The organism is Telmatobacter bradus, from assembly GCF_048629425.1.
In the GTDB taxonomy this organism is placed as follows: domain Bacteria; phylum Acidobacteriota; class Terriglobia; order Terriglobales; family Acidobacteriaceae; genus Telmatobacter; species Telmatobacter bradus.
The window spans coordinates 286,540-344,210 of sequence record NZ_CP184532.1; the positions used below are offsets into that span (position 1 = coordinate 286,540).

Genomic DNA, 57,671 nt, shown 5'->3' on the forward strand with positions numbered 1-57,671 from the left:
GCGCTCGCTCCCTTGGAACGTACGCGCATCGCCGCACAAAAACTTGCGACGATACAGTTCCCCCGTATCACACTTTTCGTTCACTACCCGGTCAATCAGTTGGGCTTGGTTCATCCCAAGGAGCGTAACTACTCCAATCGTTCTCACTTTATACTTTTCATCTCTTAGGATTGCGCCAATTTCATCGGCGATTGCCTCGGCCTCTTGGTGATTGCAATCGTGTTTGTTGCGCTTTCCTCCCTCGATGTAAATATCCACAAGTGGAGGTTCGATTCTTTCCGATCCTTTGGGGATTCGGAGTGGTTGAATCATTCCCTTGCCGTCTGGCCCAGCATAAAAAGTTCGATTGGAATACGCAATGATTGGCGGTACACAACGAAAATGTTCGCGTAACATCACTTGTGTTGAAGCAAATACTCGTGAAGCGAGATCGTAAAGAGACATCTCTGGGGTAAGCGCTTCACGGAATGGTTGATTGCTCAGAAACCGATCACGAAGCTCTTGAATGCGCTGAGCCTCTATAAAAGCGCTATTGGGCGAGATTTGTTTGTCATCCCCAACCACTAAAATTTTCTTGCTTCGCAGAATGGCTGGAAGAGCCCATATGTTTGACTGGCTCGCCTCGTCTACGATGACAAGATCAAACATCCCTATATCCGGTGGCATCGATTCGGATACGCGATTATGGTTCATAATCCAGCATGGCACTGAATTAGCAGCTTCTTTCATCGCTGCCTGCGCATCCCGCAAGTATCTCGTAGCATTCGGGCCAGTGCCCTTTCCCATCTTCCTGATGGCCGTAGAATACTGCTCCAAGGCTGAAAGCGTGCGCGATGTTGCATTCGTCTTAGTGGCCAGCCATGCTGATTTGGCCACCATCTCACGGTAAAAGCGAGCAAGGCCGGTTTCGAGTTCGCGCCTTCGTTCCCCGAGGCTCCGCAATTCGGCTCGGCCTTCTATCCGGTCAAGGTGCTCTTTCATTCGCGCCCAGTTCCAGGCCTCGCGCCAAGTCACGGGGAAAACTGCATCATCTCCCGATGAGGTAATAGGGATTGAGCGAACCCGTTCCGCTAATTTCGGCGCACCGGCTTCTGCAATTCGTTGTGCACCTTCAAGGATGCAACCCATTTCAGAGGCCAAACCAGCTATGCGGCGTAGCTCAGCCAGCAGCTCTGTGTATTGTGAAGCAACCGAGGCATTGGATAACTCTCCATCGCCCAGCGACGATTCCACGAATGAACGCATCGCATCGACTACAGGCCCAGAGCATCCAGCGAGTGTTTCGGTCAGTTGAGCAAGACGAATCGGAGCTTGGGAAAGTTCATCGAGGGTCAGGATTTGGACAATCCTCTGCCGTAATGCCTCGAGTTCGGCACGTGTGCCGCCTGAGAGTTCGCTTGGCTGTTCTGCGAACACATCCAATGCTTGAGTAGACAGTAAAACATCGAAGTGCGTAGCAAGCCTGTGCGCCTTCTGAGCAAGGGTTGCATTAGCTACCACCTGCCGAAGCTCTAGCCTATTTTGATTCAACTGGGGGATTTCAAGTGATTCGGAAAGATGATTCCAACGAATGCAAAATGAGCGGCAATCTTTGTGCAGATTCACGAATTGATAAACAAGCCCCCACTCATCTACGGTCGCGGGTGGCCTCCCATCAATTGTGACATTCTGAATATGATGTCTGGCCTCTGTAGCACCAAAAGGCAGAAAACCGAAGGGCCTTCCTGTAAGCGATGCAGTCCTGATTGCCTCGACTGTTTTGGCAGATGTGATTGCTTCAGAGGGAAGACTCACTGGGTGTTTTAGTGATTCCGCCCAAGCCTCTGCAACCTCGTCAATCGCGCCAAGAAGTTCCATCAGGGCGTTTCGTTCTGCCACAAACGCCGATTGTTGACACTTGGCCCGGAGAGCAAGTGGCCACTCTTCGCCTGCTTCCTCTATGTCCGTCAGAAGCTCAAGAGCACCATCGATTGATTGCAAGAAAGCCCGCGCATTGTCGAGCGTTTTCGGCGTAAACGCCTTGAGCGCGGCGAGTTCCTCGTTATGGAGTTCGTCTTCGATTTTGTTCTTTTCGACAAGCAGGTCGTGGAGTCGTGAAATTTCCGCAACCGAGGGAAAATTCTCCGCCGATGGAACCTTCTTATCAACGTAAACAATACTGGCACCGAGAGTTCGCCTTGCTTGACGAATTCGCCCGGCATCACTGTCATCGAATGGGGGCGCGTTGTCTGGCGTCAACGAAACGGCATCATCAAACCAACCGTGCAATTCGTTGCCGCTCTGCACCAGCTCAGCGAGTTTCTGGGCGCGCATTGGGACGCCATCCACTTCAATCTCTGATAGCTGGTGCAAGGCTATTTCATTGATTCTCCGGTCGATGGATAAAAATTCGGAATGCGCCCGATTAATGGAGCTTTGGCACCGCTCAATTTCCCTCATCGTCAGTTCAGGGTTGAGCTGAGACACGCGGTGCTGAATCGTTTCGATAGAAGCCTGAAACTGCCGTACACCTTCGCGGTCACTTGCAAGAAGCGCAACCGTGAGCGCGCGAACCTCATCGGGAATCTTTTCTTGCAGAACATTCAGTGCGGCATCTCCGCGCGAAGTCACAAGTATCCGCTTTCCTTGCGCGAGATAGTGGCAAATAATGTTCGCAATCGTATGAGTCTTGCCGGTCCCCGGCGGTCCCTGTACGGCCACACCCGCCGCGTGCGTAAGATTCTTGACAATAGTGACTTGCTCTTCGTTGTAGGGAAGAGGAAAAAACAGTTCTTGTGGCTTCTTTGAGCCTCCCGATTCACCTCTGCTTGAAATTCCCCGAAAACTTACAGCTTCAAATATAAGCGGCTCGTCCGAAGGCTCAGAGACAAGCGCCATAGGCCCGTCTGGAATGGGGCATCCAGCGTTGAGGTTCTCTCCCAGTCGCTTCAAGTCCTCGAAAAGGAAGTTGACGGTGCGTGGGCGGCTGAACAAAACCCATGCGTCAGTCACCACCAAGTGCTCACCAGCAACGGGCACGGACTCACCCTTCAAAAGCACTTCCTTATATATGCCTTCGCTATCGAGGTTCGCCGCGATGAGTTTGAGAGCGCCCGAATAACTGCCGGGATCAAAGGGCGTAACAGGCCGGTCCTTGTGCTTCTTCAGGTGCTTGATGACAGCGTCCTCTGCTTCGATTGCGCCTTCAACATGGCAAGCTGTGATTGCGTCGAATTCAACCTGAGTATCCGTTGCACGGGGACGCAACTCAATGGCCATCGACTTATCATCAAGCGATATTTCGATGGCTTGAGTCAGGAGTGGATACTCAAAAGAGAATTTTCCCTTTTCGTGAGCAAGCCTCCAAGTCGAGATTCCTATACCCCAAACAAGTTCTTGCGGCTTATTTGTTTGCTCGGCCTCAATCGAGTGCATCAAAGCAAACAGATCGCCATAGAGTGCAATTGTCTTGCGGCGTTCACGCTCAACATTGGCCCACGATTTCCAAGTCAGCGTGTAGGACTCAAGCGCGCGGCGGGATTTCTCCCACCAGTTTGCGCGGAAACGCTGAATCTCTTCCTGCACATCGGGATCGTCTGTGTCTTTTTCGGCGAAACGCTTTTGAACAGCCTTGTTCAGCTCCCAGTTGAGGACGCGCTCATCCAAGGATGGCAAAGGACCGTCTGGATTCGCGCTTAGGACGATGACCGCTTTGTGATTTTCTGGCGCTGGTGGTGGGGGTTCAGCCGCTAACCTGGGGACACGCATCCAGACGTGATCGGATGCGACCTTTAGGTCGAATTCAACACCTATTAGGCCAGCAACAGCCTTTTGTCTGCGTAAAAATGCTCCCGTACTCCCAAGGACGAATCCTCGCGGGTCAATAACCTTGGCTTGTTCCTTGATGTAGTCGAGAAGACCCACCAAGAGTTCGCGTGGCTCGGACATGCTCGCCTCTTTACAGGGAGTTCCATAGTTTCAAGACACAGAAGTGGCTTTATCCCGTGATTTTCCATGATAAACCGATCTCTGGAATGTGCCCAAGATTTCAAGCGCCTACTACGCTAGGAGAAGCCCCATTTGCTAGCGCCTCATGGGCGACTACAGCAACGCACAAACCCTCCACGTATTTCGGCTATTTGGCGCACAAGAATCCCAGCTCGGGCAGAGGATTGAGCTGTCGTTTGTGAAAGGCACGCAATATTTACCCGGAAGCTATACATAAGTATGCGCTACGACACCGTTGCTGGCCGTTGCCCAGGTGAGGCCCGACACGTTTTCGTCCACCGTTTGGTGATGGTAGAGCGCTTGCCAGTACGCTTTTACTTCTGCGCCCGGTGTTTCTGAAAGATCGGGCGAGCTTCAAGACGGTCCAGAATCTCCATGAACCGAGGACGATTGTGGTAGTTCATGCGTATCTCTGCTACCAGAGCGTTCCACTCCGGGCCGCGGTCGAGAGACTTCAGAATCGGGCGCATCTTCTTCAGGTAGGCAGCCACTGTTTCATAGGCCGAGATGCTTGCCTGCTTCAGATTCGCCTCGACGCCGTCGCGATAAATCTCCAGGGCACGCTCTGGATGCGCTTCCGCAACGGCTGCGGCGACACTGTCGGCATAGCTGCCGAAACCGTATGACGGGCCCGTGCGCTGATTCTTCGCCGCCGCGCGCCACAGGTCGTACCAACGAAGTACCTCATCCGGTCGACGTTCGGCAATCGCCATGTCGATCAGTATGTTGTAGTGTGGGCGCTGGTCTCCGTTACGCAGCAAAGGCAGCAGGTAATCGGGAAATGGCAAAGGCCAGTCCGGGCAAAAAGTAACGCTGTCCGGAGTGCTATTTTGTGTGGCTATCGAGAAAGGAAGCTGGCCGTTTTTGAGAAATTCCAATGCCTTCTGCCTGACCGAAGTGAGACACCCGGCACGCTTGGCGGTGGCAACCAAATCAGAGAATTTTTCGCATCCGGGGCGATCAAAAAACTCCCATGCGGCGTGCGCGGCAGCAACCTTCCACAGCTTCCGCGACCGGGCAAGTTCGGCCATTACCTTCGCTAGCTGAGCGGCAATTCCCGGAGCATCTTTGGCGGTTTTTCGAATTCCTTCTGCCGCCCAGCGCTCGGCTTCATCGTATCTTTTTTGCTCGATCAGCAGCGGAACCAGCCGCCCATAGCTGCCGGTTATACGCGCCTCCCGTTCGCGGACGGCAATTATTTCGCTGTCGCGTTCGGCGCGCGTAAGAGCCTTGACGAGCCAGTCCGCAATCTGTTCGCGCTGATATTTATCGTGGAAGTTGCTCCCGGCGCGCACCTCTGACTGCAAGCGGCCAGCCAGTACGTCAGCAGTCGCCGACCAGTCGGACGGTCTTCTATTACACTCAAATACGGTGTCGAGTAGGTCGCTTTCAATCACGTTGTATTCATCTCTGAGGTCGGCATCAATCGCAAAAAGCAGCTTCTGCGCGGACGAAATTTTCGACTGATTTACCGCCCGAAAGATTGGCGGCAGGCACTCTGCGAAGGCCGTGGCGGTCTCGCCTTCGTCGTTCGATTGCCCGATCTGTTCCATGCCCTGCGCCATGATTTCCCGGCTAAGTTTTACCACGGCGTCTGCCTGTCCGAGGTCGACCATGCGGTCAAGATAGCGCGCCAGACGGCTGAAATCCGGGGTATAGCCTTCGCCTTTCCAGTAATTCTTCCAGCCCGGCTCCGAGGTTGCCCGGCGCAGTTCTTTCCGCGCTTCGTCAATCAGTCGATCCGCATCGCCTTCGCCCAGGGCAATGCGTTCGCGGAACTCTTCGCGCAGTTCCGGGAAGCGCTGCGTCAGTGACCATACCAACTCGGCCAGTTCCTCACGACTCTTCGCGTCGATGAGTTTCCGAATCTTCTCGTCGCTGGCCTTGCTGGTTCGCCGCCGAGGAATATGCGAACTTTCGTTGTCTTCCGATTCGTCATCTTCATCACCGTCATCGAAGTCGCCGGAGGGGGCTTCAGAGAGGCTGTTATTCGTCAGTTCCTCCCACTTGTCATCCGCTGCATCCACGACTGGAACCACAGCGTTTTTTACCAACATGTCGAGATAGGTCGCGAGGACAGCGACGGCATGTTTGCAGCCATTCCAACCGACAGGACAAGTGCAACGGGAGTGAAGGACATCGGCTTCCCACCAGACACCCGTTGTGTAGATCCGCGTGCCGGAGACGGTTGCGATTAACCTGCCGTCCGTAGTGGTTGCGAGATCATGTACACGTCCGCCTCGCTGATATGCCCGCCCGCGCGTCATGGAACGTGACCCAGCCCAGTTTGCCACGTCATCCCAGGTCACAGACTCCCAGTTCGATTTTTGTGCTGCGGACCTTGCAGAAGCTTTCGTCTTTGCCGTGCGCAAGGATTTGGTTGCCATCGATAGTTTCCTGTGTGAATCATAAATAGCGATTGTAGGCAGTCCTGAAGTGTGTGCAGCGCTGCTTATGCAGCGGATGAACGTTGACACGTCATCCCCAGTGGGGTTGCTGTAAGTATACCTGTCGAGCGATTTTGTTAACATGCGCATATTCAATCGGTTAGCGTCTTGTGTTTACAGCCGTAAACGCGGCAATTCGGTCGAATGGTTCCAATACACTCTGCACGTGAACACATTCTCTCGCAAGGGGTTATCGTATTCTGCCCCAATAGCGCCACCACGGAAACGGCGCTACAATGCCTCTACTGAGGTACCTGCCGATGACCTCCGCCAATGGCAAAACGCCCGTCGCCGCTCCGTCTGTGGCTCCTGCTGTGCCGACGAGCGAAAGCAATCGCACCAAGTCTATTGCGACGCGGCTTACCGACACCGAGTATGCCGAGATCGAATCTGCTGCGGCCAGCACCGGGAAGAAGGTAGCCGAGTGGCTGCGCGAGGCAGCGCTCGCCCAGGCACGCGCCACAGGTGAAGAGAAGGCGGCGGACCCCGTTCTGCTGGCGGAAGTGATGGCTTTGCGCAGCCTGATCGCCAACCTATTCGCGGTTGCTTCTAAGGGTCCATTGAGCGACGAAACCTTGCGCAAAATCGCCGCATATGCCGACGCAATCAAGGACCAGAAAGCCGAAGAATTGCTGGCCCGAAAGCGCAGCCAATCGGCACCCGAATCAGGGGAGAAATAGCCGTGAGATTGCAGCGGATTCGCCGTGCATTTCCGTGGCGAACTGCTGCGCTTCTGGCCGTATTCTTCGGGGTGCCTGTGCTGGCGTTCGCAGCATGGTTTGTATGCGAGATCGAGCCGCTTCAAAGTTATTATTTGCTCGACTATTGGCAGTGCAGCAAGGCAGCGGAACAGGCGGGATCGGCCACTGAAATCCGGTGGCTGATGAAGACAGCCCCCGGACGCAGGAGCCTGCCAGCAATCCCTTCCGATGTGACCACCGGAAAGGCTGGAAACCTGTCCCTTCATCTTTCCTCTGCGGCAATCAAAAGCGGCTGGATGGGGATGGAGAAATCCGCCCCCGACTTGGTCTATTCTGGCGAACTGAAAGATGCTCTGGGCTCGAACATTTATCGTGACCGTTCTTACTCGAATTTCATCGCTCTCCCACTGCTCGAAGGCTGCACCTTTGCGCTGACGATTGTGGCATTCATCGTCTTCACAACGAAGGCAGAGTTGTGGCAGGAATGGAAGCATCTTTGGCATGAGGTGATCGCGGCGGATTCATTCCGGGATGACTGGCGGGATGCGTCTCCTATTCGACATGGAATCAGCCGCTCTATCGCGCCTCGGGAATGGTTGGGAAAGGTCCGTTCTAAGCTGGCCGATTGGACAAACAGAAGTGTTGGTAAACCGGCTTTGGAAACGGCTACGATCCCGCCCGCTTTGCAGAGGCAATCACTCTCCAGTCCAGCGAATATTCAGTCTGCTGATTCTCGTACAAAACTATCTTTGAAGCTGCCCTCTCAAGTCGAGCAGAAGAGCCCTGTACAAAGTCAGTCCATCTTTCCCGGAGCACGGAGAGCAAACGGCGTGCATCAAGAGCCGATTGCCTGGGATGAATCGCAGTGGATTGATTGAGCCGACTGCCTGCGCAATGCCCGTGATTCATCCAAGCAAACGAATGCTCACGATGCTTCTTTCGCATGGATGAAAGCAACACGGAAGGACCTCTCATCCATCTGGATTTTCCTTTCTCCAAGCCCATCGCTATAGGGTCGCCATCGTTGATAGCTTCCGCATTAGTTTTGCCCTGTCTGCACCCGACCTTACTTCGACTCAAAGCGAATCATTTGCCCGGCGGCAACAACAACGGCAAGAGGCGTTCATCGGCAGCGATTAGCTACTTGATAAGGAGAGTAATCCAGCTTACTTTGAGTGCTGAATTACGGATTTGATCGCACAGCAATTGCTCTTGTATTTCACCTATTAATCGGGAGATAATTACGCGCATAATCGACGACCATATACTCTAATCACCAATATCCATGCTGATAAAACTCATAATTATCAAAAAATATTTTCGTCTCAATGCGACTATTTGCGCCAATTCTGAGTTACTCTAAACAGCACGGCAGTTGTGCAGTGCTGCGACTCTCACATAGGAGTCTTTGCGATGCTGACGATCTCGAAAGCTCTTTCCGCAAAACAGGCACAAACCTACCACGCGCGCGAGTTCGCCTCCGAGCAGCAGAATTACTGGAGCCAAGATCGACAGGCATACAGCGAATGGTGTGGTGCTCTTGCCGAAGAGTGGAATCTCCACGGTGCTGTTCATGCAGAACACTTCGCAAATCTGAGCGATGGCCAGCATCCTGAGAACGGAGCGCAGCTCGTCAAACATCAGCCCGCGAGGACCTACGAGAACGAATACGGCAAGCAGGTAACGAGCGTCGAGCACCGGGCAGGATGGGATGCTACTTTTTCCGCGCCGAAGTCCGTTTCGCTTACCGCGCTTGTGGGTGGTGATGTTCACGTGCGGGAAGCACATCGCGAAAGCGTGCGCGTCGCGCTTGGAGAATTGGAGCGTTACACACAGGCGCGCATCGGCAATATTCATGCGCCAGAGAATACGGGAAAGTTTCTTGCGGCGACGTTTGAGCACGATACGGCACGGCCTGTCGATGGTTATGCAGCGCCACAGCTTCACACGCACGCAGTGGTCTTCAACATGACAGTGTGCGAGAACGGCCAATCTCATGCTCTGCAAGAACGCAGTTTGTTTCAGTCACAGCACTACGCCACCAGTGTTTATCGCTCTGAGCTTGCCATGAGGTTACAGAAGCTCGGTTATGAGATTGAAATCGGCAAACACGGCCAGCCAGAGATTAAGGGATACACGCAGGAATATCTAGATGCGTCGAGTCCACGGCGGGAGCAGATCAAGGAACACCTGCAGGAGATTGGCCGCGAGGGAGCGGGAGCGGCACAGGTCGCCGCACACCGCACACGCGACAAGAAAGAGATTCAATCGCAAGAAGTGGTCTTGCGGCGGCATCATGAGTTGGCTGTGCAGTTCGGCAATCAGGCCGACCGTGTGGTAGCGCAGGCGCGGGAACACGCTCAGCAGTTCGAGCCAGGGCAAGAAAAGGCAGTGCAGCAATCTGCTACTTATGCGCGGAATCACGTCTTCGAGCATTCAGCAGTTCAGGACGAGCGGACAATCCTGCAATCAATGCTGGACCGTGGCATGGGGCAACTCACATACGACGAAGTGCGCCAGGAGTTTTCGCGACGTGTCACGAGTGGGGAATTTTGCATCATCAGTCATAAAGAAGGGCGCGCAGCTCCGCAATACACAACTGCCGAGATGGTCCGCATGGAAAAGGCGATCATTGCAGGAATGCAGCAAGGTAATCACGGCGATTTTATGCTGGTTTCGCCGCAGGTGCGCATCTGGACAGAGGACCGGCACCCAGAGTTGAATGTTTCACAGCTTCGGGCCGTCGATGAAATCTTTCTTGCACGAGAGAAGATCGTCGGTTTGGAGGGAGTTGCCGGAACAGGCAAGACAACCACGTTATCTGTAATCCGCGAGGGTGCAAAGAGCGCCGGATACCATGTGGAAGGATTCGCGCCAACTTCACGCGCAGCTCAGAAGCTCTCCGAGGCAGGAATCAAGACATCTACGCTCCAACAGCACCTTGCATACGGCACAAGGCCGGACGCTGGTGAAAAGAGATTGTATGTGCTCGAAGAGTCTTCACTCGCTTCCACGCGCCAGATGCACGAATTTATTCAACGTCTCCATGCAAATGACCGTGTGCTGTTAGTTGGCGATACGCGGCAGCATGAGTCTGTCGAAGCAGGACGGCCCTTTGCTCAGCTTCAAGAAGCAGGGATGAAGACAGCAAAGCTCGATGGGATTGTGCGGCAGCGCGATCCAGAGTTGAAATATGTCGTGGAGCAGTTGGCACGCGGCGAGGTCCGACAGGCGGTTGCCAGTCTCGATGACCAGGGACGAGTGCACGAGTACACGGGCCGCGAGGAACGCATCGCGGCAATTGCAAAGGAATACGCACGCTCGCCCCAGAGAACGCTTGTCGTTTCGCCGGACAATCGATCACGGATGGAAATCAATCAGCGGATTCACAGCGAATTGCAGACGCGCGGATTGGTGAACCGAGAGGAACACACCGTTAAAATGCTTGTGCCGCGTCAGGAGATGACCGGCGCGGATCGCACTTGGGCGCGGCAATACCAAGTGGACGACATTCTGCGCTACTCACGCAGTTCTCAAGAAACCGGCATCAAGAAGGGCGAATACACGCGCGTTGTCGGTGTTAATGCTCAAAAGAATCTTGTGACGGTGGTGCGCGCGGACGGAAGTGAGCAAACCTACGATCCGCGCCGACAGATGAGCGTTATCGCCTATCGTGCTCAGGAGAAGGCTTTTTCTGTTGGCGACCGTATTCAGTTCACCTCGCCAGACAATGAGCTGAAGATTGCCAATCGTGAACTTGGAATCGTGGAAGAATTTGGTGCAGATGGAAGGATGCGTCTCAAACTGGACGGCGGGCGTAATGTCGCCATCGATCCAGAGCAGCATCCGCATATTGACCACGGCTATGCCATGACGAGTTATTCCAGTCAAGGGCAAACCGCCGAGCGTGTGCTCGTACACGTCGATACCGAACTCGGCGCGAAGGATCTGCTTAACAACCGCATGGCCTACGTTGCAATTTCGCGCGGGCAGAACGATGCACAGGTTTTCACCAATAACGCCGGTAAGCTCGCTGATGTTCTTGCCCGCGATGTCTCGCATAAGAGCGCGCTTGAGCCACAAATCGGGATTGCTCAACCTGCCCAAGACATCGCGAAGGCTCTGCATTCCGAATTAAGCCTTGGGGCCGAACTAGGGATAAGTTTGTGATTTTCAAATTTCTGCAAGGAGGCGTTTCTATGTCCCCAGAACTTTATGCCAGGAAGCCCGTGCAGAGTGTGCGGAACGCCGCGCTCGGCCTGGAGCGTCACTACTCGGTTTCTGAAATTGCCAAGATGTGGGCGTTAAGCGAAAAAACGGTCCGCCGCATGTTCGAGGATGAAGAGGGCGTGCTGCAATGGGGAAGTCCGGAGACGCGGCGCAAGCGCGGGTACATCACACTGCGCATTCCTGAGAGTGTGTTGCATCGTGTTCACCAAAAACGTGAGTTGCGAGTTGGGTGAAAAAATGGTTATACCTTTTGCAAAGATCGATCTGCCAATCATAACTGATGAAGATTGAACAAATCACAAAGAGGGCAGCGTCTGATCAAGAACAGACGTTGCCAGCAACGATTGCCGATATCCTTTGCACTCAAGTCCGGATCATCTGTCCGAATTTTGTTCACGTACTGAATAGTCGCCTGTGAGTTTACCTTGACACGTAATGCCTCCTCTAAGTGGCCGGCGTCTCTAATCTCGGACGTCAAACTACCATTTGCAGACAGGACACCTAGAGAAATGAGGGCCGAAATGTTATTTCGACCATAGGTCTTCTCCAACTCTTCTCGTGTATTTGGATCTGATACTATCCCGGCGAGAGAGTTGAGTACTGTGTGCGGAGGAGCTTCACCCAAAAAAATGTCCCTGCCGAATCGCCGTCGCGAGAGGTGTGAGGGATGTAGAATCCCGATATTGGTAATACGTGGTTGCAGTCTGAAGATTGCTCCATCTTGGCCAATCAAGCCTACAGCGATGAGCCAGCGCTGCAATCGCCTTTTGTACTCCTCCGCAAGATTATCCGATGCCGAAGGTAAGCGGAGGCACTGTTTTGCGACGCTGAGCATCTCTTGGCCAGTGAAGGAACCTCCATCACCCTTCTCCTTAAGAAGCTCTCGATAGACGATATGTGAAGTGAAAAAGTTGACAATGCGGCGCGATGCCTCTTCCTCACTTTCAGCATCGAGTTTTACAAACTCTGATTTCCTGCTGGTTTCAGCATTTCCAATCATGACCAGATCACGCACAACATTCTCGGTCGTAGCCTTCGACAGTCTGAGCTCAGTAGCCAGTTGTTCATAGGAGGCACCTTCGTTGCGTAGTAAAAAACGAAGCCCAGTTGCGAACGCAGGAAAGGGGGTCTGAGGGACATACGTAATGGGAATGTAGGGAACTCGCTCAGTGAGAAGATAATCTTTGAAAATATCCCAATAGATGCTTAGACGAGTGCCGCTTCGTATGATTAGGCGTTTATCCAATAACTGATTAACGACAGAATCACCATAAGTCTCGACGATTCTGAAGAAGTCAGCGGGAGCCGTCATCGCAATTTCTTTGGCGCAGGAAAATTCATTTGGTGCCATCCGCTCAATATCTTTTTTAAAAAGTTCCTGAATGCTGAGAGAGCGCACTAGAATGTCATTTTGGTCGAGGCCGTCTCGAACAAGATCCATGATGTGGATACACAACTTCTTAAGTAGCCATGGATATCCTTGGCAATGATCTTCAAGAAGTCTTCTCAGTTGCGGAGCGAGTGGTTGCCCCATCTCCTTGGCAAATTTCGTGAGGGCGTGGCTTACCTCACGTGCTGAAAATGGATCTAATTCAATCTCCTTACGTCGATCAGCTAGATTCTGCCAGAGGTAGTATGCTTTATGCTCGGTTGGAATTGTGCCATCAGTCTTCCATGAAAACCCTATGACGATGTTCTCTTGGGCTTCATCCACTGAGTTACACAGTGCTCTGATTTCATCGAAAACCGTTTCTAATTCAGCCTTGTAAAGTAATTCTTCAAATTGATCAAAAATAAGACAAAGAACTTTGCCGTCCCGTTGAAGCTCCTCAAGGGCTGCCTTGACGTTGTGGTCCGCAAAGGGATTCGCAGTGCCGCCAAAACCCAGAGGCGAGGATACTGAAATGAAGCCTTCCTTCTGCGCCGCAGTGATTGCTAAGGCAAGAGCCAACTCACCGAAACGTTTTGAACTCGCTGCGCGAGAATCAACTGCATACACAAAGCATTTCTTTCTGTTGCGGATATTCTGTGCAGAGTTAGCAATCTTTAATACAAATGAGCTTTTTCCCCAACCTGAAGGAGCCTTTATCGCTAAGATTCGAGTCCGAGAAGCTCTCGTGCGGACACTTTCAAAGTAATCGAATACATCGCGTAAGTGCTTTTCCCGACCCACGAAATCAGAAGGCCGGGCGGGACGATAATCAGCCCAATCGTCTGCAACAGGAACTTGGACAACACTTTGGTATTCACTCCTAATCTGTTCGCGATCACTTCGACTAGGGCTTGACTCTTCGATAAGCCAACTCAAGCCGACCAGACTGGTGTCTGTCTCAGTGATCCTAGCTGCAATACCTCTCGTTGTAATTCTGGTGCCCGTGCATGCTTCATAGAGGAGAGCGGACTCCCGTATTCCAGAGTCTGGGTCAAACACCACAACTACCCAGAACTCACCAAATTCGGTCAACAGCAGAAATCGTTCTTCGGAGATACGAAGGTTAGGCGGGATTACCAGTCGTGCAGGATCGATGATGAGACCTGCACCTACCAATCGTTCAAGCAGCGCCTCAGGGTCATATATCTGGAGTCGTCGGCGATCAGACAATGGCTTCTGAGACCACTTATCGCGAAAGCCTTTCGCATCTTTCCCCAGGGCATATGTGGAAATTAGCCATCCTGACGTTAGATCATCGTCAGCCACCACATTGCCAAGTAGTTTGGTAAGCACGTCAGCACTTATTGTTGATCGGAATGCCTTACATTCGACGAATACTCGTTCTCCGGTCGATTTTTCTTGAGCAAGGATGTCGACCTCCATCGCCGTGAGGCGAACCTGTTGAACGACTCGAAAATTCTGACTCTCTAGGAGTCGGGTGGCGAATTTCTCAAGAACCGTTCCCTTTTCTGTCGTAGACGCAGCCTTTGGCAGAGCAACTTCAATGCTTATGTTCAAAGTGAAATCCTCGGAAGTACACATTTTAGCTCTTTGAATGTTCCCCCAAAGGAAATTCCCCATTGGATGCCATCACAATAGAATCCCTTGCGCTGAAATCACATAATGTGAAGTCCGATAATTCCTAATTGAGAGAAGATAGGTCCTCGAAAACAGCTATGCTTCCTGTCGAAATATTTTGTTGTTGAGTCGTTGGTCGTTGAAAATATTCCAGCACAATCGAAGAATCTCAGATTTGGACGCAGACATTAGCCTGCCGTCGGATTGCCTCCCGGCAGCAGTTGCCATGCCGCCTGCACGCTTTTCTCAAGCTGATCCTGGCGAGCGCGGACCCAGGGCGAGTAGTGCTTTTCTGTGACGCGCACGCTGGCGTGGCCGAGCAAGATGGAGACTTGATCGATGGGGACTCCGGCCAGCAGCATTTCAACGGCGAAGGTGTCGCGGAACATGTGGCAGTGGACGCGCTTGGGTGTACCGTCCGGCTTGTGCAGGTTGGCTACGGCAAAGAGACGCCGGTAGGCGCGTTGCCAGTTGGCAACGTAGGTCTTGGGCAGGCCATTGCCAGACCAGAAGAAGTAATTTGGGTTGGGGTTTAGGCCGGGAGGAACCGAGCGCAGCAGTTCGGCCACATGGGGCGGCAAGGGAACAAAAACCGGAGTACCCGTCTTTGCCTGATACAGCATGAGCTTGTTTTCGATCAGTCGCGCTCGTTCGAGCGTGGCGGCGTCACGAATGCGCAGACCGCTCCAGCGCATCAGCTCTGTCAATGCGCGGATGCGGATGCCGCGTTTCTCCGGAGCCCAGGAGCGCTCGGCGTACTCGCCCAGGCGATAGGTGGCGTCGAGGATGCACTTGTACTCCTCTGCCGTGAAGTAGTCCGTCGGAACATGCTTGGCAATGACCCGGCCCATGGTGGCCGTTGGGTTCTCGCGTAGCCAGCCCTGGCGCACGCAGAACCAGAAGAAGCCAATGACACGCTCGAACTTCTTCTTGCGGGCGAGTTCCTTTTCCCGCCAAGTCTGTCGCCATTCGGTCAGATTGCGCGGATTGAATTCGTTCAGGAAGGTCAGGCCAGTCTCGTTGGCAAAGCCGAGCAACTGAACCTCGAAGATGTAGCGCAACTTTTGCAGCGTGGCGGAAGCCAGCCCGCGCGCCTCGGCATCGCCAAGGAAGACCTTGACGGCCTCTTTGACGGTTGGCATCTTGGCGGGCTTGATCTCTTCGCCCTGAATCGCCGTGTGTTCGTATTTGCGGGCGAGGAGTTCCGCCTGCTCCCAGGATTTGGTCTTCGCCGAGACACGGAACCGGCCCTTGCGACCGGGAAGGGTTCCGTCGAGCCACTTGGGGCAACGGCAGCGACGATAGGTGGAATCGTCTTTCTTCGGGCAATCGGGATGGTGACGCGTGTAGACGGTGAGCATGATGCTAGACACTCTAGCACCAAAAATTGGTTGGTACAATTCCGGTACAGTTTGTGGAATTGTCGATTTTTCAACAGTTTAAATTGTTGAATATAAAGTATTTAAGTTGTTGGTGGAGGCGGCGGGAGTCGAACCCGACATCAGTGTTGAAAACACTCAACTTACTGATTCTGGGAATGTCAGCTTTGCAGGAAATGCAATGATTTCCAAATCTGCTGTACAAACGCTGTACAAACTTTTCCTGAAATTCCCAGAACGCCAATCTTCGGACTTCCCCTCTTGGCGAAGGAGGAGGATTCTGAAGCGCTCTTGCAATAGTTATACATCAGCCGATGCGGGCCAAGAGTTGAATTGTGCCGGTATGCCCGCATGGCGGTCACGGAGCGATGAAGGAATCAGGAACAGGAACTTCCTTTCAACCTTGCGGCGGGCCGGAGATCAGGAAGTCTTCCCAACTGATGCTTGCAACGCTGTGGCGTCGGGCAATCTCTTCATCGCCGGGCGCACAGATGACCAGAGGCGTAAACGCCGGATTGCGACGGCAAAACTCAAGCACGCCGCGAAGCGCCAGGACATCAAATCTCCCGGTCTTGACCTCCACGGCCCACTTCCCCCAACTCCCATCCATGACGGCATCGATCTCCAGCGGTTCCTCGCGCCAGTACGTTACCTGCTGGCCCTGGTTGATTGCAAAGGCCAGGCAGGCGTTTTCGACCCAGAAGCCGAAACGCCCCGGCTCACGACCCTGGTCAGGAGCACCATCGGGGTGCATAGCCGACAAGAGAGCGTTGTTGAGCGTTACGAGTTTCGGCGGAGATGCACGGCGTCTGAGAACCTGCGTCGAATACTTCTCCAGCGGCGCAATCAAATATGCGTCTTCGAGCAAGGCTAGATAATGGGCAACTGTTTCGATGGCTCCGCTGTCCTGAAGTTGCTCCTGCAGCTTTTGCAAGGAGACAATTTGCGCGGGCGAGCCGGCGGCAATAGCAAAGACTTGGCGGAGCAGAGCGGGACGCCGCACTGCGCCTTGCGCCAGCACATCGCGACCGATAGCAGGCTCGATAATGGCATCGCGCACATAAGCGCGCCATCGTTCGGGAGACTTTTGAAATTCCACTGCACCAGGGTAGGAGCCAAAGAGAACAAGATTGATGGCGGCTTCATGAGGCGAAAGATGAAAAGCAGTAGCCAGCGAAGCAGCAGGCCAGTGACTCAGCGTCAAACGCTCGAAGCGTCCAGCCAGGCTCTCCCGTGAGGCTTGGGCGACGCGAAGGGCTGAAGACCCGGTAGCTACCACATGAATGGGAAGGTGGCGACGGCGGGCGCGGTCCCAGTGCCCTTTGAGCCGTCCTGCCCAATCGGATAGATGGTGCACCTCGTCCAACAACAGAACCGCCGTCCCCTGCTTCGCGCGCGTTTCAGCCTCGGCCCAGCGGCGCTCCCAAAAGCCGGGCAGAGCGGCATCTGGATCGTCGCCGGCCGCGTAGATGGCTCGGTCGCCGAACTTTGCGGCAATGTCCAAAAGCAGCGTGGTCTTACCCACCTGCCGGGGACCGGTGAGAAGCTGGATGCGGCCGGGCGCGGCTTCACCGAGCCGTTCGAGCAGCACATCACGGCAATGCAAGTAGGCGTTCTGGACTTCATCCATAGTCTAATAATTATTCGACTATGGATGACAGTATGTCAAATCGAGTGCCAAAACACACTGTGTCTTGCAATCAGGATTGAAATTGGCGGGGCCTGCGGTTTGATTCTTGCCGAGCGGGCATTTGGTTCCACTTCGCGTCGTCCATGTCACTGGCCCAAGCTCTTTTCGTAATTCTTCCTTTGTCGGCAGATAGAGCATGCGAGCCTCCAATTCATCACACACCGAGTGATGAATTGGAGGCTCGCGGTCGCTATATAACTGATAGAAAAGCGATAGCAACGCAGGCTCATGATAGAAAAGCCCTGTCCATAGCGCCATCCCTATGGTACGGAAAGGTCATTCAACCGGCTTTGGCCAAACTTGGCAACGCAGGCCTTTCCATGTCTCGCACTTACGCCACAATTTGCCTAGGCAGCGTCTGGGCAATTCCGAGACCTCTTCCATGCCATGAAGTGTCCAGAAATGCAAGTTGTTTACAATACAGTGGTTATAAACCGGAACAACCGGCAAAAACGACTAAATCGGCGGTATTTGCGACAAAATGCGACAAACTTTTCAGCAACGGGCAAGCGGGCTGGCTGTGTGGGACCAGCTCCAATTTCGTCCCCGACTCTTCCGCAAATTTCAGCGCGTCTGAACGCGCTCGGCACGATTCAACGCCGACTTCATCCGGCCACCATGCCTGATGAAGTCTCCGAGAGGCTACTCTCGGAAAGCTGCTCTTGTTGGCCTTCCTGCCAAACCTCCCAGACAGCCGCTTCAATCCGATCTACTTCCTGGTCCGTGATCTCGGCAAATGAGGCTCGTTTGCCTTTGGAGAGTTTGCCCTTGTTTTGCAGTATCAATCTCACAAGCAGCGATGCACGGCGATTCGGCATGTCCACGATGTTCAGAGTCGCGCGCAGCGCGGCGTCGAAGATCGCAAGAAATCCAATCTCGTCCCGCAAATCATGGTGGATGGTCTCCTCGATACACCGATACAAGTATTCCGCCTGTGCCGTCGCGTCAAAATAGCGATAGAGTCGAGCCGTGTCATTCCGCACGGTCATTCCGCGCTCTGGGTCAAGATCGTACTGAATGAACGGCATGATGGAAGCGGAGAAGCCTTCCAGAACCTGATCGTAGGCCAGCCGGTCTCGCAGCATGGCGGCGGAAACGGGAAACAGGATTCCTGTTGGCGTGAATCCGAGCTTTGACAGGATGTGGTGGACAAGGAAGCGGTGAATGCGGCCGTTGCCGTCATCGAATGGATGAATGAAAACGAACCCGAATGCTGCGACGGCCGCGGCGACAACAGGGTCAACGCCTTCGGGAAGTTTCAGCCGGCCAACCATCTCCATCCAAGCGTTCATCAGGCCGGGCGTATCCTCCGGCTTCGGACAGACAAAGTGCACGTCCTCGCTGTAATCCAGTAGCGTCTGGGAGACGAAGTTCTGCGTCTTTCGCCAGTCCTTCTGCGCATAGCGGGGATCGACGATGGCATTTTGCAGTTGAACAAAGGCTTCTTTGCTCGTGGCGTCGAAGCCCGGCGCTTTCATCAGCGCAGCCACGAATCGCTCCGTGCGATCCTTGCTTGGCGCTTCTCCTTCGATGGCAAAGGAGGATTTGGTCTCTTTGGTAAACAGATAATGGACGGCGCGCGCGAGGATGGCCGGATCACAGCTTTTGACGATTGAGTTAGCCTCTTGAGCCAAGCCTTTTTCCACATAGACCGTCAGCATCTCCGTCCGACGCACCAGCGGCGAGTATTTTCCCGAGCCGAGGAGATTGTCGTTGATGCGCTGGCGGCGAACGAGGCGACGCTGCCCGGTGATGTGAATTTCGGGATCGAGAAGATCAACATAGCCGGAGGGGATGACGTCGGGTATGTCGAGCTTCCTCTCCATTAAAAGCTCATACAAGTACCAGGCACGGCGCGTGAAGATCCCGGTAGGCTCGGAGCGAATCCACTCCTCCAGTTGGCGGGCATCGATAGTTTGGAAGATGGCCAGGTACACGTCCAGAGCGACAGGCTCATAGCGCAGGGCAAAACGGAGATCGCCGAACGGAGCCTTGAGTGCATCGTTGCTTGGGGGGGCGTAATTTCTGGGGTATTGCTCCAGAATCCTGCCGTCTGCCGCGACGGTTTTCCTGGCTCCAGCGACAATTTCGGAGCGTGTCGCTGGCAGAGGAACCTGGAGCCGAAGCTCCTCGATTAACCGGCAAAGGCCAACAGTCCGCGGGAAGGACCGTGTGGAATTCTCATCGCCCATGGTAAAACCTCATTATCACGCCAAAGCTAACGACAAACATCATCGAGGCGGATGGGTCGATTAGAACACAAAAATCTTATCGATATGATATTTTCATCATCGATTGTTTGTTTGCGTGTATATTTCTCATCACTTCTGGGCGAATTCGGCCTACATGATTACGAGCATGGACGCGACGGTCTGCGCGTTGCGACATCGAGATCAAAGCTGAATAAGGCGGAATGAGGCGGTGAAATAAGGCGGAATAAGGCGGAATCGGCGCGCTTGGAAGTCAGGCCAAATTGGATAGATTCCTCGGAGATTATATGTGATCTCCGAGGAATCTATCCGACGCCACGCAAACGCCTGAAACCGGCGCAACGAGCCGCGCCCTTGCGATTTTCGAGAATGGAGGGGCTTTCTCAATGTTAGCGGCCAAGAGAAAACGTATTTTTCCGGCCATCTGCCGGCAGGGTCTTGGCGGCTTGGCGTAGTTTGAGCCGGAGGTAGTCGCGGTAGTTTTCCGGAGCGGGATTCTCCTGAAGTTCATCGATGACGGGGCGGAAGTATGCCAGTGATCGGATGGGAGTCAGGCGCGGAGCTTCGTCGGGGCGTAGGAGGCGGCGCAAGGAGCCGAGCAATAGAGCTATTTCGACGGTTTCCAGAGGTATGCCGTCTTGATGAAGGCTCCGCGCCAGCCACTGATCGGAGGCGCTGACGCGTATGGGCGTCTCGGGCATTTCGATGTAGAGAGTAACGACGGAGGCGACGTAAGAGGCTGCGGGATCTGGCTGGTTCATTTCTTCCTCCTGCGGCGGGCCGTTGTCTCCTGCTCGCTTTCGCGGACACGGTAGCTGGAGCCTTCGATGACGGTCACTTCAGCGTGATGCAGCAGGCGATCAAGCAGCGTGGCGATGCAGGCGGCATTGGGGAAGACCTCGTTCCATTCCTTGAAGGCTTTGTTGGTTGTCAGGATCAGCGATTTCTGTTCGTAGCGGCGATTGATGACCTCGTAAAGCAGGTCAGCCGATTTGTCGTCGAAAGAGAGATACCCTACTTCGTCGATGCAGAGAAGCGCTACGTTAGCGTAGGTGCGCAGCTTGCGCAGGCGGCCTTCGGGCGTTTGGCGATGCAGTTCCTCAAGCAGCGCTGAGGCAGTACGGAAGAGCACGGAGTGGCCAGCCAGCACCGCTGCGTGACAGATGTTTTGCGCGATCATGGTCTTGCCCAGGCCGTTGGCTCCGACCACGACGAAATTGCGGGCCTCGGCGAGGAAGTCCAGTGTCAGCGCACGCTCCACGACATCACGCTCGATGCGCGTGGGCCATGTCCAGTCGAAGTCGGCCAGGGGTTTGAACTTGCGGATTTCAGCCGTGCGCAAACGGCGTTCGAGGCTGCGGTGCGCGCGCTCGGCCACTTCGATCTGCGCCAGTTGCTCCAACAGTTGGCGGGGAGACCAGCGTTGCCTGGCTGCGTTTGCCAACACATCATTCAGTTGCGTGGCCACGGTGCGCAGGCCTATTCGCTCCAACTGCTCGCGCAGATTATCGTTCGGGTTCATCGTCGCGTCGGTGGGCAAGCTCATCGTAGGTCTCCAGGTCATGTGGGCGGACTTCAAGGTTCTGCGCCTCGGGATGGCGGCTCAGGTCGAGCGGCAGTGGCGCGGCAAGATTGGACTGGCGCAGCAGGAAGGCAACTGAAGAGGCGCGCGGCGTGCTACGCCGAAGAGCCTCTCTGACTGCGCGGCGCATGGCGTGAGTTCCGTAGCGATCAAGCAGATCGAGCAGTTGCGCGCTCTGTTGCGCAGCCGACTCGCCCTCGGCGAAGGCGCGATCAAGCAGGTCGGCGCTTTCAGGAACAGACAGTTCCAGACGTCCGTTGCGCGTTGACTCCCGCGCTTTGCGCTTGGTCCGCAGCAAGGCCTGTTGATGCGCAGGATCGAGAACCAGTTGCTGACGGTTGTAGCTGCGGCGATGGTGGGCGATCTCCTGTGCGCCGTCGAGGATGCGCACCTCGGTATCGGAGGCCGCCAGAGTCAACGTCCTGCCCACCGTCTCGGGCGGGATCGAGTAGTCGTTGCCATCGAAGCGCACGTAGATGGTCTTAGCCGCGCGCACCATAACTACGCGGTCGGTGTCGAACTCGTGCAGCGGTAACTCGAGCAGGCGCGGCCGCTCTTCAGCGAAAACTTCGGCGACGATGCGATTGCGATTGTCCGGCCAGGGCCGTTGATACGCAACTTCGTCGCGCCACTTCAACGCCTGGCGATTGCACTCCTCCAGAGTGGTGAACGTACGCGCCGCCCAGTACGAATCGCGCACGAACCGAATGGCCCGCTCCACGCGCCCTTTTTGGTTACCCGAGCGCACTTGGCAGGGACGCGGCTCGAAGTGATAATGCCCGGCTAACTCCAGCAGACGAGGATTGAAATGAATCTGGTTGCTGCGCCGCTCCAGCACGGCTGATTTGAGATTGTCGTAAAGAAGGATTCTGGCAGATCCGGAAAATGATCGAAATGCATTCACATGGCCGCGCAGAAAGCTCTCCATCGTCTGATCAAAGAAGAACTCGAGATAGAGCGCTCGCGACCAGGACAAGGTCATCACGAAGCAGCTCAGCGCACGCTTTGCACGGCCCACCATCACCGTGCCAAACGACGCCCAGTCCACTTGCGCTTGCTCACCGGCAAAAACCTGTAGCCGCAAAAAAGCCTCGTGCCGTTGCGGGCGCAGACGCGCCACCACGCGGCGTAGATTTCTGACGCTTCCCCTGTAACCACGATCACAAAGCATCTGCTCCAGGCGCGTGGCGCACAGACCCGGGTGGGCTTCCAACGTCTGGCGGACGAACCCAACATAGGGATCAAGTTTCGACGAACGCAACTGCTCGGTACGGTGGAAACGCTCCACCTCGATGGCCCGCTTCACTGTGTCGGGATGAACGCCGAGCGCTTGGGCGATCGTGCCCACCTTCCAGTGCTCAGCATAAAAGTAGCGGCGGATCTTTACCCGCATTTCCGGATCGATCATTTCTGCTCACCTGCGAGAAGATGTACGCGGAAAAGGATCGACGAAGCTGCCGGCGCGGCCGCAGACCATGCAGCGCATCCAAAATACCCGCCGCTCACGCGGACGAATATGCAACGAAGCAACCACCGGCATCGTGACCGCTTTTCCACCCTCCGATGGTGAACCAGATTCGCCAGATTGGGAACATTGATCCGTCACGCGACGCCGGAAACGGCGGCAACGATAGACGCGCTGCCGGTCGCGATGATCCAACCGCCCTTCGGCGCTCTGCTGATGACGGCGATTGGCAGCCCGACGCTGTTGCAGGCGGGCCTGACGTCGGCACTCCGCGCTGCAGTAACGCTGGCCGCGATCACAGCACGTGCAAATCCAGAAAAGCGACTGACAACATGAATTGCGGCAAAACCTCTGCCGGAGAACTACTTCCGCATGAACCACCATCCGCGCACGTAGACGGACTTTGACAACGGCAGCGGTTCATGCCAAGGTAAAACTAACTCCGAGGTTGCCTTCGTTTTTGGCATGAAGGCAACCTGCAAAGAACCCCGCTGCTCTAACAGCGGGGTTCTTTTTGTCCGCCTTCTCCCGGAAACACCTTACAACTTCCGCTCCGCCCTAACGATGATCGACGGATGATTGCGCCTTCGGCGCGGATGATATCAAGCTACCTTTTACCGGCAGATGGCCGATAAACTACGTTTTCTGATGACCGACAACATTCTCAATACAAAGCTGGCAGTTGAAATGGGTGGCTGCTGGCTATTCATCGATCTGAGCATTGTCTCTGTGATCAAGTATGACTGTATGCCTCAGAGACTCGCGCGCCGCCCGGTGATCAGGTTGATGACCAGGATAACAAGCGCAACCACCAGCAGAAGGTGAATCAGTCCGCCTGCGATATGAAAGCTGAAGCCCAAGAGCCACAAAACGAGGATGATGACAAAGATTGTCCAAAGCATGGTTACTCCTTCTCTTACGGTTTGAAAGCCGGAGAACTGCGATTGATCTCCGGCTTCCAAGTCGTGTCTTGCTGTTGGATCTTAGTTGGAGGCGATGGCTTGTGCTTTGGCGTCCCGAACGGCATCAAGAAATTGATGCGCAGAGGCCGGCGTGGCCACTTCACCGCGTAAAATGCGGCGCGTGGAAATTTCATGTCCGTAAATGGCCTCGGTGGAATCCTCATCGCGGCGAATATCGGCGCCGGTCAAAGTTAGTCCGGCAAAGGCGCCCTTGGCCCGCGAGTAAGTGAGAATCTCGGTATTCAGCTTCCAGTCAGTGTCAGCTGAAGCATGGCGGCCCACCGGACCGGCCGCGGCTGAGGCGTCTCCGCCGATCTGGAATTTGGCGGACATCAACTGCTGCATCCCTTTTTCGCTCTGAATAATCATGACCAGATCAACGCCCTCGACGCCGATCTGCAATCCCCAGCTACCGCCGGTGATAGCAAAGAAAGCCGGCGCGCTCCATCCATTTTCCGTTCGGCAGGTGACAACGCCGCGGCCATTCTCCGCGCCGAAGATGAAGCCGCCCTTGAGCATATGCGGCACAATGGCAATGCACTTGGCGTGTTCCAGGACTTCTTCCGGAATGCCCCGGTCGGGCGCGGCCATAATCTCATGCAGCACTGCGCCGGCGTGATCCAAACGATTAACCGTTGCTTCACGATCTGTTCCTGCCCAGCACATGCCAGTCAAACTGAGCACTGCGACCAACGTCATAAGCTTTTTCATTCCATCCACCTTTTCTACCCATGCGCAGCGTCACTTTCTTTCCGCGCACTGAGGCGCAATAGGTAGTTTCCACAGTAGAAGCGGAAGAGCGGGCCGTCTGAGCTAGAACGCTCATCCGGCACCGGTCTCTCGATCACTCTGGAGATACTCTGGTCGGAGCAATTCATGGCGTCATGGTCTCAATAGCTCAGATCAATGGATTTTGATTCACTAGGCTCAGGTGTGTTGGGGAGAAAGACAATGGCTTCAACAATTGCGAGGAGAAATCATGAATAGGTATATGTTTCTTGCGCTCGCCGCTGCCGCCGCATTCTTCATCACGGCAGGTACGACCCAGGCAAAGGCGCAGGTCAGCTTTAGCGTTGGAATTGGAGTCGAACCAGCTTGTCCCTATGGTTACTACGATTCCACGCCCTATGGATGCGCTCCCTATGGCTACTACGGTCCGGAATGGTTTCACGGTCGCAGGTTCATCGGCGTTGGCCCTTGGTTTCATGGCCCAGCCAACTTCAATGGCCATGTGAATAACAGCTTCGATCCGCGCCATGGCTACAACGGTCGGGCACCGGAGTACGGCGAGCGCGCCCGAGGCCGGGGCAGAGCGCCCAGGCATTTCCAGGGAAATGAGCAACGCGACGGGCGCGGTCACGGAGACGGAGACCGGCACGAGGGTGGGGAACGGCGTTAATCGCCTCACCGAATCCGCAGCGTCGACGATTCAACTGAATTCGAGCCGCATTGCGGCGGCGCGATAAATATTCAGCGGCTTCCCCGCAACTGAGGCATATGCAACTTGTGCAAATGCCTCGTACAAACCAGCAAAAGCGACACCCACGGAGGTGGATTGATGAACAAGGATCGAATGAAGGGCATGATTGACGAAGTGGCCGGAAGCGCCAAGCGCAAGGCGGGCGAGTTGACTGACAATCCAAAACTTCAGGCCGAAGGCATGGCTCAACAAGTGAAGGGCAAGGTCGAAGGCGCCTGGGGCAAGGCGAAAGAGGCGGTTCATGGTGTTATCACGGGCAGCGAAGTACGCCTCGATGCTCACGTGAAACTGGGCTTGAAGGATTCAGCAGCGACTGTTGGCAATAAAGAGTGTTAGTACTGATCCGGTCTAAAACAATAAGATCATGGCTTCCCGCCCATTTTCGCAAAAACACGGAAATGGACTGGGCACGGAGTTCCACTCTATTGGGCCGGATCGATAAATCGCAGAGTTAAAAGCACACACGAGGGAGAATAAACCATGCTCAATTTGAACGTATTGATTTGTTCTAGACGGATTCAGGAATCCCGCCCGATCGACAAAGGATCGTCGTTGGGAACTAAGGCGGTGCTGTTGCTGTTGCTATTAGTCACGCTTGCAGGATGCAATTCGAAACTGAATCAGGCGCTGGATCAGGCCAAGAAGCAGGCGGCTGCAACCGGGCAGGCGCAACAGGTGGTTTCAGTCGACAAGAACGGGACCACGACCACGACAGTCGTGCAGCCGCCGACAGCGGGGCAGAGCAACGAAGTAATTTCGACAACAGCGATGCCTCCCGCGCCAGGAGCGCCCCTTCCTGCGATCTCGGGGCCGGTGGTTTCCGCCGTGCCGCAACCGGTCAGCGTGAATATTCCAGCAGGCACAACTCTGGCGATCCGGATCGATCAACGCATCAGTGTCAAGTCCAGCCGCGCCGGAGATACATTTACCGGAGAGATCGTCGATCCGGTTCTGTCCAATGACAACCATGTGCTGGTGCCCAAGGGCGCATTGGTAGGCGGCGTGGTGGATGTCTCGCATCGCCGTGGACACTTTAAAGGCAGTTCATTATTGGCATTAAGGTTGACCTCGCTGACGATAAACGGGAAGCAATACCCGCTGGAGACGCGCGACTCGGCGCGCAGCAAAAAGGGCAAGGGAAGGCGCTCGACAGCCTTGATAGCCGGAGGTTCTGGACTGGGGATGCTGGTTGGCGGTTTGGCCAGCGGGGGTACAGGAGTGGCGGTGGGCGGCCTGATTGGTGGTGGTGCGGGCACTGCCGCAGCGGGACTCACGGGCAATCGCGACATCGACATACCAGCGGAGTCAATTTTGCATTTCAAATTGGCGGACGACCTGATTGTTCAGCCGGCCTAGTACTATAGTTGCGAATTCATTTCAGGCACAATCATTCGGCACAAGTATATCTGCTTTGTCGCGCCAGTCTCTCCGCGGCTTCAATCATGCGCAGCCCGCGAATCTTCCATACCCCAAAACCCAAGCCAGCGATCAGTAAAACCGCGAAGACGCACATCAGCGGCGTCGACCACTTTTGCAGACCTCCCGACCAGAGGCGGACAATGCCGCGCCCATAAGTCACGCCCAGCCAGGCGACGAAGGAGTAGCGCACGCTGCGTGCTGCGCCGTAGACGGTGAGGAAGCGAGCGCGAGAGACGCCCAGCGCGCCTGAGGCCAGTGCAAACGGCAATAACGGAATCGGCGGCGGAAGAAGAGCAGGAACAAAGACCGCCAGAATCGGATGGCGCGCGACCCATCCGACGATTCGCCCCAGCAGACGAGTTGGCACATAGTGGCGCAGCGCCTCTTCTCCGCCTCTGCGGCCAATCTGCCAGGTTGAATATCCGCCCACAATGCTGCCTGCAATGGCGCCGACGGCCAAAAGCCACGGATCGCTGCCACGCGCGACGAGCCAAAGCAATAGCAGGTCAGTGCTGCCGGGTAAAGATAGTGGGATGACTGAGGAATCGATTACCGCAACGGAGAAGAGCCCAAGAACTCCCAAGTGAATGAGCCAGTTCGGCACCAGCGGCGGCAGCGCGTGTGCCGAGGATAATTGAGCCGATTGCCGAACAAAGACTCTCATACTCAACCTCCCCTGCACTTGCATTTGCTTCTTACGAAGTCGAAATAACTGAATCGGTCAAGAACTTATCCTGCAATCGGGCCACTGAAAGAGATCCAGTAGTATCGCCGCCAGCAGAACATGCAGCGTACCGGATGCAATGCAAACATTGCCAGCAGACCATCAAAGGGGCGCAGCTCCGCCTGCTTGAATTTCACCGAATCGCAGCACGGGCATTTGCTCCGCAACCACAGCGGATGGGGCAGCCAATCCGGCCAGTTACGACTTGAGGCACTCATGAAACCGTTCTTTCAAAACGTATCGACACGTTCACTAAAAGGCTCGTCTCTCCGCTTGACTTCCATTCGTGTCCAGCCAGGAGAGAAGACGTCGGATGCTGCCGGTAGCTAGAGCTATGCAAGAATCGGCCGCTCCGTAATACAAGTTGATCGTGTCTCCGTCGGCTGCGATAGTTTGTCCGCAAGGGAAGACAACATCGCTCACATCGCCATTGCGTTCATATGGAGCCTCTGGACCAAACACCCACGAGTTTCCTCGTTGCAGGCAAACATCCGGCCTTTCCAAATCGAAGAGCGCGAGGCCAAGCCGATAAATGCTTCCCGATGCAGTTTGCCGCACGCCATGATAGATCATCAGCCAGCCCGCGGCGGTTTCGATCGGAGGAGAGCAGAGGCCGATCTTGTTGGCATCCCACCAGCCGCCGCGCCGCGCTTCGAGAATGATCTTGTGGCTTCCCCAATGCCGCAGATCCGGCGAATAGGAGATCCACATATGAGCGCCCAGCGCCGTCATCGGACGATGGATGAGCGCCCAGCGGCCACCAATCCTGCGTGGCAGTAGCGCGGCATCTTTATCCTCTGGAGACATGATCACGCCGAAGCGCTCAAAGGTGTGGAAGTCCTTGGTCAATGCGAGCGAGACTCCTGGGCCACCGCGCGCGAACGATGTATAGGCAACCGCATATTGCTCGAGTTCCGGAACATAGGTGATGCGCGGATCCTCAATGCCCCATATCTCTTCAGGAAACTGTTCCGGATTCGCCATCAAAGTGGGTTTGGGGTCGATGCGCCAATTATCGATGCCATTGGCGGAACGCGCGGCGCACAGATGCGACAATCCGCTTCTGTCTTCCACGCGGCACAAGAGCAGGGTAACTCCATCCGGCAACAGTACCGCGCCCGCATTCATCACACTGTTGATGGGATAGGGCCAGTTTGCATGGCTGAGAAGTGGGTTGCCGAGATGACGTGTAAACAGAGGATGCTCCGCGCAAGCCCCTGGCTTACATTCTTTTTCGACGGCGGCAGCAGTCACCGCGACTATGGAAGGGAGTGGATTCAAAGAGAGATGCTCATTCCATGATGCAGTTCATCAGCGCTTGTAACGTTGGCCGACCGCATTTCCAGCAGCGCCATAAGGAATGAGAGCGTGGACTCAGCGCCCTGGTTCTCGTTTACGCGGTCAGGATGAAGTCCATCCCTGCATCCGCCTGTTACTGCATCATACAGGGGAATCTGAAGATCGTTATTCCCGAGGAACCAGCTGAATGCCTTTTGCGCCTCTTCAAGCCACTGTTTATCTTCGGTCAGACGATATACCTCGAGACAGGCTGAGACGGTCGCGCAAGCCTCGACTGGCTGCTGATCAAAGCGCGCCTTTTCACTTCCCTCAAGATAAAATCCATTGGATCCGATCGGGACAAAGACATTTTTATCGTCGCGATGCTGCTCGGCAACCAGCCACTTCAGGGAATCCATTCCGGCTTCGATCATTCTTTGGTTGCCACTTCTCCACCCGGCCAAAATGAGCGCCTGCGAGAGCCTTGCGTTAGAGTAGGAGAGGCTTTTCTCAAACCACCTCCAAGTCGCAGAATGGCATCTTTCATAGATGTCGATGAGGCGGTTGGCTAGCTCGTTGCGGACTCCCTGAAGGGCTCTATCGCCGGGAAACCAGTCCAGATAAGCCTGTATGCCAAGAATGGAATAGGCCCATGCGCGGGGACTGGTAAACGTGAGCGTGGCGGGAACGGCGGCTTCAAACAGCCTCCCCGCCGCTCCTCTCAATCCCGCATCCTGCGAAGCGCCGAGCACCTTGCCCAGCGACCATATAGCGCGCCCGTGGCTGTCATCGGATCCAACATCTTCAAGCCACCTCCGGTCGTAATTGAGAAAGTTCCTGAATCTTCCTGAGTCAGCATGAAACGCAAGCCAGAGAAAGGAAAGATACCGATGAGAGAGTTTCGGATATGTTCGCCGATCCAGGTACTCAGGATTTTCATCCAGAAGAACAGAGACGATCAGTGCGCGCGCATTGTCGTCGGTTGTATAACCCTCCCGTGTGTTTGGAACTGCAAAGATGGCGTGCTGCAAAATCCCGGTGTCGTCGGTCATGGTTAGCAGATGTTCTTGATTCATCATGGGCAAGGAATCCATCATCTCAATTGCAAGATCGTCATTTTTTGCGGATTTTGGATGCAGTGAGCGCTCGAAGCGAGCCCGCTGGAAGCTCGCCATGTAGGCTCGCGCTGTCTTCGGCCAGGTTGTTTCGCGGGAGTGAAGATAGGCGCGCTTCCTCATCGCATGACGTTTGGCATCGTCCTCAAGCAAATCGAGAACCGCATCGGCGATAGCTTTGGGACTCTGGAATGGAACAATTACGCCACGGCCCTCCGCAAGCAACTCCTTGGCGTGCCAATAGGGAGTGGATATGATCGCCTTTCCGGCTCCAAATGCGATGGCGAGCGTTCCGGAGACGACCTGCGCTTCATACAAATAAGGCGTGACATAAATATCAGCTCCGCCAACATACTCGATAAGTTCTTCCGCGCTTACAAAGCGATTGTTGAGAATCAAGTGATCCGCAACCCCGAGCTTTTCAGCTAGAGCTTGCAATCCCTCACGATAACGCTCGCCCTCATGCCGGCGAAGGTGCGGATGAGTTACGCCGGTGACAATATACACAACGTTTGGCTGCCGTGCGAGAATCGCGGGCAGAGCTTGAATCACGTTTTCAATCCCCTTATTTGGGGAGAGCAACCCAAACGTAAGAAGAACTGACTGGCCTTCCGTGCCGAACTTATCCTTGAAGTAGTTGGGGTCCATGAAGGGAAGGTCGGGAACTCCATGTGGAATTACATCGATCTTTTCTTCAGGAACCGCATAGACTTCGCGCAGCAACTGAGCAGCTAAATCACTCATGACGATCATACGATCGGAAAGCTGGGCGATCTCTTCGAGCACAATCCTCTGATTGAAGTCAGGATCGCGAAGAACCGTATGCAGCGTCGTGACAATCGGTATTTTCAATTTGCGCAGCAACGTGAGTATGTGGCCGCCCGCGTCTCCGCCGTAGATCCCATATTCATGCTGCAGGCAGACAAGATCGTTGCCGTTGAAGTTGAGAAAATCGGCGGCGCGTTCATAGGAAACAATATCTTCCTGAGTAATTTCCAAACGAACCTGCTTGGGATAGTCATAATTCGACTCAGGATCGTTGACGGGGATCGCAAACAGCCGGCCCTCTCCGTATTCGGTCGTGAGCGCAGTGCACAGATCGGTCATAAAGGTTGCAATTCCGCATTCGCGCGGCAGGTAATTTCCAATAAAAGCGATGCGTGTTGGCAAGGGCAGCTTGCACGCCTTCGCAGCGGCGCGCAAGAATGCGTTATGATCGGAATCCTTGCCCGGCTGCTCGATATTCATCAATTCAGGAAGCGGCATAATATCCCTCTTTCACTCTCAAATTCGCCCAAGCAGCAGTAGAATGACTACAATCAAGAGGACAAGTCCAATTCCTCCGCTGGGATAGTATCCCCAATCCCTGCTATGCGGCCACCGCGGCAATACGCCCAATAACGCCAAAATTAGAATTACGATCAAGATGGTTCCGAGCATGTGACTCCTCGCATTTCTTGTTTGAAAAATCGCCGCGGTCCCAATCGAGATCGCGGCGTATTCACGACTTGGTTAGCGCAAGCTTCCCGTCGTCACATTCGCCGGGCTGCCGATAGCATCGCCGGAAACAACCAGTTCCACGCGGCGATTCTCTTGTCTGCCTGCCGCGTTGTCGTTCGAGGCCACGGGCGATGTATTTCCAAAGCCCTTGGCGCTCACGGAGTTTGTGGCCACACCTTCTTCGACGAGATAGCTGCGAACCGCACCTGCGCGATTTTCCGAGAGCGTCTGGTTCATCGCATCGCCGCCAACATTATCCGTGTAGCCGCCGACTTCGATGTTGAGTCCGGGGTAGGCAATCAGAATTCCGGCCACCTTGGCCAACTTCTCCCGCGCGCCCGGCTTTAACGAATACTTACCGGTGTCGAAGAGCACGTCGGACATACTGACGATCAGTCCGCGCGCGCTGTCGCGCGTGGCAAGTATCAGGTTGAGCTGTTCTGAAAGCCGTGCGCGCATTGCGGCTTTGTCGGAAACCGCCTCTTGCTGGCCCTGTTGAGCAATTTGCGCTGCTGTTCGTGCTTGCGCGGCATCTGCTTGGGCTGCCGTGACCGCGGCGGTGGATGCCGCCTGATTGGCCGTCATGTCAGCTTGCGCCTTTGCCGCGTTGGCTTGTGCGTTGGCTGTGTCAGCTTGCGCTTTCTCTTTCAAGCGTGTGGCGTTGTTGGCTTCCGCCTGCGATCTTGCCTGTGCGTCGGCGGAAGCCTGGCGCTCATTTGCAAGACGCTCCTCGTTGATTTTCTTTACCGCTATTTCGCGCGCATCTTCGGCCGACTCCACCGCCGCCCGAGCGGCAGCAATCAGAGGCTTTTTTTCGATATGCCCACTAGTCGCATCCGCATCTGCAATGTTCATCAATTGCACGGCATGTTGATAACTCGTGCTCGCATACCTTTCTGCTCCCTCGGATTGAGCGATGCGCACCGCATTCCGCGCTTCGTAGAATTCGAGCGGAAGGCTTGCATTCAGAACGACCGGGTCGAACTTGTAGCCGGTGGGAAGGTAACCACCGCGCTCCAATAGCTCATACTTCGCGTTCACTGCCTCGGTGGTTCCCTTGGTATCCGCGCGAATAACATTCTCGAGGACAACAACATTGCTGGGCTGGCGAACGGCATAGTAAGGCTCGGCGGTCACGATCAGTGCAAAGGACTGAAGATCCGTGGTTGCAGTCAGCTTGCTGCGGTCATTACTTCCTACCAAGACTTCTCCCAGATTCACTGGCCGACCCTCGGGCGAGATCGCCCACAAAACATAGGTCAGATACTCGGCTCCGAATGTCGTGGGATTTTGCAGGTTGCCAAACTCTGCCTCGACTTCCATGGTGCCACGCTTGCTGCGCACTTTGGCGTTTCCATTCGCCGATGGCAGTAATGCAGTGCCTGCAAAATCCACACTTGATGCTCCACTGCGATGCCGGTAATTGACCGCCTGAACCGAGCGGCTAATGACGACTACGCGGTAGGTGGACCCCGATCCCGTGGATTCAAGGGCCATCGTTGGCGGATTGACTTGAGCAATTGCACTCAAACTCAGAATGCTTCCCACTGCAAACAAAATCATGCGTTTCATATTTTCTCCTTGGGCATTTATATGCCGGTTTGCGATTGATTCGCGCTTCGTGATTGAATACGAAGGCCAAGGCTTCAGCGGCGCGTTACATCAACGGCCAACACGGAACTGATAGATGTAGTCGAAAAGGCCGAATACCTTGAGAAGCCATAGCGCGACCACGATGACAACGACACCGTTCAAGATGCCCTTGATCTGCCCCTGCATCGGGATATAGCGGTTGACCAGATACATCAACAAGCCGACCACGCAGAGTGTGATAACGACAGGGACGAGCGGAATATCATGGCCAATGCGAAACTGATTGAGATTGTCGAAAAGGCCAACAATCCTCATGAGCCATAGAACCACGGCGATGACCACAACGCCATTCAGGATGCTCTTGATCTGACTCTGCATGGGGATGAACCGGTTGACCAGAAACAGCAGCAGGCCGACGACCGCGAGAGCGATGACAACTGTGACGAGAGGCATTATATTTCTCCATCCTTCCTCATCATTCTTTCAATGCGGCAGTCCGATTGCTGAGCAACACTGCTCATGGCATAAGCAGCGATTACTGCATTCGGCCACGCGGAACCCACGCCAGATCTCCGCTCAGAACGTAGATGGCAATTGCCGCAGTCATCAACATTGCGCCTATCCAGAAGCGCCAGTCGCGATGCATGCGCCTCCAGTAGGGGCCGGGATCGGGATCTCCGCTTTCGCCACTGTTTCCTTCGTGGTTATATTTGCTTCCAGTCATTTCTGCTCCATTCTCAACTCATCATTGCCGCATCGTCAGAGCGCGCAGGCCTATGGTTGAGGGGTAGCCGCCGCGTTAACTTGAATGGGCTGGTCATTCTTTGTTAGGGGTGTGTTGCTCGCCGATGCCGGTTTGTCAGCCGGTATCTCAGTTTCCGCGGGATAGATCAGAATCTGGATCGACCCCCAATCCGCGTCCAGGCTTGCGCCGGCCTGCTTTCCCATGCCCAATGTCTTGAGCTGGCTGTCGTCAAATCCAAAATTATCAACCAGGTATTCGCGCACAACCATCGCTCTCGCCTCAGTGAGCACCAAGTCCTTTTTGTTATCGCCTTTTATCCCCGTCGAAGCCACAATCACTGCAAAGCCGAATTGATTCTGAGCCAAAAACTCGCCGCTTGCGTTGAGTATTTTCTGGTTTTTCAGTTTCGCTGAATCGTGAGCTTCAAAGAGTTGCCTGGCGGTAAAGAAAAACGACTTGAGGGGCGCGCCTTGCGGAAGCGCGTCAATTGTATTGGCCGTCAATTCTTCTGAGTTATCGTATCCGCGCTTCTTGAAATATCCGCTCAAAAGGAAGTTATGCTTCAAGGCCTCCATATTCTCTTTGAAATCGGTCACGCCGGCCTGCGCCTGAAGCATGGTTGCATGCAGCGTTGTTGTCGTCTCTTGCAGATTGCCGTAGAGTTGCTTGTCGTTCACTAGCGCTCCGATGGTTCCCTGACCCGAATCGATCTTGGCGCTTACCGAGTTCAAATGCGCCGTGGCCAAAGTCGCATTGTTGATGGCCAACTGACCGCTGTCCAGGATGCCGCTCGTTTTTTTGAATAGATCTGAAATCTCCAGCGGCGGTTCACTTTGAATAATCTCGCCATCCTTGACTTCGACTTGCCCTGCGGAACCGAATGAAATCGAAACGAACTGATTGCCCAGCACTCCCTCGGTTTCAATCGAAGCGATCGAGTCTTGCTTGATAATCTCGTGCGTCGATTTGTCGAGGTCCATGAGCACAGTAACTTGCTCGCCCGGTTTGTGAGGCAGCTTGATGCTTTCCACGGTTCCGCTGTGAACCCCGCCCACCTGCACGTCGGCGCCGGCGGCCAAGCCCGCCACAGTGTCAAATTGTGCCTTTAGGTGGTATGTGGAGCGAAACAGATACTCCTTGCTTCCGATGATGAAGACCCCAACGGCAAGAATTGCCAGCGTAACAACAATGAATGCTCCCAGCCGCGCTACTCTCGACATAATTCCTCCTACGACTGCTTCAGAAACTCCCTGACAAATTCGATGTCACTTTCTTGAAGCTCTTCAAATGTTCCTTCGATCAAGACTTTACCCAGGTCCAGCAGAGCCAAACGATTGGCAATCGTTTTTGCACTGTGCAGATCATGAGTTACTACAACGGATGCCATCTGGCGCTCATGCTGGAGCTTGAGAATCAGATCGTCAATCTCCCCTGAACTGATGGGGTCAAGACCTGCCGTGGGTTCGTCAAGAAGCAGAATCTCCGGCTCCAGCGCCAGAGCGCGTGCCAGGCCCACGCGCTTCTGCATTCCACCGGAGATATCGGATGGCATCTTTTCACAGGCGCCTTCCATGCCCACCTCGGCGAGCAACTGATGAACCCGATCGCTGCGCTCGGATTTGGACAGTTCTTTCCGATGGTGTTCTAAAGAAAACGCTACGTTCCCCGCAACCGTGAGCGAATCGTAAAGCGCCGCATGCTGAAAGAGAAAGCCCATCTTCTTTCTTATTTCGCCCATTCGATCCAGCGCCAGACCGGCGATCTTCTGGCCGTTGATGCGCACTGAGCCCGAGTCCGGAGTTTCCAGGCCGATGATGAGCCGCAGCAGCACGCTTTTTCCGGTGCCGCTGCGTCCCAGCACAGCCATGGTTTCGCCGCGATTCACGTTGAGATTGATCCCATCGAGAACCTTGTGAATTCCGAAGGTCTTTCGCAAATCCTCGACGGCTACAATCGGCGCGCGGCCCTCTTGTTTTAGTTGCGGTTGCTTCATCGCGATCTCATAGGCAGTGGCCATGAACAATCCTCGGATCTCCGGTTGCGAGTTATGGGAAGACAACCAAAATGAATTTCACCAGCACGACATCGGCCAGGATCACAAAAAGCGATGCGATGACCACCGAGTTAGTGGCCGCGCGACCCACGCCCGCAGCGCCTCCGCGTGTGCGCATTCCCTGAAAGCACGCGATCGTCCCAATAATCAGGCCATACACCGCAGTCTTGAAGGTCTGCGGCAAAAAAGCGCTGAAGGTCGCGCCATGAAATCCGCTTTCGATGAACTGATGAAATGAGAGAGGCTCGACCATAGACTGCGCAAACCAGCCCGTCAGCAAACCGGTTGCATCGGCGGCAAGAGTCAGCAGCGGCAGCATCAGAATGCAAGCGAGGATTCGTGTTGCCGCCAGGAGCCGGTAAGGATTGATGGCCGATGCTTCAATGGCATCGATTTGCTCGCTGACTTTCATCGATGCCAGCTCCGCGCCCATGCCTGCGCCCACGCGGCCACTCACAATCAACCCCGTCATGATCGGGCCCATCACTTGAATCACCGAGTAGACAAGTGTCGCGGGAAACATCGATCTGGCGCCGAATCGAGTCAGACTGTAACGGGCTTCCATCGATATAACAACACCGATCGCGGCGCCGGCCAGAGCGATCAGCGGGAATGATTTGGAGCCCACCTCGTCGAGTTGCCGAATCAGTTCTCTCCACTCATACGGCGGCGTCACCGCTGCTTGGAGTACTTTCCAAGAGAAGATACCGAGGCTGCCAAACCATTCAAACAAGTTGTTAACTAGATTCATTGCATAATCTTCAACAGATGGCATAAGTTTGAATGGCGGCTCTGGAATTAGCGGACTGAAGCCGTTATCTGCAATTACTTCGTGGTCGCTCACTTGTTTGGCCCTTCAATGGGAGAGCCGTGCAGGTTGTTTAGATGCATACGAGAAAGCAACGAATGAGGCCCACTATAGAGGAATTCCAACGAAATATTTTCGCCCGCATACGCAAGCAGACTGTAGTTGCCCGCTCTAAATGCGTCCTTGGCGCCGTAACGGCTTGGATACCAACCGTAAGCGGCGGTCATCGTTCCTGCATAGGGTCCAACAAGAGCAGGGATCGAGAAAACACTATGCCCGCCTTCGCCACGGCGTGCCGTCAAAGTTGAAATCAGAGCATGACGTACTCTTGGAAACAGGCCTCTACAATCGCATCGATAGTATATGGAATCTTCCCTGAAAGCTTCTGACAACCCATAGCGCGTCGTTGTGGCTACCATTGCTATTCCGTAGTTAGACGCCAATCGCTTGGAGAAACCATCAACACCTTGGCCCCACTCTGGCGGAGTGTTACTCGCCTGGTTGATGCCTGCGAATATGGCAGATCCTGCAATAGGGTACGGACCATACGCGTCGAACAAATAGTTATTAACTTTGGTTCTCTGTGTCGGACGTATGTACGGACCATACAATTGAACCGATCTCGCGCTGTCGACTACGCTTGAGGAGTTTACGATCAGCGCCGGTGACTGCGATCCCGCGGGCACGGACAATGCAACTAGGAGGATTGCGCAAATCAGTGCGGATATTGGCGGGCTGATTCTTGCATCCAAAGTCCACTTGTTTGTAATACAGCTCTGCAATACAGCTAGACCGTTGCTGTAGTCCTTTAATAAATCCGATTTCATTCTTCGCGATGACTTCGTCATGGTCTACTCCGATCAGGTTGCCTGTTTTAGATACACGAGCCGCCATCAACATCAATTTCAGTCTCTGAGCAACGTTCATCAAGATAATGGCAGAGTTGAATTGCTCAAGTATGGTCACATTAGCTCGAAGAATCGCGATCCATCCTGATCTATATTTCTGAATAGTTGTCAGAATCAGTCCATACAGCTCATCTCTATTGCCTATATGCGTGAACTACGAATCGTTCTGGGGCTGCGCCAACATAGTGAAAGGGATAGCAGGTCACGAGAGTCAATGCTGATTTCGTCGTAGAAGCCACAATTCCGCCGTCGCCTGGGGCGGTGATCTGTATCCAATCTACCTTATAGCTGAAAACTCCAGATGCGGTCTGAAGAAGAATCATGTCATCTCTATGAATGTCTTTCAGGCTACGGAAGAAAGTATCCCGGTGGCCTGCTATTCCGATATTTCCGGATTCTCCAGGGAGTGCCGTCCCTTCAATATGACCTACTCCCAAGCGAAGTGTCTGTGCTGTCGTCCCTTGTAGAATTACAACCGATAGAGCGATTTTAGGAATCTCTATACGGCCAAGAACGTCTCCTTCTTGAATCGTATTTCTGGCCTGCACGAATGTGTGCTGCTCCTCCGCGTGGATTTGCTCTTCCAGCGCGTGGCTTGCAATGTTCTGAAAACACCACGCATTGAACAATGTAGCCGCGACAAAAGCAAGTGCAAGCGCACCCGTGAGCATGAATATCCGTCTTGTCCAGCGAATGAATCGCTGACCACACTTTATAAACGTCTCGCGCTCAGTTATGAGAATCATGGCCATCTGTTTGCAGAGTCGGCGGTAAAAACACAGATGGCACGGAATATCCGGTTCGAGTTCGAACCGATAAGCGACCACGTCCAGGATAGTTGACCTTTACTTCGACGTTCCGGTACCCGCTATTTGACTTCGCAATTGTGGGAACATAAGCCAGCGTGTACTGATTTCGTATATCTCGAGCAATTCCATCACAGATTGCTGTGATTTCTTTTGAGGATTGCGGGAAAAATGCTTCACCGCCTGTTTCTTTTGCAAATCGCTTGAGTACGCCAGGATTCTGATCACCATCCTGATCATCAAAGATGCCGATCGCATAAATAATTGCATTGGAGTTTTTGGTCATTTCAACCACCTGCGCAAGGCTGTGCCTACTCGCGTTGTCGCCACCATCACTGATTACGATAAGAATCTTCTTGTCGCATTTGCCTTGCTTGAGATGGTCAAGGGCAGTGGAAATTGCATCGTAAAGGGCGGTCTGTCCAATTGTTTTGGCTGCAGAAAGGGCGTGCTGCAATTGATTTCTCTGGTCTGTAAAAGGTGTATTCGGAGGCAACCCGTATGTTACATGCTCGTTGAAGTTGACTACAAACATCTGGTCCTGCGCATTGCTTGAATTTGCGAACGACATTCCCGCAGCGATCACGTCACTGCGTTTTGGCCCCATGCTTCCGCTGTTGTCGATTACCAAGCCAACCGTGACTGGAATATCCTCATGGCTGAAGTACTTGATCGACTGAAGAACATGATCTTCGTAAATCTGAAAATTCTCTTGATTGAGTCCGGACACTAAAGAATTATGGCGATCAACGACGGCAGCGTTCAAGATGACCAGATTTGCGTTGACTCGCAGGACGTAACTGCTTGAGTCATTTTGTGCAGAAGGCAAATCCTGAGACGAGGCCGCAACTGGCAGTGAAATCGATAAAGCATAAACCAGTAGGGACATAAGCTGCAGCGCGCAATATCCAGTCCAGAAACGCATAGACGAAAACAAGACGGAGTGTGTATCGTGATGTATCTCTGACACTGATCTGTTTGTCATCTGTCAAATCCTTGGTCGATACTTGATGCTCTACTGCAACAGAAGAGTGTTTGGGTTCGTGGGACAAATCGAGGCGATACTCTGCGCATCGCCTCATTCATCGACTTGTCCTGGCCAATTCATATGGCTGAGAGGGCACGCGAAGGAATGCCTGGATTACATGGACTTCTTGGCAAACCCTGAGAGCAACAGTCCAGCGCCAAGCAGCATCATGCCGGACAGTCCGACCAAGCCAAGATCGCTGGCAGTTTTCGGCAGCGATGCAACCTGTACGGGGGCTGCCACAGGAGCAGGCGCTGGGGGCGCTTCAACAACCTGAGAGGTTTCGATTGTTTCGCCCTTGGGGTTAACCGCCTCCAGTGGTGCAGCCTTTAAAACATCAATTGGTGCAGCCGCAAGAACGACCGGCGTGGACAATACATACTGATTTGTTTCATTTGCCAATTGAATGGCCTTTGGCCGTTCGTATACAAATTCCTCACCCCATTCGCGGCCCGGATAGAACCATGCCCGCAGTGCTTCAGGCTCTCCGGCAGGCCGCTCGCGAAAGGTGATTGTAGTTTTGTCGGTTGCCTTCAGGCGGTAGTTGGGTATTGCCAGAATCGTTGTGAAGACATGGGTCTCGTCCGCATTGAATATCTGGACGATGTGACGGTCCGACATTGAATCCATGACCTTGAAAACATAAGTGCCCGCCGGCAAGATCTGGGCACCAACGCCCGGAACTTCGACTGGCCCGTTGAAGGTTACGACAGTCTTTCTGTCCCAATCGTCGGCCTTTGCTTTCGGCGCGGCGATCAAACAGAGCACGGTGAGGCAAAGTCCTGTTCCTAAGCCTTTGAGTAGTGTCATTGTTTCTCCAAATCATTCTCCGACTCACTCACACGGCGGTTGGTATGCGTCCTCTCTATGTTGTCGGGTTCATAAGAGTTCGCACGCCGGAGACTCCGGCAGACCTCTATTCCGTGGCATGTACTGAAGGCCAGTATTTACCATCGAGTTTGCCATGGATGGCCAATATTGACCGTCACGATGAATTGCTGGGCACAGTTGCCATGTGCTCCATTCTGCTCAGACTCCGGCGTATTCCGGTAACTAGAGTCAGAGACGTAAGGGTAGATAGATGTCGGCCCAGGCACAGTTATTGACATTGGCAGATGGACTGAGCCCCTTATGGTGACTGCGCAATCCAAGTTGATTCATACTGCCGCAGAGCACCTTACGTAACACAAGGCACGGCAGACACCTGAAGGGGGTCACTTATGCAACATATGAGAAATCTACTTGCTGTTACCGCATTGCTTGCGGGGCTGGCTATTGTGCCAACTGCGCACGCGCAGATTGTCGTTGACATTGGCGTTCCGCCCGTTTGTTCCTATGGCTATTACGACTATGCTCCCTACGCCTGCGCACCTTATGGATTTTACGGGCCGGGGTACTTCTATGGTGGCGTCTTTTTGGGCATGGGTCCGTGGGCTGGATGGGGATATGGCCATGGCTGGGGCGGTCACCGCTTCAGCGAAGGCGGCGGCGGAAGTTATCGTGGCGGCGGCGGTGCCATGGCCAATCGCAGTAGTTATGCACATGGCGGCGGAGGAGCAGTGCGCGGCGGTGGAGGTTCGTCTCACGGCTATGCAGCGGCATCTCATGGTGGAGGGGCACACCCCAGTGCAGGTCACGCAGCGGTATCGCAGACGAGCGCTCCTCATGCTGCATCGGCCTCGCACACCAGTGCGCCTCACGCCGCAGCTTCGCATAGTGGTGGAGGTGGTGCATCACACGGTGGCGGCGGCGGCGGTCATGGCGGCGGTGAACACAAGTAGTCAGCGCTCTTGAATCCGAAAACCACACAGCAGCATACAGGCAATGTTTACAATCCATGCCTGTATGCTGCTGTTCTTCGTTACAGATCAGTTCAATCTCTTCGCCGTCGTACCAAGAACCAGGCCACCATCTCATCGCTTCAAATCAAGACACGCAGGTTTCAAGCGAATCGACGAGCCGTGGCTTTTCGGAGTTATGCTCGGGCAGTTGATCCAGCAGTACAACATTGAGAAGTGACTTGTGTACCTGGATGCGACCGTTGTATTCGATGAATCCGAGCTTGCGAAAGCGATTCATGAAAAAGCTGACGCGTGACCGAGTGGTGCCGATCATCTCCGCCAGGGTCTCCTGGGTTATCGGCGGTATAAATGTCTCCCGTTCGCCAGGCTTGCCATATTCCGCCATAATCAGAAGAATTCTTGCCAGTCGTTTTTCGCTCGAGTTGAAGAGCTGATCGACGAGGTCGGCCTGGGTCCTCATGCTGCGCGCAAGCAGAAACCTCACAAAGATATCCGTGAATGCAGGTTCGTCATGCATCACACGAATCATCTCATTGCGTCCAATTTTTAGCGCCGAGCAGGCATTGACAGCTGTGGCCGTCGCTAAACGAACCCCCATGATCGCGGCCAAAGACTCTTCGCCGACAAACTCTCCCGACGTCAACAAAGTGATGGTGGCTTCCTTGCCGATCTGCGATACGACCGTAAGTCTGGCTCTGCCTCTTTGCAAATAGAAGACCGAATCCGCCCGATCGCCCTGACAAAAGAAGGTCTCTTTAGGCTGCAACTGGACGATCTGCCGACCAAGTCCAGCGCTGGCTAGAAAGTCGGCGGCGTCAAATGTCGTTCTGATTTCATTTGTCATCAAGATACAACCCTCGTCACAGTTTGTTTGCTTCGCGTGCCCGATTTCCGGTTCGCGGCATTCACGTTGCTTGGGGATGTGTCGGCGATTGGGTCGAGTCGATCAACGACCACGAATGTAAAAACGCCAGAGGAAAGAGCCCTGGAAGTTGGATGTTTGCTAACTTGCCCAGGTTGCCCCACCGCTCTGTGGACCCGTCATCTCAGCAAGGCTTTCTTCACAAAGTGCACTCCCTCTCCATTATCCCTGTAAAAAAAACCGCGGTCTGTGCAATATTGCACACTATGTGACTATAGTTGAGCGCTGGCAGGACACTTTGCAGTCTGCGGTCATTTCGGAATCAAGCCCAATCGCTGGCCAGGAGCCAACAATATGCTGTGTTTTCACCTATTTGAAGACTTTCATCTATGCATCTGATTTGAAATCGTCAGCCCTGCGGACAAGAACAGGCCAGCTGCAAAGATCCCATGCAGCGTCTTGGGGCATATGAGCTACATTGACCTATCATCCCGGCACACCAATGGGATACTGTTGAGATTACCTTGTGGGTATACTCAGCCGCATTCTCGAACATTTCACTTTTGCAAGCTGCGCCAAGCAAATCCTGGTATTGGTTCCCGACAATGAGCCCCTCCTTCCAGGGAATACTCCGCAGCCAAAGCCTTCAGGCGCGATGATGCACCTTGCATTTTTTGATCGCAGAAGTTTTAGGGAGCAGGACATGGATGATTGATTTAACGAAACCCGCATTCGATTCAGAAGCGTTTTTGACCAGTTCAGGACTCGGACGCAAGATTGTCAAACTAGGTGAAGCACAGAAATTCTTTTCGCAGGGCGAAAGTGCAGACACCGTCTTTTACCTTCAAAGTGGAAACGCAAAGCTGACGGTTGTTGCCGCCAACGGCAAGGAAGCTACCATCACCCTGCTCTCGGCGGGAGACTTTGTTGGAGAAGAATCTCTGGCAAGCGTCGGCGCTCTGCACATGGCCACCGCCACCGCCACAACCGACTGTACCGCGCTCAAGATTGAGCGCGGCGAGATGCTCCGCGTCATGCACAAAGAGCATCCCCTGGCCGCTGTATTCATTCAGTTTCTGCTGTCTCGCGGCATGAGAATCCAGTCTGATCTTGTTGACCAGCTCTTCAACTCCCATGAGAAGCGTTTGGCCAGAACACTGCTGTTGATGGCCGAGATCGCCGAGACTGGCGAAGTGGAGAAGTTGATTCCCGAGGTCTCCGAGGAAGCTTTGGCAGAGATCATTGGGTCCACAACGCCCATGGTCAGCTTCTTCCTCAACCGATTTCGTGACCTCGGTTTGATTGACTACAACCATCGCATTCGTGTGCACAGGGCTTTGCTCAATGTGATTCTTCATGATCAATTTCCCGATGATAATGCCGTCAAGCCGCCCATCATCGATGTACTGAAGAAACGGCCTGCGCTGCCTGAAGTGCTCCTCAACTGATTCAAGTGCTGACACATTCCTGACAAACGCTATCCCAGGTCCTGATTCTAAGATCTGGGTTAGCAGCGACTCAAAGTTCAATGTCATGCGGTCAAAAGCCTCGGGATATTCTCCGCTTGCTCTTTGAAATGAAAGGTTCGATCTCCATGGAATATTCAGAATTCAAGTCGTTGCTTCGCCGCGTGATTGTGGTTCCCATGGTAGCCACAGCCGTCCTGGCGGGATTGCTCTTGTGGGAGACCTTCGACTTGAATCGCTCCATGCAGCGGGTGGACCACTCGGATCGCGTTCTCGACAAATCCGGCCATCTTCTCAAGCTGCTGGTCGATTTGGAGACGGCCAAACGCGGGTACATCGCAACTGGAGACGAATCCTTTCTGCATCCCTATATCGAGGGGAGCAAGCAATTCAATCCTGAATATCAAGCTCTGTACCAACTGGTGGTGGACGATCCTTCGCAGCAGCAACAGCTGAGGCAGGTTTATGTTGGCTATCAGGATGCCGAGGCGTATGACGGCCAGGTCATCGCACTGCGCCGCGCTGGAAAAGCTGATCCAACCCTCATTGAAAACCAGCTGAGAAAACATCAAATGGATTCACTGCGTGATCAGATTGCGGTCTTTCAAAGTACTGAGGAAGCACTGCGTTCAGAGCGCATTGAAGCCGCCCACCGCAGGTGGTTCCTGATGGTGACCAGTTGTATTGGCCTGGGCCTGGGATTCGGGGCCTTTCTCGCTATCTTTACCCGTTATCACATCGAAAAGCTGGGCACCAAACTGCTGCAGGGCGAGGAGCGATGGACTGCGACCCTGGGCAGTATTGGCGAGGCTGTGATTGCGACCGACAGCAATGCTCGAATCACCTTTCTCAATTCGGTCGCTGCTGCGCTAACCGGTTGGCCGCCGGAGGAGGCTCTTAACCAGCCAATCGGAGATGTGCTGAAGCTTATCAATGAAAAGTCAGGCATGACGGCGGACAATGAAGTGCTGCGTGTGCTCAAAGAAAAACAGGTCTTATCGGTAGCCAATCATGTGGACCTGGTCACGAGAGATGGACGCGAAATTGCAGTCGAGCACAGTGCCGCTCCCATCCTGGCTGGCAAGGGAGAAGTCATTGGTGTAGTGCTGATTTTCCGCGACGTTGCGAACAGGCGGCAAGAGCAGATAGAAACAGCGGAGCAGGCAGCCCTGCTTGAGCTTACGCAAGACTCGGTCTTTGTCATTGACATGGAAGGAACCGTTCTGTTTTGGAGCCGTGGTGCAGAGGCGATGCTTGGCTACTCCAAAGATCAGGCCGCTGGCTCAATCTCGCATGACCTGTTGCACACCGAATTCCCGCAGCCGCTGGATGAAATACGTGCGGAGTTGATGCGCGCAGGACATTGGGAGGGAGACCTCATCACGACCGCTCAGGATGGCCGACGGATTGTGATGGCCAGTCGCTGGGCATTGCAATGGGCCAAGCGAGATCAGGCTCCACGCGTGCTGGTCATCAACAGTGACATCACGGCACGCAAGCGCGGAGAAGAGTCGCTTGTCTTGCAGAAAGAACAACTGCGCGCGTTGGCGGAACGCCTGCAATGGGTGCGTGAAGAAGACCGAAAGCAGGTTGCTCGCGACCTGCACGATCAAATCGGACAAATTCTGACTGCGATCAAAATGGACATGACATGGATCATTCGTCATCTTCCGGAGTCGGAAGGCGAGGTAATCACCCGGTTGAACGAGTCGGTTCAATCGATTAATGATGGCGTTAAAGCGGTGCGCACCATCTGTAGCGGGCTGCGTCCTGGAGTGCTGGATGACCTCGGCCTTGCGGCGGCGATTGAATGGCAGGCCAACGATTTCACCGCTCGGAATGGAATCCGCTGTGAAGTCTCGGTGCCACCAGTTGATTTACACTTGGATGGTGATCGAGCCACCGCGACCTTCCGCATCTTTCAAGAGTGTCTGACCAATGTAATCCGGCACGCGCAGGCTAAATTGGTAAGCATTACCCTATACCAGGAAGTGGGGAACATTCTTCTGGTGGTAAAGGACGACGGCATTGGCTTTCATGAATCAGGCTTGCCGAACGCCTGTGGGTCCTTGGGGCTGCTTGGCATGAAAGAACGCGCGCAGTTCTGCGGAGGCGATGTACAGATCTCCAGTTCTATTGGAAATGGAACCACCGTCACTGTCCGTGTTCCAACTGATATTCCGCGCGCCGAAAGGAACGAATATGCACATCCTGATCGCCGATGACCATGCCGTTGTACGCCGCGGGCTGAAAGAGATTCTCGCGGATGCTTTGCCGGGTGCGGAGTTTTCTGAAGCCGGTAACGGGGATGAGGTGCTGAGTCGTTTGGGAAAGACTTCTGCGGCCCTGTTGGTGCTGGACATCAATATGCCAGGCCGCAGCGGAATGGACGTGCTTCGGGATGTCAAGCACAGCTACCCGCGTTTGCCGGTGATCATTCTAAGTTGTCATCCGGAGGAGCAGTATGCCGTACGCTGCTTGCGAGCAGGTGCGGCCGCTTATATCAATAAAGACAGCGCCCCGGAAATATTGGCGATTGCGACAAAGAAGATCATGAGCGGAGATCGCTACATCAGTACCAGTCTTGCTGAGAAGCTGATTGCCAATTTGAATGAACCTATAGACAAACCGTTGCACGAGATGCTCTCGGACCGGGAACACGAGGTGATGAGAATGATAGCTGACGGCATACCATTGACGGAAATCGGCGAGAAGCTTCACGTCAGCGTCAAAACGATCAGCAGCTATCGCGCTCGCATCATGGAAAAGATGCAAATGAAAAGCAATGCGGAACTCACCCGCTACGCCATGACGCACGCCCTGATCGATTAGATCGGTTGGTATAAGAAAAACCCTACAGAGAAACCGGAAAAACCTTGCGAGAATCGCGGGGTACTCTGATGTTATTTTGTCGATTCATCCCCTATAGTAGCTTCAGGTTGAGTTTTCCGGCCAAAGAGTGGGCTTAACAATGAATATTCTGATAACAGATGATCATGCGAACGTGCGGCGCGGACTCAGAGAACTCCTGGTCGATGCCTTTCCCGGCGCTCACTTTTCCGAGGCTTCGAGCGGGGATGAGGTGCTGACCGTGTTGCACAGCTCTCAACACGACATTTTGCTGCTTGACATCAATATGCCAGGACGCAGCGGCATGGAGGTACTGAAGGATGTCAAGCATTTCTACCCACTCCTTCCTGTCATCATGGTGAGCGTACAGCCTGAAAATCAATATGCATCGCGTTGTCTGCAAGCCGGTGCAAGCGCCTATGTCAACAAGAACAGCGTCTCTGAAGATCTGGCACCGGCCATTCACAAGATCATCGACGACGAAGCAAAAAGCCTGTAGGACCAGAGCAACGCGTGATAATTGTTTTCGGTGATCAGCTTCTCATCAGGCTCCTCTCTATCCATTCGAGCGCCAATACCCGCCGATATTGCAGCCAAATCGACAGCCGCGCCTAGTCGATTGCATCGTCGCATATTTGTCATCAATCCAAAAACGCTGCTCTGACGGACAATCACGATAGCGTATTTATCCTACAAGCTGACGACACGCATCACTTGCTGTGGCCAAAGTAACAACGTAAGAAAAGCCCTACAATATAAGCGCCGTAACGGCCACAGTGATAATAGTCATCGCCGATATACATGCTATTCCACCGTGCGTATCTTGGACATATTGGCATTGCAAAGAGGTGACGGTAATTCACCCACTGCACCTGCTCAGCGAGTTTGAAAGGTATCGATCATGGCTACTAGTTTCGCTACGATTGCGAGTGCGGCACCGAGATATCAGCAGAGCCGCTCATTTCCGTTACCTCCAGTTGCGCATCACCTGAAGGCCGTATCAAACGAGTTGAGCGCATTGCCAGGGCGGGAGACTGCATTCAACCTTCAGACACCGATCGACAGGCTCTTGGTTGGAAAATCACGGCGCGAATACCTGACAGGAGATTCCGTCTTTTCGCAAGGCGATCAGGCCAATGCCATATTCTATATTCAAAGCGGAAAGGTAAAACTTACTGTCGTATCGATGAGTGGCAAGGAAGCTGTTATTGCTCATCTACCGGCATCCAGCTTTTTTGGTGAAGCTTCTCTGGCGGGTCAGCAACTTCGTATTTCCTCTGCGTACGCAATTGAACCCAGCAGCATCATGCGCATTGAAAAGTCTGTCATGCAGGGACTTCTTCATCGCGACCTGGAGTTTGCTGAGCAGTTTCTCGCGCATCTGCTTTCCCGCAATATACGCATGGAATCCGATCTAGTCGATCATTTGTTCAATTCCAGCGAAAAGCGGCTAGCCCGGTTGCTTATGTTGATGGCTAACTTTGGTCAGGAATCCAAGCCGATTCCCGTGATCGCCAAGATCAGTCAAGAGACCCTGTCGGAGATGATCGGCACTACCAGATCGCGCGTCAGCTTCTTCCTCAATCGCTTCCGCGATCTTGGTTACATCGACTACAGCAGCACCGGAATGGTCATCAATAGCTCTCTGGTCAATGTTGTGCTGCACGACTAAACAGAATTGTTGACAATTCAGTCTCGAACGATGAAGCGAAACATATCTGCGTCCTGCAGCGCAACGACATGCGCGCCTCTGTCACGACAATCACAAGCTAGGATGAAAGAACTGGAGATGAATAGGCACGATCGTCGATGCGCCCTCTAACAGTTGGTGTGCATTAGTCACGGACCGCCGACTCGACTTCATATATATTCCGTGTGATCGTTTCTGCTCAGACCCTGGGGATCCAGTTCTCTATCGTGAACAAAGAATGTGGGCCTATTGTGAGGGCCCAATTGAGAGGAAAGCAGATGACAGGATTCAAGCTTTTTGCACTGACAGCTATTGCTGGATGCGCCATGATGGTGACGGCCCCAAAAGCAGCGGCTCAAATTGGTGTCGAAATCGGCATTGCCCCTGAATGCCCTTATGGATACTACGATGCTGCGCCCTATGACTGTGCTCCTTATGGTTACTACGGTCCGGAGTGGTTTAATGGTCGCATCTTTGTTGGCGCTGGCCCCTGGTTTCATGGTGGCGACAATTTCCGGGGACATGTCAATAATCGCTTTCACCCCGAACATGGCTATAGCGGACCAAGACCGCAACGTGGCGAGAGAGCAGAGCCTTCGAGGCGTTTCGATAAAGTTGATCACTTCAAAGGGAATGAAGTTCGAGATGGACGCGGCCACGTAGGCAAGCGATAAATACAGACTTGCACGTGGTCCAAGCGCAATGGCGGCTTTGTTCAAGCAGTAAGGGTGTGCCTGCTATACGCAAATGAATTCACAAGAAGCGCCACGCTGAGTCATGTATTGACCGGCGTGGCGTAAATCTTTCTGAATATTATGAAATAGTGTACAGTGGTTGCATTATGAGTCGAGCTATTGATCTGTTAACGCAATTCTGCTGAGTCGAAATTGCCCGTTCGCGTTAGGTCGAAGAATGGGTTTCTCTTTCGTTGCACGCATTCAGCCGCATAGAGATACATGGCAGCCGACCATGTCTGCCAATCCCGGCCGCTGGGTTATCATTCATGGCGTTTCCTCGATTGCGCAGGCTCTCTCAGCCTACTTACTTACGAGAGCAGTCAAGTCCTGTGACGCAAGCAGAACGGGATAGTCGGTGTAGCCGCGCGACCCAGGCGTGAAATAAGTGCTGGGGTCTGGTGTGTTCAGCGGCGCATGATTCACAAAGCGAGCCGGCAGATCGGGGTTGGCAATAAAAAGCTGACCGAAAGCCACGGCATCCGCTTCGCCATCCTGAATCACTTGGTCAGCCAGCATGTGGGTATACTTTTCGTTCGCAATGTAGACTCCGCCGAACTCCTTCTTGAGTTGCGGCCCGAGCCTGTCTGGACCAAAGTACTCGCGCGCGCAAAGAAAGGCAAGCCCACGTTTGCCAAGCTCACGCGCCACATAACCAAAAGTTGCTACAGGATTTGAATCGTGCATATCCTGAGAATCGCCGCGTGGTGCCAGGTGCATTCCCACACGTTGAGCGCCCCAAACGGAGATCACCGCATCGGTCACTTCAAGCATGAGCCGTGCGCGGTTCTCGATCGTTCCGCCATACTCATCGGTGCGGTGATTAGAACCATCCTGAAGAAACTGGTCAATCAAGTAGCCATTGGCTCCGTGGATCTCCACGCCGTCAAAGCCTGCCATCTTGGCATTTTCCGCACCTTTGCGAAATCCCTCAACGATGCCCGGAATCTCGGATATATCCAATGCACGAGGAGTTACATACTCGGTAACCGGGCGTACGAGACTGACATGTCCAGCAGGTCGAATAGCGCTTGGTGCAACGGGAAGCTGACCATCCAGAAACCGCGGATCAGAGATGCGGCCGACATGCCAGATCTGTGCGAAAATGCGCCCTCCAGCACGATGTACGGACTCCGTCACAGGCTTCCATGCCTCGGTCTGCTGGAGCGACCAAATACCAGGAACATTCGCATATCCCACGCCTTGCGGTAGAACCGGAATGCCTTCAGAGATAATCAGGCCGGCAGTGGCGCGCTGAGTATAGTAATCAATCATAAGTTCTGTTGGTATGTGATCGGACGTGCCGCGCAGACGCGTCAGGGGAGACATGATGACACGATTCGGGAGAGTGATTTCGCCAATCTGAATGGGGTCTAAAAGTGAAGGCATGAAGGGAGTCCTCAATGAAATCAAAGTTCGGGTGAGTGGTGCTTTACCAGCAAATAACGATGGTTCTCAGAGTAAATCAACTTGAATCGTGCAGTTCAACACGCGTGAAGATCTGTTTGTTGTGATGTGAACATCCTGCTTTGCGATGCGGGAATACAATGCTCGCATGATGATTTCAGAGTTTCCGGTCAAGGCGTCAAACAGTTTGTTGAGTTGGGAATGGCATTTCTTCTGTCCGCTGTCATTGGGTTGGAGCGCGAGATTCGTCATAAGAGCGCTGGACTGCGCACTTATACGATTATCGGCACCGCCGCTGCTCTCTTCCTGCTCATCTCGAAATACGGATTCACAGATGTTCTTGCCGAAAATCGCATCGTTCTCGATCCTTCTCGTGTTGCTGCCCAGATTGTCTCAGGCATCGGCTTCATTGGCGCCGGTCTGATCTTTGTGCGAGAAGACAAAGTGAATGGCCTCACCACGGCGGCAACCGTCTGGCTGGTCACGGCCATCGGCATGGCTTGTGCCGCTGGCCTCCCCATACTCGCGTTGGGCGTGACAGGCGCATATTTCATCGTTGCACTTGCATTCCCCTTGCTCATGAAAATCATCCCAAAGACGCCTGGAGAAACTCATCACGATTAGGCTTGAATTCTTGATTGCGCTCTCTGAAATCTCCTCCTTCGTAATTGAACTATTCGAAGTGAACTGCTTCTGCTCTCTTTTGCTCATGCTTCTCGGAGCAAACAGTTGAATGCCGAGCAGTGAATGCGTGATGACCGATAAAGAACTATTCATGGTTGCATTTTCTTCACATCTTGTGGGCTTGGTTCGGCGATCATTAGCAACGGAGACTCGGATGCAGCGGGCACAACGGGTTCTGAAGTCATTGACTCAGCGCCAGTAGGATGAACTACGGCAGGAGAGTGCGCGACCAATGATCGGCTTACTGAGGCGGGTCGAGCCCACGCCGTTAGTTCGTCTGGTGTCAAGACCATGGGATGCTTGGGAACGATGCGATAGCGTCCACGTACAAGATAGTCCACAAATAGACCTCCCGCCAGATAAGGATTGACCAGCGCGATTGGGATCGCATAAAGAGTCGTCGAAAGAGATTCGTCAACATCCTTGTTAGAGTGGCTCAGGCGGCGATTGCCTGGAATCTGAGGGATCTCAAAGACCGTAAGATTCATCTCAGGATGTTTTCGCGCACAACGTGCCAGCTTGTGAGCCAGTTGCTTGGGAGTAGTCACGCCCGCATCTGGAAATATTCCACGCTTGAATTTTCCAGGATAATAATAATTGAGGAGCTTGCGCGCAAAGTCGGCACAATTATTGACGATCAAATCGAAGTGCGAATGATTCGGTTGAGAGTTCAATAATGCAATCAGGGCATCATCCTGCGCTTCGGTTGTTTCAAAGCGAAAGGCATAGATGCGCCGTTCATACGCCGCGCCCACCAGTTGCGTCCACCCTCCCTTTATCAGATTACCAGGACGCAGTGTTTCTCCCAGACAGAGCAGATGAGCCTCGTGATATCGACTGCGTAGTCGCTTGACCGTAGGCGGATCGATGTGTGGTTGAACGGCTGCAATATCTTCGACAGAATATAAATATGGAACCAGAGGGATTGCCACCCAGTCGTAGCCAGACATCCCTTGATAGCGGGAGAGAACCGCGCCCAACTCGCCGGAGTTGCAGCGTCTCAGTCTCACCGGAGTATCAGCACAGATTCGCTCAAAATAGACTGCATTGTGCCCCGTCGGATTAACAACTCCAAAAAAGCCATAGGGCTGCTCGATCAGCAAGGCAGCCTGTGCGCAGCCGATCCTTGGAATTAGAATCATGACGGCCAATACGGCGAAGATAAATGCGTTGATGCGCTGTTTGTTCGTCAAGTGATTTGCCAACATTTCCAAAAGATAGACGCGTTCTTCCAGCCTGGCCGCAATATTGCAAATGATCTGAGTAGTTTTGCATATAACATAGGAGGCAAACCTTTAATGCCATCATTTCATAGTCTCTAAAGGTAGATAATTTGGCTACCAGCAGAGTACTGCTCTCATCCACTACTTCCCTGAAATCAATTCATCTCCTTTTTGTGTAGCTTGGCGAACTGGTCGGCGGGAACCGGGCGGCTGAAGTAGAAACCCTGTGCCTCGTCGCAGCTTTGCGTTTTGAGAAATGCCAAGTCTTGCGCCGACTCAACCCCCTCGGCGACCACCCGCAGTTTCAAACTCTTTCCTATGCTGATAATCGCGCTCACAATGCTCGTTTCGCTGGGGTCCGCAGAGATCTGGCGCACAAATGACTGGTCGATCTTGAGCACATCCAACGGGAACTTTTGCAAATAGCTCAAGCTTGAGTAGCCCATGCCGAAATCGTCTACAGACACCAGCATCCCGCGATCCCTTATTGTCTCGAAAATGGGTACTCCAGGTTTAGCTCGCTCCATAAGGACACTTTCGGTGACCTCAAGATTGAGATATTCCGAGCGTAGACCGGTTTCATCCAGGATAGCGTTCAGATTATCCATGAAGTCCTCACTGCGAAACTGGGTTGCGGAGACATTCACGGACATGGTGATGGGTTGCAAGCCCGCATCCATCCAAGCCTTCGCTTGCCTACAGGCTTCTCGCAGAACCCAGGCACCGATTTGCAGAATCAAGCCACTGTCTTCCGCCGCCGGAATAAACACCGACGGTTCAATTTGTCCGTGTGTCGGGTGCGTCCAACGCAGAAGCGCTTCCGCCCCGGTAATAACTCCAGATTGAATATTGACGATGGGTTGGTAGACCAGACTAAATTCATCCTGAACAAGAGCGCGGCGCATGTCTTCTTCCATGGATTGCCGTTCGACCGCGCGGACGTTCATCTCCGGCGTGAAGAACCTGAATATCCGCCGGCCGCCGGCCTTTGCCTGGTACATCGCTGTGTCGGCATTCTTGATAAGCGTCTCTGCGTTTACTCCATCGCAAGGGAAAACGCTTATTCCGATGCTGGCGGTGACGTTCAGGTCGCGGCCTTTAATGTCATGTGGTAAGGCTATAGCGTTTAGAATCCTTTTGGCTGTCATAGCGGCGGATTCTGCATTCTGTGTATCGTTGAGCAGCACCACAAACTCATCACCGCCCTGTCGACTGACCGTGTCAGGGGCGCGGATACAGCCTTGCAGTCGCTCAGCTACAGATTGAAGAAGCAGGTCGCCAACCGGATGTCCCAGAGAATCGTTGATGTGCTTAAAGCCATCCAAATCCAGGAACAGCACAGCCATCGTACTCGTCTTTCGTCCGGACCTCGCTATCGCCTGATCAAGACGGTCGTTCAATAGCAAGCGGTTCGGCAGGCCGGTCAGTGGGTCGTGTTCAACAAGATGAGTGATCTCTGCTGCCTGGGCGTGCGCCGCGCTCACATCGCGGAATACCAGCACTGATCCGGCTTCCACTCCGCTACTGTCGCGGATGGGGGCGACAGAGTCTTCGATAAATATCTGGTTCCCGTCGCGTCGGGTGAGGATGCAGTTTAATGGTAGATGAGTGGTCCGGCCTTGCTCAATGACATTCCTCGTCGGATCGGAGGCAAGCGTCCCAGTCGCCGCGTCCATAATGCGGAATGACTCGGCCAGTGGTCGGCCAGTTGCCTCCATTAGCGACCAGCCCGTCAACCTTTCTGCGATGGGATTAAGGAATGATACATTTCCTTCGTTATCGGTGCATATTACAGCATCGCCGATGCAGTCAAGAGTAACCTGGGCCCGGTTCTTTTCAAAGAGCAAGCTTTCTTCGAGCTTTTTGCGAGCCATGGAATTACGTAGGGTGTGAATTAGTTCGCCCGGCTCGAATTTACTCTTAATCAGATAGTCCTGCACTCCACTCTCCATAGCATGTACGGCGATGGATTCATCTCTTTGGCTAGTGAGCAGCACGATGGAAGCGCCTCCCGCCGCTGCCATGGTTCGGGATATTGCATCCGCGCCTGACGCGAGAGCGCAATCCAGGTCCAGCAGAACTACGCTCACCGAATGCTCGGCAAGATACATCTCAGCGTCCGCCAAACACTCCACATGGGTCAATATGAATGAGTATGCCCCATGATGTTTGAACATATCGCCGATCAACTGCGCTTCTTCAGGGTTATTCCCAATGTGCAGAACTGCTTTGATTGGCATGTTGTTCATCCTGTCTACCTACACGGAGTTGCTTGTGCGTCAGCCGATATGCATCGATGCATTTCCGACGCAATGACTGGTATGAGATGCTGGATCATCTCATATGCGCGGGTTGCGGACTGTGCATATTTGCACACTGACACATGCGATATGAATTAAGCGGATATTCAGTCAATCGCAATCACGGACGCAGCAGATTTGAAAGCAGCGTATCCAAGCCGTTCCATGCGATCTGAACGCCAATGCAAAGCAGAATGAATGCAACTACCCGCAGAATTCCATGCGCTGTTGATGGCGGAATGATATTGGTGATCTTCGGCGCATATGCATAGCAGAAGTAGACAAGGACGCTGAGGACAACTACGGCGAGAAATACTCCTGCATGAGCCAGAATATTTTTTGAAATCACTCGATCCGAGATATGAGCGGTGAGAGTCAGCAACGCGACAAGCGTTCCAGGCCCGGAGGTCACCGGAAAGGTAAACGGGTAAAAAGCTCCTTGTTCCAGGTATCGCGTTCGTGTCTCGTCGCGAACCTCACTCTCCTCTTCCTTGTTCTTTAGCATCGCACGGGCATCCCTTTCGTTCAAGACAGACCAACCCATCGCCGCGATGACAATGCCGCCGGAAAGCTGGACGATCGGCAGAGATATGCCGAAGAAATTGAGAATCGCCGCCCCCAATAACTCAATAATTGCCAGAAAGATGATGTTATTGATGGCGATTCTGCGCGCCAATGAGCGATAGACTTTCGGGGGCGCTTCTCCAGCCAACCCGAGAAAAACCAGAGCCGAACCGAGCGGATTGATCAGCGGCAGAAGAACACTGAAGGCGATCAGAAACGACTTCCAAAGGAGCAATAGTGGTCCCCTTACTTATGGCCTCGGTTTTGTCTACACGCAATGGGAGCTAACCATGTTAGATATAGCTCACCCGTGGTCGTCCGATCTAGACGCCAATTTCGTGCAAAGCTAGAAATGCATCCAGCAATACGCGGGGATTGAATTGCCCCTTATATACGGGTGGCACCTTTCGGTCCAAGCCAATCAATGAATAAACCGCTGTCTGCGCAGAGCGAATGGAGTACTCCACTGTGAACACCACATCGTCCGGCAATTCGCAAAACTGCCCGACGAAGGCAAGATTCTTCGAGCCTTCAGGAATCACCTGAGGACGATCACCCTTGCTTCGAGGAAGAAACTGGCTGGTGATAAAAGGCATCATGCAGGGGATGCAATTGGCGGTATCGAGAATTTCGGTGGTATGCGCTTCGAGGTGCAAATGGCCGAGTATCTCCGACATGATTTCACGCCCTGAGCATTTCGACATAGGCTTCTTCACGTAGTTGCCTGGCACATCGACGAACAATCCATAACCCCAGAGAACCTGTACATTATCTGGTTGCCCGATGAAATGTGGCTGGTGCGGCAACACAATCGAGGCAAGCCAACTCGATTCCGGAAAGGTAATAAGGCCGCCTTCACCGGGAACGTTACCGGTTAGATCGTGGATTAATTGGAAGAACATTGGGTCGTGAAGAGTGGTCGTAAAGGATATCCACTTGGATTGCTCAATGTGCTCAGCGAAGTTGTCAGGGCGGCCGAACTGAGCATGATCTTCGGCAATCTTCTCCCACAGAGCCCAAGAACCTCTATCGGGTTTACCGAGCAACGGCGGAGGCGATTCCATAGAGCCAAGACTGGAAGCCTCTGTCATGGAACCCAGCGTGATGATAACTCTGTCTTGCTTGTTAATAGCGATTTCTTTTAGACATGCGCCATTATCGATAATAATCTGATCAACAGAATAACTGTCATCTTCATAATAGAAGCTTAGATCGATAACATCTGTATCCAGCATGATTTTCACGCCGCGTTCTTCGAGCCATTTCTGGAGCGGCCGCACCATCGAATCGTACTGGTTATAGACGGTTCGCATGATGCCAGTAAGTGTGCTGAACCCAGAAACCATGTGGGTGAAGCGTACGAGGTAACGCTTGAATTCAACCGCGCTATGCCAGGGTTGAAAGGCAAAAGTCGTGCACCACATATGCCAGAAGTCCGACTTAAAGAACTCAGGATCAAACTGATCGGAGATGGTGCTTCGTCCAAGGAGATGTTCGGGTTCAAGTGCCAGGCGCTCAAGCGTCAGAATATGACTCTCGCTCAAGCCAAACGCGGGCGCGTCGATACTGCGTCCATCTCGAAAGAGGCGGGACTTCGACGCGGTCTTCATCGTTTCATTCCAGTCAAGTATCTCCCGCGTCACGGTTCGACTCCCATCGAGAGTGGGGATTGATGAAAAGAGATCGAAGGTGCACAAATACTTGCTTTCGATCATGCGACCGCCCCTCATCACATAACCGTCATCTGGATTCCTGGCTGCGTCCAGACTGCCACCGATTCTGGATGATTCCTCAATGATCGTAATTGTGTGCCCGGGAATAAACCCATCGCGAATCAAGAAGACCGCTGCGGCAAGAGAGGCGATACCTCCACCTACGAGGTAGGTGTTCGGTTCTGGATCAAATTGCGTCGTAGACATCGCGCTTTCTCTTTCTATCTACCGAATGCGTCTTGCCACACCACCGCAAGAGGCTTTTGCGTGAAGTGCTTCCATCACACAATGCGATTGTCTATCTGCCAAATTGAAATGACTGTATCCAATTGAACAGATGGTTACCGGTTCGCGATGGGAGGATCATGTCAATCGTGCGGTAATGGCGTCAGTATCGGACTTTGACGGTGTGCGCGTTCGAAAGATCAGCGCCACGGCTCTTGTCAAGAATGTGACTCGACGCCTGCAGCGGTTCACGGTTTGCGCTACCTACTATGAGATTGATGGAGAAAACAATGTCTGCAACAAATTCAGTTGTCGCCGTATACGATACTCACGAACAGGCAGAAAAAGCGATCAAGGCGCTTCAAGTAGCTGGCGTCGAAATGAAGTGCCTTTCAATCGTAGGCAGAAACATGCACACCGATGAACAGGTCGTCGGCTATTACAATGCAGGTGACCGCATGAAGTATTGGGGATCTGTCGGGGCATTCTGGGGTGGATTCTGGGGACTGTTGTTCGGGTCCGCCGCATTCGCAATACCGGGGTTGGGGCCGATTCTGGTAGCCGGTCCTCTTGTTAGCTGGGTTGTCGCTGGTCTTGAGGGCGCTGTTGTGGTTGGCGGAGTCAGCGCGCTTGGGGCAGGTCTGGTGAGTATCGGCATTCCGAAGGACAGTGTGATCAAATACGAAGTGGCTTTGAAGACCGACAAGTATTTACTCATCGTCCACGGTGCACGAGATGCCGTCTATAACGCGCAATTAGTCCTGGGTGTCTCCGGCACTGGCGAAAACTGCCTCCATTACCAGCCAATGTTGACTAGCTGATCTTGCTTTCGTTGAAGCTGGGCGAATAAATGGCTTCACGGAATTTGGTTGATTTGTAGCCTGACATCTCGGCAATAAGAAACAATTTTCATCAACGTGGTTATGCTTGTCTACAATGTAATCGGAACAGGAATAAGGATGACTTATCAGAGCTTCAACCAGCCAGATCACACGCCTCTTGTAGCGCGTAAAAGACCGGGCGCAAAACATCT

At 53.6% G+C, this 57,671-nt stretch carries 48 protein-coding genes (1 of these 48 running past the window's edge); 17 read left to right on the top strand and 31 right to left on the bottom strand.

What is annotated here, in order from left to right; genetic code table 11:
• Positions 1–3,927: the 5' portion of an AAA domain-containing protein gene (locus tag ACOBR2_RS01175; protein WP_420238251.1), read on the bottom strand. The gene continues 975 nt to the left of window position 1, outside the view; 3,927 of the gene's 4,902 nt are visible here — the first part of the coding sequence; the start codon lies at positions 3,925–3,927; the stop codon falls past the left edge of the window.
• Positions 3,928–4,301: 374 nt separating this feature from the next.
• The gene (locus tag ACOBR2_RS01180) at positions 4,302–6,374 is read right to left on the bottom strand and encodes an SWIM zinc finger family protein (RefSeq protein ID WP_420238252.1); all 2,073 of its coding nucleotides are present in this window, start codon (positions 6,372–6,374) and stop codon (positions 4,302–4,304) included.
• 296 nt (positions 6,375–6,670) lie between these two features.
• Between ACOBR2_RS01180 and ACOBR2_RS01185 the strand changes: the two genes are divergently transcribed.
• The 4 genes from ACOBR2_RS01185 (at position 6,671) to ACOBR2_RS01200 (ending at position 11,598) form a co-directional block, all read left to right on the top strand.
• Positions 6,671–7,114 carry a plasmid mobilization protein gene (locus ACOBR2_RS01185; protein WP_420238253.1) on the top strand — a complete coding sequence of 148 codons (444 nt, stop codon included), beginning with the start codon at positions 6,671–6,673 and terminating at the stop codon, positions 7,112–7,114.
• 2 nt (positions 7,115–7,116) lie between these two features.
• The gene (locus ACOBR2_RS01190) at positions 7,117–8,013 is read left to right on the top strand and encodes a hypothetical protein (protein ID WP_420238254.1); all 897 of its coding nucleotides are present in this window, start codon (positions 7,117–7,119) and stop codon (positions 8,011–8,013) included.
• A gap of 535 nt (positions 8,014–8,548) precedes the next feature.
• The gene (gene mobF / locus ACOBR2_RS01195) at positions 8,549–11,305 is read left to right on the top strand and encodes a MobF family relaxase (protein ID WP_420238255.1); all 2,757 of its coding nucleotides are present in this window, start codon (positions 8,549–8,551) and stop codon (positions 11,303–11,305) included.
• A 29-nt stretch (positions 11,306–11,334) separates the two neighbouring features.
• Positions 11,335–11,598, top strand: coding sequence for a hypothetical protein (locus ACOBR2_RS01200; protein WP_420238256.1), 264 nt, complete (start codon positions 11,335–11,337; stop codon positions 11,596–11,598).
• Positions 11,599–11,636: 38 nt separating this feature from the next.
• Here the strand turns inward: ACOBR2_RS01200 and ACOBR2_RS01205 are convergent, their stop codons facing one another.
• From ACOBR2_RS01205 to istA, 7 genes are all read right to left on the bottom strand, one after another.
• Positions 11,637–14,339 (bottom strand): restriction endonuclease, encoded by a 2,703-nt coding sequence (locus ACOBR2_RS01205; protein ID WP_420238257.1) that lies wholly within the window; start codon positions 14,337–14,339, stop codon positions 11,637–11,639.
• Positions 14,340–14,563: 224 nt separating this feature from the next.
• Positions 14,564–15,748: a tyrosine-type recombinase/integrase gene (locus ACOBR2_RS01210; RefSeq protein ID WP_420238258.1), complete on the bottom strand. Its 1,185-nt coding sequence runs from the start codon at positions 15,746–15,748 to the stop codon at positions 14,564–14,566.
• A gap of 403 nt (positions 15,749–16,151) precedes the next feature.
• Positions 16,152–17,384 (bottom strand): ATP-binding protein, encoded by a 1,233-nt coding sequence (locus ACOBR2_RS01215; protein ID WP_420238259.1) that lies wholly within the window; start codon positions 17,382–17,384, stop codon positions 16,152–16,154.
• Positions 17,385–18,049: 665 nt separating this feature from the next.
• Complete coding sequence (locus ACOBR2_RS01220) at positions 18,050–19,636, bottom strand: Fic family protein (RefSeq protein WP_420238260.1); 1,587 nt, start codon at positions 19,634–19,636, stop codon at positions 18,050–18,052.
• 407 nt (positions 19,637–20,043) lie between these two features.
• Complete coding sequence (locus ACOBR2_RS01225; protein WP_420238261.1) at positions 20,044–20,415, bottom strand: hypothetical protein; 372 nt, start codon at positions 20,413–20,415, stop codon at positions 20,044–20,046.
• Positions 20,412–21,200 carry an IS21-like element helper ATPase IstB gene (gene istB, locus ACOBR2_RS01230; protein WP_420238262.1) on the bottom strand — a complete coding sequence of 263 codons (789 nt, stop codon included), beginning with the start codon at positions 21,198–21,200 and terminating at the stop codon, positions 20,412–20,414. The genes ACOBR2_RS01225 and istB overlap by 4 nt, the downstream gene beginning before the upstream one ends.
• Positions 21,160–22,644 (bottom strand): IS21 family transposase, encoded by a 1,485-nt coding sequence (gene istA / locus ACOBR2_RS01235; protein WP_420238263.1) that lies wholly within the window; start codon positions 22,642–22,644, stop codon positions 21,160–21,162. Before istA ends, istB begins: the two co-directional genes overlap by 41 nt.
• 177 nt (positions 22,645–22,821) lie before the next feature.
• On the opposite strand from istA, the gene ACOBR2_RS01240 reads away from it, so the two are divergent.
• A complete protein-coding gene (locus tag ACOBR2_RS01240) occupies positions 22,822–23,037 on the top strand; it encodes a hypothetical protein (protein WP_420238264.1) in 216 nt (71 codons plus the stop codon).
• Positions 23,038–23,453: 416 nt separating this feature from the next.
• Here ACOBR2_RS01240 and ACOBR2_RS01245 read toward each other — a convergent pair whose 3' ends face one another.
• Together ACOBR2_RS01245 and ACOBR2_RS01250 are read right to left on the bottom strand one after the other, a co-directional pair.
• On the bottom strand, positions 23,454–23,603 hold the full coding sequence (locus ACOBR2_RS01245) for a lmo0937 family membrane protein (RefSeq protein ID WP_420238265.1): 150 nt from the start codon (positions 23,601–23,603) through the stop codon (positions 23,454–23,456).
• An 81-nt stretch (positions 23,604–23,684) separates the two neighbouring features.
• Entirely contained in the window at positions 23,685–24,374 is a 690-nt protein-coding gene (locus tag ACOBR2_RS01250) for a lipid-binding SYLF domain-containing protein (protein ID WP_420238266.1), read from the bottom strand.
• Positions 24,375–24,642: 268 nt separating this feature from the next.
• Between ACOBR2_RS01250 and ACOBR2_RS01255 the strand changes: the two genes are divergently transcribed.
• The 3 genes from ACOBR2_RS01255 (at position 24,643) to ACOBR2_RS01265 (ending at position 26,499) form a co-directional block, all read left to right on the top strand.
• On the top strand, positions 24,643–25,062 hold the full coding sequence (locus ACOBR2_RS01255) for a hypothetical protein (protein WP_420238267.1): 420 nt from the start codon (positions 24,643–24,645) through the stop codon (positions 25,060–25,062).
• Between the two features lie 159 nt (positions 25,063–25,221).
• Positions 25,222–25,479, top strand: coding sequence for a CsbD family protein (locus tag ACOBR2_RS01260; protein ID WP_420238268.1), 258 nt, complete (start codon positions 25,222–25,224; stop codon positions 25,477–25,479).
• Between the two features lie 144 nt (positions 25,480–25,623).
• Positions 25,624–26,499 carry a hypothetical protein gene (locus ACOBR2_RS01265; protein WP_420238269.1) on the top strand — a complete coding sequence of 292 codons (876 nt, stop codon included), beginning with the start codon at positions 25,624–25,626 and terminating at the stop codon, positions 26,497–26,499.
• Between the two features lie 31 nt (positions 26,500–26,530).
• Here ACOBR2_RS01265 and ACOBR2_RS01270 read toward each other — a convergent pair whose 3' ends face one another.
• The 14 genes from ACOBR2_RS01270 to ACOBR2_RS01335 form a co-directional block, all read right to left on the bottom strand.
• Positions 26,531–27,226 carry a membrane-associated protein gene (locus ACOBR2_RS01270; RefSeq protein WP_420238270.1) on the bottom strand — a complete coding sequence of 232 codons (696 nt, stop codon included), beginning with the start codon at positions 27,224–27,226 and terminating at the stop codon, positions 26,531–26,533.
• A 312-nt stretch (positions 27,227–27,538) separates the two neighbouring features.
• The gene (locus ACOBR2_RS01275; protein ID WP_420238271.1) at positions 27,539–28,567 is read right to left on the bottom strand and encodes a glycosidase; all 1,029 of its coding nucleotides are present in this window, start codon (positions 28,565–28,567) and stop codon (positions 27,539–27,541) included.
• On the bottom strand, positions 28,564–30,945 hold the full coding sequence (locus tag ACOBR2_RS01280) for a glycosyltransferase family 4 protein (protein ID WP_420238272.1): 2,382 nt from the start codon (positions 30,943–30,945) through the stop codon (positions 28,564–28,566). The genes ACOBR2_RS01275 and ACOBR2_RS01280 overlap by 4 nt, the downstream gene beginning before the upstream one ends.
• A gap of 18 nt (positions 30,946–30,963) precedes the next feature.
• The gene (locus tag ACOBR2_RS01285; protein ID WP_420238273.1) at positions 30,964–31,119 is read right to left on the bottom strand and encodes a DUF3309 family protein; all 156 of its coding nucleotides are present in this window, start codon (positions 31,117–31,119) and stop codon (positions 30,964–30,966) included.
• A 72-nt stretch (positions 31,120–31,191) separates the two neighbouring features.
• Entirely contained in the window at positions 31,192–32,751 is a 1,560-nt protein-coding gene (locus tag ACOBR2_RS01290) for an OmpA family protein (RefSeq protein WP_420238274.1), read from the bottom strand.
• A gap of 90 nt (positions 32,752–32,841) precedes the next feature.
• Positions 32,842–33,225 (bottom strand): Thivi_2564 family membrane protein, encoded by a 384-nt coding sequence (locus tag ACOBR2_RS01295; RefSeq protein ID WP_420238275.1) that lies wholly within the window; start codon positions 33,223–33,225, stop codon positions 32,842–32,844.
• Positions 33,226–33,307: 82 nt separating this feature from the next.
• Positions 33,308–33,496, bottom strand: coding sequence for a hypothetical protein (locus ACOBR2_RS01300; RefSeq protein WP_420238276.1), 189 nt, complete (start codon positions 33,494–33,496; stop codon positions 33,308–33,310).
• Between the two features lie 50 nt (positions 33,497–33,546).
• The gene (locus ACOBR2_RS01305; RefSeq protein WP_420238277.1) at positions 33,547–34,737 is read right to left on the bottom strand and encodes an MlaD family protein; all 1,191 of its coding nucleotides are present in this window, start codon (positions 34,735–34,737) and stop codon (positions 33,547–33,549) included.
• Positions 34,738–34,745: 8 nt separating this feature from the next.
• The gene (locus ACOBR2_RS01310) at positions 34,746–35,534 is read right to left on the bottom strand and encodes an ABC transporter ATP-binding protein (RefSeq protein WP_420238278.1); all 789 of its coding nucleotides are present in this window, start codon (positions 35,532–35,534) and stop codon (positions 34,746–34,748) included.
• 28 nt (positions 35,535–35,562) lie between these two features.
• A complete protein-coding gene (locus tag ACOBR2_RS01315) occupies positions 35,563–36,414 on the bottom strand; it encodes an MlaE family ABC transporter permease (protein WP_420238279.1) in 852 nt (283 codons plus the stop codon).
• Between the two features lie 531 nt (positions 36,415–36,945).
• Entirely contained in the window at positions 36,946–37,344 is a 399-nt protein-coding gene (locus ACOBR2_RS01320; protein ID WP_420238280.1) for a hypothetical protein, read from the bottom strand.
• Between the two features lie 76 nt (positions 37,345–37,420).
• Complete coding sequence (locus ACOBR2_RS01325) at positions 37,421–38,038, bottom strand: class D sortase (protein WP_420238281.1); 618 nt, start codon at positions 38,036–38,038, stop codon at positions 37,421–37,423.
• Positions 38,016–38,981 (bottom strand): VWA domain-containing protein, encoded by a 966-nt coding sequence (locus tag ACOBR2_RS01330; RefSeq protein ID WP_420238282.1) that lies wholly within the window; start codon positions 38,979–38,981, stop codon positions 38,016–38,018. Before ACOBR2_RS01330 ends, ACOBR2_RS01325 begins: the two co-directional genes overlap by 23 nt.
• 252 nt (positions 38,982–39,233) lie before the next feature.
• Positions 39,234–39,929 carry a hypothetical protein gene (locus ACOBR2_RS01335; protein ID WP_420238283.1) on the bottom strand — a complete coding sequence of 232 codons (696 nt, stop codon included), beginning with the start codon at positions 39,927–39,929 and terminating at the stop codon, positions 39,234–39,236.
• Positions 39,930–40,348: 419 nt separating this feature from the next.
• On the opposite strand from ACOBR2_RS01335, the gene ACOBR2_RS01340 reads away from it, so the two are divergent.
• Positions 40,349–40,900, top strand: coding sequence for a hypothetical protein (locus ACOBR2_RS01340; protein ID WP_420238284.1), 552 nt, complete (start codon positions 40,349–40,351; stop codon positions 40,898–40,900).
• 145 nt (positions 40,901–41,045) lie between these two features.
• Here ACOBR2_RS01340 and ACOBR2_RS01345 read toward each other — a convergent pair whose 3' ends face one another.
• The gene (locus tag ACOBR2_RS01345) at positions 41,046–41,765 is read right to left on the bottom strand and encodes a Crp/Fnr family transcriptional regulator (RefSeq protein WP_420238285.1); all 720 of its coding nucleotides are present in this window, start codon (positions 41,763–41,765) and stop codon (positions 41,046–41,048) included.
• A gap of 725 nt (positions 41,766–42,490) precedes the next feature.
• Between ACOBR2_RS01345 and ACOBR2_RS01350 the strand changes: the two genes are divergently transcribed.
• The 6 genes from ACOBR2_RS01350 (at position 42,491) to ACOBR2_RS01375 (ending at position 48,463) form a co-directional block, all read left to right on the top strand.
• Positions 42,491–43,231 (top strand): Crp/Fnr family transcriptional regulator, encoded by a 741-nt coding sequence (locus ACOBR2_RS01350; RefSeq protein WP_420238286.1) that lies wholly within the window; start codon positions 42,491–42,493, stop codon positions 43,229–43,231.
• 128 nt (positions 43,232–43,359) lie between these two features.
• Positions 43,360–45,474 carry a PAS domain S-box protein gene (locus tag ACOBR2_RS01355; protein ID WP_420238287.1) on the top strand — a complete coding sequence of 705 codons (2,115 nt, stop codon included), beginning with the start codon at positions 43,360–43,362 and terminating at the stop codon, positions 45,472–45,474.
• Positions 45,452–46,081 (top strand): response regulator, encoded by a 630-nt coding sequence (locus ACOBR2_RS01360; RefSeq protein ID WP_420238288.1) that lies wholly within the window; start codon positions 45,452–45,454, stop codon positions 46,079–46,081. Before ACOBR2_RS01355 ends, ACOBR2_RS01360 begins: the two co-directional genes overlap by 23 nt.
• A gap of 139 nt (positions 46,082–46,220) precedes the next feature.
• Positions 46,221–46,598, top strand: coding sequence for a response regulator (locus ACOBR2_RS01365; RefSeq protein WP_420238289.1), 378 nt, complete (start codon positions 46,221–46,223; stop codon positions 46,596–46,598).
• A gap of 402 nt (positions 46,599–47,000) precedes the next feature.
• Positions 47,001–47,771, top strand: a complete 771-nt coding sequence (locus ACOBR2_RS01370; RefSeq protein ID WP_420238290.1) for a Crp/Fnr family transcriptional regulator — start codon at positions 47,001–47,003, stop codon at positions 47,769–47,771.
• A gap of 296 nt (positions 47,772–48,067) precedes the next feature.
• Positions 48,068–48,463, top strand: a complete 396-nt coding sequence (locus ACOBR2_RS01375; protein ID WP_420238291.1) for a hypothetical protein — start codon at positions 48,068–48,070, stop codon at positions 48,461–48,463.
• Between the two features lie 363 nt (positions 48,464–48,826).
• On the opposite strand, the gene ACOBR2_RS01380 is transcribed toward ACOBR2_RS01375, so the two are convergent.
• Positions 48,827–49,912: an alkene reductase gene (locus tag ACOBR2_RS01380; RefSeq protein WP_420238292.1), complete on the bottom strand. Its 1,086-nt coding sequence runs from the start codon at positions 49,910–49,912 to the stop codon at positions 48,827–48,829.
• Between the two features lie 126 nt (positions 49,913–50,038).
• Here ACOBR2_RS01380 and ACOBR2_RS01385 point away from each other — a divergent pair, with 126 nt between their 5' ends.
• Entirely contained in the window at positions 50,039–50,554 is a 516-nt protein-coding gene (locus tag ACOBR2_RS01385; protein WP_420238293.1) for an MgtC/SapB family protein, read from the top strand.
• Positions 50,555–50,703: 149 nt separating this feature from the next.
• Here the strand turns inward: ACOBR2_RS01385 and ACOBR2_RS01390 are convergent, their stop codons facing one another.
• The 4 genes from ACOBR2_RS01390 to ACOBR2_RS01405 form a co-directional block, all read right to left on the bottom strand.
• A complete protein-coding gene (locus ACOBR2_RS01390) occupies positions 50,704–51,822 on the bottom strand; it encodes a hypothetical protein (RefSeq protein WP_420238294.1) in 1,119 nt (372 codons plus the stop codon).
• 170 nt (positions 51,823–51,992) lie between these two features.
• Entirely contained in the window at positions 51,993–54,077 is a 2,085-nt protein-coding gene (locus ACOBR2_RS01395) for a putative bifunctional diguanylate cyclase/phosphodiesterase (RefSeq protein WP_420238295.1), read from the bottom strand.
• Between the two features lie 181 nt (positions 54,078–54,258).
• Positions 54,259–54,936: a MarC family protein gene (locus ACOBR2_RS01400; protein ID WP_420238296.1), complete on the bottom strand. Its 678-nt coding sequence runs from the start codon at positions 54,934–54,936 to the stop codon at positions 54,259–54,261.
• Positions 54,937–55,024: 88 nt separating this feature from the next.
• A complete protein-coding gene (locus tag ACOBR2_RS01405; protein ID WP_420238297.1) occupies positions 55,025–56,620 on the bottom strand; it encodes an oleate hydratase in 1,596 nt (531 codons plus the stop codon).
• A 308-nt stretch (positions 56,621–56,928) separates the two neighbouring features.
• Between ACOBR2_RS01405 and ACOBR2_RS01410 the strand changes: the two genes are divergently transcribed.
• On the top strand, positions 56,929–57,459 hold the full coding sequence (locus ACOBR2_RS01410) for a general stress protein (protein ID WP_420238298.1): 531 nt from the start codon (positions 56,929–56,931) through the stop codon (positions 57,457–57,459).
• Positions 57,460–57,671 lie beyond the last annotated feature (212 nt).

Excerpts from the sequence above, each read along its gene's own strand:
- ACOBR2_RS01180 (WP_420238252.1), bottom strand. The coding sequence starts at position 6,374 with ATGGCAACCAAATCCTTGCGCACGGCAAAGACGAAAGCTTCTGCAAGG.
- ACOBR2_RS01185 (WP_420238253.1), top strand. The coding sequence starts at position 6,671 with ATGCCTCTACTGAGGTACCTGCCGATGACCTCCGCCAATGGCAAAACG.
- mobF (WP_420238255.1), top strand. The coding sequence starts at position 8,549 with ATGCTGACGATCTCGAAAGCTCTTTCCGCAAAACAGGCACAAACCTAC.
- ACOBR2_RS01200 (WP_420238256.1), top strand. The coding sequence starts at position 11,335 with ATGTCCCCAGAACTTTATGCCAGGAAGCCCGTGCAGAGTGTGCGGAAC.
- ACOBR2_RS01205 (WP_420238257.1), bottom strand. The coding sequence starts at position 14,339 with ATGTGTACTTCCGAGGATTTCACTTTGAACATAAGCATTGAAGTTGCT.
- ACOBR2_RS01215 (WP_420238259.1), bottom strand. The coding sequence starts at position 17,384 with ATGGATGAAGTCCAGAACGCCTACTTGCATTGCCGTGATGTGCTGCTC.
- ACOBR2_RS01220 (WP_420238260.1), bottom strand. The coding sequence starts at position 19,636 with ATGGGCGATGAGAATTCCACACGGTCCTTCCCGCGGACTGTTGGCCTT.
- ACOBR2_RS01225 (WP_420238261.1), bottom strand. The coding sequence starts at position 20,415 with ATGAACCAGCCAGATCCCGCAGCCTCTTACGTCGCCTCCGTCGTTACT.
- istB (WP_420238262.1), bottom strand. The coding sequence starts at position 21,200 with ATGAGCTTGCCCACCGACGCGACGATGAACCCGAACGATAATCTGCGC.
- istA (WP_420238263.1), bottom strand. The coding sequence starts at position 22,644 with ATGATCGATCCGGAAATGCGGGTAAAGATCCGCCGCTACTTTTATGCT.
- ACOBR2_RS01245 (WP_420238265.1), bottom strand. The coding sequence starts at position 23,603 with ATGCTTTGGACAATCTTTGTCATCATCCTCGTTTTGTGGCTCTTGGGC.
- ACOBR2_RS01250 (WP_420238266.1), bottom strand. The coding sequence starts at position 24,374 with ATGAAAAAGCTTATGACGTTGGTCGCAGTGCTCAGTTTGACTGGCATG.
- ACOBR2_RS01255 (WP_420238267.1), top strand. The coding sequence starts at position 24,643 with ATGAATAGGTATATGTTTCTTGCGCTCGCCGCTGCCGCCGCATTCTTC.
- ACOBR2_RS01260 (WP_420238268.1), top strand. The coding sequence starts at position 25,222 with ATGAACAAGGATCGAATGAAGGGCATGATTGACGAAGTGGCCGGAAGC.
- ACOBR2_RS01265 (WP_420238269.1), top strand. The coding sequence starts at position 25,624 with ATGCTCAATTTGAACGTATTGATTTGTTCTAGACGGATTCAGGAATCC.
- ACOBR2_RS01270 (WP_420238270.1), bottom strand. The coding sequence starts at position 27,226 with ATGAGAGTCTTTGTTCGGCAATCGGCTCAATTATCCTCGGCACACGCG.
- ACOBR2_RS01280 (WP_420238272.1), bottom strand. The coding sequence starts at position 30,945 with ATGCCGCTTCCTGAATTGATGAATATCGAGCAGCCGGGCAAGGATTCC.
- ACOBR2_RS01285 (WP_420238273.1), bottom strand. The coding sequence starts at position 31,119 with ATGCTCGGAACCATCTTGATCGTAATTCTAATTTTGGCGTTATTGGGC.
- ACOBR2_RS01290 (WP_420238274.1), bottom strand. The coding sequence starts at position 32,751 with ATGAAACGCATGATTTTGTTTGCAGTGGGAAGCATTCTGAGTTTGAGT.
- ACOBR2_RS01295 (WP_420238275.1), bottom strand. The coding sequence starts at position 33,225 with ATGCCTCTCGTCACAGTTGTCATCGCTCTCGCGGTCGTCGGCCTGCTG.
- ACOBR2_RS01300 (WP_420238276.1), bottom strand. The coding sequence starts at position 33,496 with ATGACTGGAAGCAAATATAACCACGAAGGAAACAGTGGCGAAAGCGGA.
- ACOBR2_RS01305 (WP_420238277.1), bottom strand. The coding sequence starts at position 34,737 with ATGTCGAGAGTAGCGCGGCTGGGAGCATTCATTGTTGTTACGCTGGCA.
- ACOBR2_RS01310 (WP_420238278.1), bottom strand. The coding sequence starts at position 35,534 with ATGGCCACTGCCTATGAGATCGCGATGAAGCAACCGCAACTAAAACAA.
- ACOBR2_RS01325 (WP_420238281.1), bottom strand. The coding sequence starts at position 38,038 with ATGGCCATGATTCTCATAACTGAGCGCGAGACGTTTATAAAGTGTGGT.
- ACOBR2_RS01330 (WP_420238282.1), bottom strand. The coding sequence starts at position 38,981 with ATGTCCCTACTGGTTTATGCTTTATCGATTTCACTGCCAGTTGCGGCC.
- ACOBR2_RS01335 (WP_420238283.1), bottom strand. The coding sequence starts at position 39,929 with ATGACACTACTCAAAGGCTTAGGAACAGGACTTTGCCTCACCGTGCTC.
- ACOBR2_RS01340 (WP_420238284.1), top strand. The coding sequence starts at position 40,349 with ATGAGAAATCTACTTGCTGTTACCGCATTGCTTGCGGGGCTGGCTATT.
- ACOBR2_RS01345 (WP_420238285.1), bottom strand. The coding sequence starts at position 41,765 with ATGACAAATGAAATCAGAACGACATTTGACGCCGCCGACTTTCTAGCC.
- ACOBR2_RS01350 (WP_420238286.1), top strand. The coding sequence starts at position 42,491 with ATGATTGATTTAACGAAACCCGCATTCGATTCAGAAGCGTTTTTGACC.
- ACOBR2_RS01355 (WP_420238287.1), top strand. The coding sequence starts at position 43,360 with ATGAAAGGTTCGATCTCCATGGAATATTCAGAATTCAAGTCGTTGCTT.
- ACOBR2_RS01360 (WP_420238288.1), top strand. The coding sequence starts at position 45,452 with ATGCACATCCTGATCGCCGATGACCATGCCGTTGTACGCCGCGGGCTG.
- ACOBR2_RS01365 (WP_420238289.1), top strand. The coding sequence starts at position 46,221 with ATGAATATTCTGATAACAGATGATCATGCGAACGTGCGGCGCGGACTC.
- ACOBR2_RS01370 (WP_420238290.1), top strand. The coding sequence starts at position 47,001 with ATGGCTACTAGTTTCGCTACGATTGCGAGTGCGGCACCGAGATATCAG.
- ACOBR2_RS01375 (WP_420238291.1), top strand. The coding sequence starts at position 48,068 with ATGACAGGATTCAAGCTTTTTGCACTGACAGCTATTGCTGGATGCGCC.
- ACOBR2_RS01380 (WP_420238292.1), bottom strand. The coding sequence starts at position 49,912 with ATGCCTTCACTTTTAGACCCCATTCAGATTGGCGAAATCACTCTCCCG.
- ACOBR2_RS01390 (WP_420238294.1), bottom strand. The coding sequence starts at position 51,822 with ATGTTGGCAAATCACTTGACGAACAAACAGCGCATCAACGCATTTATC.
- ACOBR2_RS01395 (WP_420238295.1), bottom strand. The coding sequence starts at position 54,077 with ATGCCAATCAAAGCAGTTCTGCACATTGGGAATAACCCTGAAGAAGCG.
- ACOBR2_RS01405 (WP_420238297.1), bottom strand. The coding sequence starts at position 56,620 with ATGTCTACGACGCAATTTGATCCAGAACCGAACACCTACCTCGTAGGT.
- ACOBR2_RS01410 (WP_420238298.1), top strand. The coding sequence starts at position 56,929 with ATGTCTGCAACAAATTCAGTTGTCGCCGTATACGATACTCACGAACAG.